This window comes from Chromatiales bacterium, from assembly GCA_020445605.1.
Lineage (GTDB): Bacteria > Pseudomonadota > Gammaproteobacteria > JAGRGH01 > JAGRGH01 > JAGRGH01.
Genome location: JAGRGH010000052.1, coordinates 1 through 51,133 on the forward strand (window position 1 = coordinate 1; position 51,133 = coordinate 51,133).

At 64.6% G+C, this 51,133-nt stretch carries 43 protein-coding genes and 4 tRNA genes; 17 read left to right on the forward strand and 30 right to left on the reverse strand.

The window, feature by feature from the left end:
* Positions 1-210 precede the first annotated feature (210 nt).
* Positions 211-1,647 (reverse strand): TIR domain-containing protein, encoded by a 1,437-nt coding sequence (locus KDG50_13050; protein ID MCB1866342.1) that lies wholly within the window; start codon positions 1,645-1,647, stop codon positions 211-213.
* Between the two features lie 466 nt (positions 1,648-2,113).
* On the opposite strand from KDG50_13050, the gene KDG50_13055 reads away from it, so the two are divergent.
* The gene (locus KDG50_13055; GenBank protein ID MCB1866343.1) at positions 2,114-3,589 is read left to right on the forward strand and encodes a DNA polymerase Y family protein; all 1,476 of its coding nucleotides are present in this window, start codon (positions 2,114-2,116) and stop codon (positions 3,587-3,589) included.
* A gap of 37 nt (positions 3,590-3,626) precedes the next feature.
* Here KDG50_13055 and KDG50_13060 read toward each other — a convergent pair whose 3' ends face one another.
* On the reverse strand, positions 3,627-4,397 hold the full coding sequence (locus tag KDG50_13060; GenBank protein MCB1866344.1) for a DUF4197 domain-containing protein: 771 nt from the start codon (positions 4,395-4,397) through the stop codon (positions 3,627-3,629).
* Between the two features lie 398 nt (positions 4,398-4,795).
* On the opposite strand from KDG50_13060, the gene KDG50_13065 reads away from it, so the two are divergent.
* Positions 4,796-6,325: a methyltransferase regulatory domain-containing protein gene (locus KDG50_13065; GenBank protein MCB1866345.1), complete on the forward strand. Its 1,530-nt coding sequence runs from the start codon at positions 4,796-4,798 to the stop codon at positions 6,323-6,325.
* Positions 6,326-6,507: 182 nt separating this feature from the next.
* Here the strand turns inward: KDG50_13065 and KDG50_13070 are convergent, their stop codons facing one another.
* The gene (locus tag KDG50_13070; protein MCB1866346.1) at positions 6,508-8,022 is read right to left on the reverse strand and encodes a GGDEF domain-containing protein; all 1,515 of its coding nucleotides are present in this window, start codon (positions 8,020-8,022) and stop codon (positions 6,508-6,510) included.
* A 384-nt stretch (positions 8,023-8,406) separates the two neighbouring features.
* Positions 8,407-10,545, reverse strand: coding sequence for a bifunctional 23S rRNA (guanine(2069)-N(7))-methyltransferase RlmK/23S rRNA (guanine(2445)-N(2))-methyltransferase RlmL (gene rlmKL, locus KDG50_13075; GenBank protein MCB1866347.1), 2,139 nt, complete (start codon positions 10,543-10,545; stop codon positions 8,407-8,409).
* Positions 10,546-10,648: 103 nt separating this feature from the next.
* On the opposite strand from rlmKL, the gene KDG50_13080 reads away from it, so the two are divergent.
* Positions 10,649-13,744 carry an error-prone DNA polymerase gene (locus tag KDG50_13080; protein ID MCB1866348.1) on the forward strand — a complete coding sequence of 1,032 codons (3,096 nt, stop codon included), beginning with the start codon at positions 10,649-10,651 and terminating at the stop codon, positions 13,742-13,744.
* Positions 13,745-13,805: 61 nt separating this feature from the next.
* On the opposite strand, the gene KDG50_13085 is transcribed toward KDG50_13080, so the two are convergent.
* Together KDG50_13085 and KDG50_13090 are read right to left on the reverse strand one after the other, a co-directional pair.
* Positions 13,806-14,462, reverse strand: coding sequence for a hypothetical protein (locus KDG50_13085; protein MCB1866349.1), 657 nt, complete (start codon positions 14,460-14,462; stop codon positions 13,806-13,808).
* Between the two features lie 322 nt (positions 14,463-14,784).
* The gene (locus KDG50_13090) at positions 14,785-15,141 is read right to left on the reverse strand and encodes a group II truncated hemoglobin (protein MCB1866350.1); all 357 of its coding nucleotides are present in this window, start codon (positions 15,139-15,141) and stop codon (positions 14,785-14,787) included.
* A 130-nt stretch (positions 15,142-15,271) separates the two neighbouring features.
* Here KDG50_13090 and KDG50_13095 point away from each other — a divergent pair, with 130 nt between their 5' ends.
* The 4 genes from KDG50_13095 to KDG50_13110 all read left to right on the forward strand — a co-directional run bounded on the left by KDG50_13095 (position 15,272) and on the right by KDG50_13110 (position 19,202).
* Positions 15,272-16,612 carry a phenylacetate--CoA ligase family protein gene (locus tag KDG50_13095; GenBank protein ID MCB1866351.1) on the forward strand — a complete coding sequence of 447 codons (1,341 nt, stop codon included), beginning with the start codon at positions 15,272-15,274 and terminating at the stop codon, positions 16,610-16,612.
* Between the two features lie 116 nt (positions 16,613-16,728).
* A complete protein-coding gene (locus KDG50_13100) occupies positions 16,729-17,259 on the forward strand; it encodes a hypothetical protein (protein MCB1866352.1) in 531 nt (176 codons plus the stop codon).
* A 135-nt stretch (positions 17,260-17,394) separates the two neighbouring features.
* Complete coding sequence (locus KDG50_13105; protein ID MCB1866353.1) at positions 17,395-17,964, forward strand: hypothetical protein; 570 nt, start codon at positions 17,395-17,397, stop codon at positions 17,962-17,964.
* Positions 17,965-17,978: 14 nt separating this feature from the next.
* A complete protein-coding gene (locus KDG50_13110; GenBank protein MCB1866354.1) occupies positions 17,979-19,202 on the forward strand; it encodes an alginate export family protein in 1,224 nt (407 codons plus the stop codon).
* Here KDG50_13110 and KDG50_13115 read toward each other — a convergent pair.
* From KDG50_13115 to KDG50_13210, 20 genes are all read right to left on the reverse strand, one after another.
* The gene (locus tag KDG50_13115; protein MCB1866355.1) at positions 19,192-19,623 is read right to left on the reverse strand and encodes a hypothetical protein; all 432 of its coding nucleotides are present in this window, start codon (positions 19,621-19,623) and stop codon (positions 19,192-19,194) included. The genes KDG50_13110 and KDG50_13115 overlap by 11 nt on opposite strands.
* Positions 19,602-21,077: a tripartite tricarboxylate transporter permease gene (locus KDG50_13120; protein ID MCB1866356.1), complete on the reverse strand. Its 1,476-nt coding sequence runs from the start codon at positions 21,075-21,077 to the stop codon at positions 19,602-19,604. The genes KDG50_13115 and KDG50_13120 overlap by 22 nt, the downstream gene beginning before the upstream one ends.
* A 7-nt stretch (positions 21,078-21,084) precedes the next feature.
* Complete coding sequence (locus KDG50_13125; protein ID MCB1866357.1) at positions 21,085-22,089, reverse strand: hypothetical protein; 1,005 nt, start codon at positions 22,087-22,089, stop codon at positions 21,085-21,087.
* The gene (locus KDG50_13130) at positions 22,089-23,000 is read right to left on the reverse strand and encodes a class I SAM-dependent methyltransferase (GenBank protein ID MCB1866358.1); all 912 of its coding nucleotides are present in this window, start codon (positions 22,998-23,000) and stop codon (positions 22,089-22,091) included. The genes KDG50_13125 and KDG50_13130 overlap by 1 nt, the downstream gene beginning before the upstream one ends.
* A complete protein-coding gene (gene mgtE, locus KDG50_13135) occupies positions 22,997-24,355 on the reverse strand; it encodes a magnesium transporter (protein ID MCB1866359.1) in 1,359 nt (452 codons plus the stop codon). Before mgtE ends, KDG50_13130 begins: the two co-directional genes overlap by 4 nt.
* 240 nt (positions 24,356-24,595) lie before the next feature.
* Positions 24,596-24,886 (reverse strand): HPr family phosphocarrier protein, encoded by a 291-nt coding sequence (locus tag KDG50_13140; protein ID MCB1866360.1) that lies wholly within the window; start codon positions 24,884-24,886, stop codon positions 24,596-24,598.
* Positions 24,876-25,265, reverse strand: a complete 390-nt coding sequence (locus KDG50_13145; protein ID MCB1866361.1) for a PTS fructose transporter subunit IIA — start codon at positions 25,263-25,265, stop codon at positions 24,876-24,878. The genes KDG50_13140 and KDG50_13145 overlap by 11 nt, the downstream gene beginning before the upstream one ends.
* Positions 25,262-26,116 carry an RNase adapter RapZ gene (gene rapZ, locus KDG50_13150; protein MCB1866362.1) on the reverse strand — a complete coding sequence of 285 codons (855 nt, stop codon included), beginning with the start codon at positions 26,114-26,116 and terminating at the stop codon, positions 25,262-25,264. The genes KDG50_13145 and rapZ overlap by 4 nt, the downstream gene beginning before the upstream one ends.
* A 14-nt stretch (positions 26,117-26,130) precedes the next feature.
* Complete coding sequence (gene hprK, locus KDG50_13155; protein MCB1866363.1) at positions 26,131-27,087, reverse strand: HPr(Ser) kinase/phosphatase; 957 nt, start codon at positions 27,085-27,087, stop codon at positions 26,131-26,133.
* Entirely contained in the window at positions 27,060-27,530 is a 471-nt protein-coding gene (locus KDG50_13160) for a PTS sugar transporter subunit IIA (protein ID MCB1866364.1), read from the reverse strand. The genes hprK and KDG50_13160 overlap by 28 nt, the downstream gene beginning before the upstream one ends.
* A gap of 33 nt (positions 27,531-27,563) precedes the next feature.
* Positions 27,564-27,890, reverse strand: a complete 327-nt coding sequence (gene raiA, locus KDG50_13165; GenBank protein MCB1866365.1) for a ribosome-associated translation inhibitor RaiA — start codon at positions 27,888-27,890, stop codon at positions 27,564-27,566.
* Positions 27,891-28,101: 211 nt separating this feature from the next.
* Positions 28,102-29,589, reverse strand: coding sequence for an RNA polymerase factor sigma-54 (locus tag KDG50_13170; GenBank protein MCB1866366.1), 1,488 nt, complete (start codon positions 29,587-29,589; stop codon positions 28,102-28,104).
* Positions 29,590-29,795: 206 nt separating this feature from the next.
* Positions 29,796-30,521, reverse strand: coding sequence for an LPS export ABC transporter ATP-binding protein (gene lptB, locus KDG50_13175; GenBank protein MCB1866367.1), 726 nt, complete (start codon positions 30,519-30,521; stop codon positions 29,796-29,798).
* 11 nt (positions 30,522-30,532) lie between these two features.
* A complete protein-coding gene (gene lptA / locus KDG50_13180) occupies positions 30,533-31,054 on the reverse strand; it encodes a lipopolysaccharide transport periplasmic protein LptA (GenBank protein ID MCB1866368.1) in 522 nt (173 codons plus the stop codon).
* Positions 31,041-31,598: an LPS export ABC transporter periplasmic protein LptC gene (gene lptC, locus KDG50_13185; protein ID MCB1866369.1), complete on the reverse strand. Its 558-nt coding sequence runs from the start codon at positions 31,596-31,598 to the stop codon at positions 31,041-31,043. The genes lptA and lptC overlap by 14 nt, the downstream gene beginning before the upstream one ends.
* A gap of 38 nt (positions 31,599-31,636) precedes the next feature.
* Positions 31,637-32,158 (reverse strand): 3-deoxy-manno-octulosonate-8-phosphatase KdsC, encoded by a 522-nt coding sequence (kdsC, locus tag KDG50_13190; GenBank protein MCB1866370.1) that lies wholly within the window; start codon positions 32,156-32,158, stop codon positions 31,637-31,639.
* Between the two features lie 5 nt (positions 32,159-32,163).
* Positions 32,164-33,165 (reverse strand): KpsF/GutQ family sugar-phosphate isomerase, encoded by a 1,002-nt coding sequence (locus KDG50_13195; GenBank protein MCB1866371.1) that lies wholly within the window; start codon positions 33,163-33,165, stop codon positions 32,164-32,166.
* The gene (locus KDG50_13200; protein ID MCB1866372.1) at positions 33,162-34,133 is read right to left on the reverse strand and encodes a calcium/sodium antiporter; all 972 of its coding nucleotides are present in this window, start codon (positions 34,131-34,133) and stop codon (positions 33,162-33,164) included. The genes KDG50_13195 and KDG50_13200 overlap by 4 nt, the downstream gene beginning before the upstream one ends.
* Before the next feature lie 172 nt (positions 34,134-34,305).
* The gene (prfA, locus tag KDG50_13205; GenBank protein MCB1866373.1) at positions 34,306-35,388 is read right to left on the reverse strand and encodes a peptide chain release factor 1; all 1,083 of its coding nucleotides are present in this window, start codon (positions 35,386-35,388) and stop codon (positions 34,306-34,308) included.
* A 3-nt stretch (positions 35,389-35,391) separates the two neighbouring features.
* Positions 35,392-36,654: a glutamyl-tRNA reductase gene (locus KDG50_13210; protein MCB1866374.1), complete on the reverse strand. Its 1,263-nt coding sequence runs from the start codon at positions 36,652-36,654 to the stop codon at positions 35,392-35,394.
* A 258-nt stretch (positions 36,655-36,912) separates the two neighbouring features.
* On the opposite strand from KDG50_13210, the gene KDG50_13215 reads away from it, so the two are divergent.
* The 6 genes from KDG50_13215 (at position 36,913) to pth (ending at position 42,265) form a co-directional block, all read left to right on the forward strand.
* Positions 36,913-38,643 carry a tetratricopeptide repeat protein gene (locus tag KDG50_13215; protein ID MCB1866375.1) on the forward strand — a complete coding sequence of 577 codons (1,731 nt, stop codon included), beginning with the start codon at positions 36,913-36,915 and terminating at the stop codon, positions 38,641-38,643.
* Positions 38,644-38,665: 22 nt separating this feature from the next.
* A complete protein-coding gene (ispE, locus tag KDG50_13220; protein MCB1866376.1) occupies positions 38,666-39,529 on the forward strand; it encodes a 4-(cytidine 5'-diphospho)-2-C-methyl-D-erythritol kinase in 864 nt (287 codons plus the stop codon).
* 25 nt (positions 39,530-39,554) lie between these two features.
* Positions 39,555-39,629, forward strand: a tRNA-Gln gene (locus KDG50_13225).
* A gap of 299 nt (positions 39,630-39,928) precedes the next feature.
* Complete coding sequence (locus KDG50_13230) at positions 39,929-40,867, forward strand: ribose-phosphate diphosphokinase (GenBank protein MCB1866377.1); 939 nt, start codon at positions 39,929-39,931, stop codon at positions 40,865-40,867.
* Between the two features lie 102 nt (positions 40,868-40,969).
* Positions 40,970-41,623: a 50S ribosomal protein L25/general stress protein Ctc gene (locus tag KDG50_13235; protein MCB1866378.1), complete on the forward strand. Its 654-nt coding sequence runs from the start codon at positions 40,970-40,972 to the stop codon at positions 41,621-41,623.
* Positions 41,624-41,686: 63 nt separating this feature from the next.
* Positions 41,687-42,265 (forward strand): aminoacyl-tRNA hydrolase, encoded by a 579-nt coding sequence (gene pth, locus KDG50_13240; protein ID MCB1866379.1) that lies wholly within the window; start codon positions 41,687-41,689, stop codon positions 42,263-42,265.
* Between the two features lie 76 nt (positions 42,266-42,341).
* On the opposite strand, the gene KDG50_13245 is transcribed toward pth, so the two are convergent.
* From KDG50_13245 to KDG50_13260, 4 genes are all read right to left on the reverse strand, one after another.
* On the reverse strand, positions 42,342-45,128 hold the full coding sequence (locus KDG50_13245; protein MCB1866380.1) for an MMPL family transporter: 2,787 nt from the start codon (positions 45,126-45,128) through the stop codon (positions 42,342-42,344).
* A 282-nt stretch (positions 45,129-45,410) separates the two neighbouring features.
* The gene (locus KDG50_13250; protein MCB1866381.1) at positions 45,411-47,579 is read right to left on the reverse strand and encodes an RNA polymerase-associated protein rapA; all 2,169 of its coding nucleotides are present in this window, start codon (positions 47,577-47,579) and stop codon (positions 45,411-45,413) included.
* A gap of 96 nt (positions 47,580-47,675) precedes the next feature.
* On the reverse strand, positions 47,676-48,635 hold the full coding sequence (locus tag KDG50_13255) for an outer membrane lipoprotein-sorting protein (GenBank protein ID MCB1866382.1): 960 nt from the start codon (positions 48,633-48,635) through the stop codon (positions 47,676-47,678).
* 207 nt (positions 48,636-48,842) lie between these two features.
* A complete protein-coding gene (locus tag KDG50_13260; GenBank protein MCB1866383.1) occupies positions 48,843-50,186 on the reverse strand; it encodes a UDP-glucose/GDP-mannose dehydrogenase family protein in 1,344 nt (447 codons plus the stop codon).
* A gap of 245 nt (positions 50,187-50,431) precedes the next feature.
* Here KDG50_13260 and KDG50_13265 point away from each other — a divergent pair.
* From KDG50_13265 to tuf, 4 genes are all read left to right on the forward strand, one after another.
* Positions 50,432-50,516, forward strand: a tRNA-Tyr gene (locus tag KDG50_13265).
* A 94-nt stretch (positions 50,517-50,610) separates the two neighbouring features.
* A tRNA-Gly gene (locus KDG50_13270) sits at positions 50,611-50,684 on the forward strand.
* 132 nt (positions 50,685-50,816) lie between these two features.
* Positions 50,817-50,892 (forward strand) — tRNA-Thr (locus KDG50_13275).
* A gap of 113 nt (positions 50,893-51,005) precedes the next feature.
* A partial coding sequence (gene tuf, locus KDG50_13280; protein ID MCB1866384.1) for an elongation factor Tu occupies positions 51,006-51,133 on the forward strand: 128 nt, incomplete at its 3' end.

A 51,133-nucleotide genomic window follows, 5' to 3' on the forward strand; every position in this document is an offset into this window, starting at 1 on the left:
ACACCGGGATCATCTTCATCTGCCCGTAGTCGTAATCCTTGTATCTGGCCATTCACCCGACCCTCGAATCGCTGATTTTTATGCCTTGATTTTACCAGTACGGGGGTTTTCCGACAGCCTCAACGCTTCACATCACCGGCAGCAAAAAGTGGTGTGGCTGTAGCGCAGCGAAAGCCGCGCCGCTTTTTGCTGTCCGAGTGCATGTGATTGTTATACCTTTTTTGCTAGCTGATCAAATCCAAGCAGGACACTTGGGCTGAAGGAATCAAACTGCCACCTCGGTAACTTTTGCCGATCCGCCTTATATGATTCAAGCAGTTCATTAAGATCCTCTGGTTTGTCAATCACTAATAGACATTTCACTTTGTCGAAATATCGTTTAGATATTGATCTAGCAAATATTTCAAATGCACTATGAAACCTACCAACGTAAAGGAGTGTTTCTGGCCACCATCGAGAATAGTAATCTTCGCTTTCAATCTCTGCCCTCATAAAGATCACAAAATCTGCTTGCATGAGATGTCTAAATTCAATGCCAGAGCTTTTTGATCGTTGCTCTAGCATATCTGCACGAACGGATAGGCGATTCAATTCTAATCGCTTATTACGGTGCTCTAGTGACTTCATGTACTCACGAAATACTATAAAGCTCACCATTACATTCTTTCCGTAATCAGAATTACCAGCCAAATAATACTGCTGGGTCAACAACACGTTTGCCTGATCAAAACACTCCGCTTTAAGCAGTATTGCAACCGTATATAGAAATAGCTCATGAATGATGAACTTAAAATTATCGAAATCCCACTCACTCCACTGCCTGACATTCTCAGGACGGTTCATGTACGGAATAAGTGATTCAAAAAAGCGATGTAATTTAAGGATGTTATCTTCAGATGGCGCGTAGTGACTTATGGCTATGAATAGCTGTATAGCTTCATTTCTGTAAGGAAGAAACTGCTCAACACTGTTTACCACTGCATCGTCAAATTCACCCTCAACTTCTTTTAATCTAAAACGCTCTAGATTTTCTGAAAACGCTGCAAAATATTCATCTAATGCACCAGATGCATAAGGTTTGTTTTCCCTAATTGCAGATATTGCACGCTTAAATGCAGAAGACGTACCTAATGAAATACCCTCTTTCTCGTCTAGGAAGGCAGGGCGTTTGCCAATATCTGGCTTAACATATAGAGGTTTATCAAATACCCACCGAAGAAGCTTTTCGTAGTTGTCGCCGTAGTTATCTGCCTCACTTAAATCAATGTAAATTCGGGACTTGTAGTATGTAGGTAAATACGGCTTTCCGTCCCCATCCTTTTGTGATACTACTGCAACAAATTTATCTTGCTCCTGATTGTCGTAAACTTCTTTAGATATTATTTGCGTCTCTGTTCCCACTCCTCCAGCCCTGCCGTCAGCTTTAGCGGCGTATGTTTCATCCGTAATAATTGCCACTTTTCTTATTTCAGGATCTGTGACCATTTTTTCCATAAAAGCCACTGCATCATGACCTTCTTTCAAATCCCATTTATCAAGTATGACATCTACACCTGATTCTCTTAGCTCTGTAGCAAGATCAACAACCCATTGCTCATGAGGAGCATTCGACCAACTGTACGAAATGAATAGCTTTGGTATGGACATTTGCTAAATGTTTCCTTGGGTATAACAGCAGATTATGCAGCTGGCACAATATCGGCAATATTGTGCCGGCACAATATTGGCAATATGCGGCCAAGTGCGCCATCGCCGTGCGTCGTTGATTGGGTGGTGGCTGTTTTGCAGTCCCGGTGAGTCGGACTGCGGGGGTCGCGGGGTCGCCTGAGTTGAATTGCGTGTTGCACGGTTCCTGTACCCCTTCCTGACTGAATCTCCCGATGCCTGCACCAGAAGCTAGCACGCGGCCAGCGGTGCGACAAGCAGAAGCGCCTGGTCTAGCTGCCCCGGATGGCACGACTGGCGGGCGAGGTCGGGGACGGGCCCGCGAGCGGTGCTGCGCGCAGTCGGATGCCGTGCTAGCCTGTACTGGAATAAAACACAGTATCCGACCATGCCCGCTTTTGATCGAGTTCGGCCGGCCGCCCGACCGGCGAACAACCCTGCACCCGTTGTGTCCACGCCGGCGCGGCCGGCGCGTGTGCCCGCGGACGGGCCGGCGCCGCTGTGGCTGGCTCTGGCGTTTCCGCATTTCGCGCTGGATGTGACGCTGCGCGGCGCGCCGTCGGGTGGCGAGGCGCTGCTCACGGAGGTCCGCGGCGGCATGCCTGTGGTGCATGACTGCACGGACGGGCCGGCCGCTCTCGGTGTGCATCCCGGCATGCGGCTGGCGGCGGCGCTGGCGCTGGTGGATTCGGCGCAGGTGTTCGCGCGCGATCCGCTGCGCGAGGCCCGCGCATTGCAGGCGCTGGCGGTCTGGGCGCTGGCGTTTTCCCCGCAGCTCAGTACGGACGGCGACGCGGCGCTGGTGATCGAGATCGGCCGCAGCCTGCGTCTGTTCGGCGGGCTCGAGGCGGTTCGCACGCGGGTCGCGGCGGGGCTGGGTGAACTGGGGTTCCGCGCAAGGCTCGGCATCGCGCCCACGCCCATTGCGGCGCGCTGGCTCGCACGGGCCGGGCGGGCAACGCCCTGTACGGAGCCGGCCGAACTCAGCGACGTACTTGCGGGGCTGCCGGTACAGGCCGCGGATTTCAGCGCGCGTGAACGCGAACTGCTCCAGGGGCTGGGCATCCGCTCGATCGGCGAGGTGTTGCGCCTGCCGCGCGATGGTCTTGCCCGGCGGCTCGGGCCGGCGTGGGTCCGGCGGCTGGATCAGGCGCTCGGGCGTCAGCCCGATCCGCGCCGCGCGATCACGCCGCCGAAGCGCTTCCAAAGCCGGCTGGAACTGCCGTTCGAGATCACCGCCGCGCCGATGCTGCTGCACGCCGGCCGGCGCCTGCTCGCGGAACTCGAGGGCTTTCTGCGCGGCTGCGCGCGAGTCGCACAACGGCTGGACTGGCGCATCCATCATCGTGAGGGGCCGGCCTCGCGTCTGCGCGTCGGCCTGCGCGAGCCGACCCGCGACAGTGCCCGCATGGCGACCCTGCTGGAGGCGCATCTGCACGGGCTGAGCCTGCCGGCACCGGTCGTGGCCCTGACGCTGGAGGTGAGCCAGACCCGCACGGCCGGGGAGGATCCGACGGACCTGTTCGGCACCGCTGCGCTGGAACCGCAGGCGCTGGTCGAGCGGCTGCGCGCGCGGCTGGGTCATGACGCGGTCATCGGGCTGGCACTCGACGACGATCATCGTCCCGAGCGTGCCTGGCGATGTGTCGAGCCGGAACTGAACCGCGTCGATGCCGCGACGGACACCCCGCGCCCGCTGTGGCTCGTCGATCCGCCTGAACCTCTGCGTGCGCGCGACGACCGGCCGCACGCGCAGGGCGGGGCGTTACGCCTGCTCAGCGGCCCGGAACGGATCGAGACCGGCTGGTGGGAGGCGGCAGCCGTGCGGCGCGATTACTACATTGCCGCCGATCGCGCCGGCCACCGGCTGTGGGTCTATCGCACGCCGAGCGGCGAGTGGTGGCTGCACGGGCGGTTTGACTGAGGCCCGGACAGCCCGACCGGAAAGATGCGCTTGTCTGTCAACGCGTTGCGCCGAAGACGGTCTTGAGCAGATCGCTGGTGCGCGCGACGGGGTTCTCGCGGATGCGTTTTTCTTCGCCCGCGATCATCGTGAACAGGCCGTTCACGGCCTCGTTGGTGACATAGCCGTCCACGTCCGTTGCATCGCCCTTGCCGAGCATGCTGAGCACCGGCGCGGCCTGGCCGACGAGATCCTTGTACGCGGAGGTCACGCCGGTCGCGGCGGTTGCCGATTCCACGATCGGCCGGAAGCGTTCGACCAGCGCCGGGCCGGCCTTGTCGCGGAAGAAGTTCGTGGCCGCATCCTCGGGGCCGGTCAGGATCGCCTTGGCGTCCTCGATGGACATCGCGCGGATCGCATCCGCGAAGATGCCGGCGGCCTCCGGCACGGCCTGTTCGGCGGCGCGGTTCATCGTCGTTTCAAAGGCATCGACATACGAGCCGCCGCCGATCTTGCGTGCGGTCTTGGCGATCTTGGTCATGCTCTCGGGCAGCGCGATGCGCACGAGTTCGTTGCCCAGGAAGCCGTCGGTCTTGCCCAGCGTGGCGATCGCGGTCTCGATGCCGTTGGCGAGTGCTTCCTTCAGGCCGTCGGCGACCTGGCCCTGGCTGAGGTCGGCGAGGCTGGTCGCGCCGGCCGAACCGCCACCGCCCAGCAGGTCACCCAGCCCCTTGCTCAGGCCGCCCCAGTCCAGGGCGAGCGTGGTTGACGACATGCCAGCGGAGCCGATCAGCAAGCCCAGTGCGGCCACGAGCGAACGACGATTCATTGCGGATACTCCTGTGCGGGATGCGGGCAGTCTAACGGTCCAGCCCACTGCATGCGCGCCAGAACGCCATCCGTAACGATTGTTTTATCGCGAACCGGGTGGCCGTTCCTAGCAGGCTGTTGAAAAAGGCCCATCCATGGCCTTTTCAACGTCGCAACCGAAAAGCGTGGTTTTCGGTTGCTCACGAAAATCAAACACTTGCATGTTCGATTTTCGGGCGAGACATCCCTGTCTCGCGTGATCAGGCTGTTGAAATGAGAATTTCAACAGCTGCTAGGCGTGCTATTCAGTCTTGCGGATCGGAGTTAGACTGCCGCCGCCGATCGCCGCGGGGCGACCGGCGCGGTCGAGTGCAATGCGCGGTGCGTTCCGCCCCGCCTCTTCACGAGGACTTTGAGGTGGGCGATACCTACGACGCAATCCCCTACGATTCCCAGCCGTTTTCGGACGCGCGCCCGGCCAGCCTTGCCGCGCTGGCGGCGTTGCACGGCCTCGAGCCTGCGGACCCGGCGCGCGCGCACGTGCTTGACCTCGGCTGCGCGAGCGGCGGACACATCATCCCGCTGGCGTTTTTCCATCCCGAGGCACGGTTCACCGGCATCGATCTGTCGGCCGAACAGATTCGTCAGGGCCGCGAGCTTGTCACGGCACTGAAGCTCGGCAACTGCGACTTGCGCCAGGGCGATGTCTGCGCGCTGGACCTGCCCGACGCGAGCGTCGATTACGTCGTCGCGCATGGCCTGTATTCCTGGGTGCCGGATGCCGTGCGCGGTGCGCTGCTCGAGCAGATTCGCCGCGTGCTCGCGCCCGGTGGCATCGCGTATATCAGCTACAACGCGTTTCCGGGCTGGCGGCGGCGTGGCGCCCTGCGCGATCTGCTGCTCTGGCATGTGCGCGATCACGACACGCCTGAGGCACGCGGCGCAGCGGTCGCCGCGCTGATCGGCGAGCTTGCCCCGGCGCTCGATGATCACCACCCGCTGGCCACGGAGCTTGCGCGCGTTTCGCGCATGCCCGTGTCCTATCTCGTGCATGAATATCTGGAGACGAACAACCAGCCGTTCCATCTGCACGAGTTCGCCGCGCGTACGGCATCTGCCGGCCTGCGTTATGTCTGTGACGTTGCACTGAACTGTGATCTGCCCGGTTTTTACGGCGAATCCGTCGAGGCCCTGCTGGCCGGCGTGAACGATCCCGTCGAGCAGGCCCAGTATCTCGATTTCTTTACCGACCGCGGCTTCCGGCAAAGCCTGCTGTGCCGGGACGATGCGCCGCACAGCGAACTGAACCTCGACCGGTTCCGCGGGCTGTGGCTGCTGTCCGATCTGCAACCGCGGCATAAATGCGATCTGCGCCGTGCAAAGGCGCAGGCGTTCATGGACCCGAACGGGCAGACGACCGAGGTCGTGCATCCGCTGGCCAAGTCCGTGCTGAGCCAGCTGGCCGACGCGTTTCCGCGTGCGGTCTCAATCGATGCCGCGCTGGAAACCGCCGCGGCCGAAGTGCGCCGCGCCGGCAATGCAGCGCTCGCACAACAGGCCGACGAGGCCCTGTCGGAACTGTTCACGCTGGTCGCGTATCAGGTCATCGATCTCGTGACCGATCCGGGCGCGGATCATCCGGCGCGAGACGGCGCGCTGCGCGCGAACGACCTGGCGCGTCATCAGGCGCGGCTCGGCTGGTCACATACCGCGACCCTGCATCATCGCGTGTACGGCTTCGATCCGTTCATTCGCGAGCTGCTTGGGCTGCTGGATGGAACGCTCGACCGCGAAGGGCTGATCGCCGCGCTTGTGCCGCGTTTTGCGCCGGGCCAGGCGCTTGCCGAACTCGCGCCACCGGGCAATGCGGACAATCTGCGCCGGCAGATCGCGGCGAATCTGGATCGTGTGCTGGGCTCGTTCGGGCGAAACGGATTGCTGCGTTAGGCAAACTCTGAACCATTCAGAGTTTCCCGCCGCACAGGGATGTGCCGCCATAGTCGACGTCTGCAAGCCGTCGACAATGAAAGAAAACGAAAAACCACGGTTTTTCGTGCTCAAAGCTCCGGCAATCCGGGACGGATTGATCTGAGCTTGCAGGTTTCGTGGCCCGGGGTTGATGTCGCCGGTCAGGCCGCGCCTGCGTCGATTGTGGAGAAGTCCACGATGCGGTTGCGTCCCTGACGTTTCGCGGCGAACAGTGCCTTGTCGGCATTGCCGATCGCGGTCTCCGGTGTCACGCGCGTGCCCGGGCTCATGTGGAAGCTGCCCATGCTGAGGGTCGTGATCGGTTCGCCCGGCTGCTCTTCACGCTGCTTCTGCGCGAAGCGGTCCATGAGCCGTTCGAGCATCGCCGTGGAGTGCTCGGGCGGACTCGCCTCGTAGAGCAGCAGCACGAATTCGTCGCCCGCGTAGCGCGCGGCAAAGTCGCCGGTGCGCAGGTTTCTGCGCAGGCAGCCGGCGAAATGAATCAGCATCTGGTCGCCGCCCTGGTGACCGCGGCGATCGTTGACCTTTCTGAAGTGATCGAGATCGAGAATCACCAGATGAAAACCGGCGCCGCGTTCGACCATGCCACAGATGTGGATGAGCATCTCTTCCAGATAACGCCGGTTCGGCAGCCGGGTCAGCGGGTCGTGCTGCGCCTCGTAGCTCAGGCGTGCCTGCAATTGGGAAAGCTGCGCCGCGAGATGTTCGATGTCGGACATTGCGGCGCGCGTCTCCAGCAGATGCGAGGGCGCATCCGAGGATTGGTGGCGGCCTTCGCGGACGTCGAGCAGGGTGGTGCGGATGCGTTCCAGGTCCGCGCGCATGAGTTTCCAGATGCGCGCGGAGATCGCCAGCGGAACGATGACGATCAGAACGAAGAACGCGGTCTTGAACAGGGTCAGCTGACGCGCCAGTGAGTCGGCGTCGGCCACCACCTTGTGGATGCGAAGCGCGAACTGCGAGTCGCCCAGCGGCGCGGTGAACGCCGTGGCGCCGGTGCGAATCGATCCACTGGCCGCGACGGTTCGCCCGCTGTGTTCGATGATCTCCACGCGTTCGCCGTCCTGGGTGAACGGTTTGATCCAGCGCTCGACCAGACTCAGGCGAAAGCTCATGAACAGAAAGCCTTCGTTGGGATGGCTGGCGTCCGGGATCGGCGCGATCATGTCGAAGTGTTCCAGACCGGGTAGATCGCGGTGCACGATTGGCCATGGCAAGACCTTGCCCGCGACCAGCCGCCCGACGTCCGCCTCGCAACTGGGACCGACCCGCAGGTCGTTGGCCTGTCCGACCAGGGTGCCGTCCACGTCGAAAAGTGCAACGCCGAGGCTGCCGGGCACGAAGCGGCGCACGCCGATGGCCCAGTCCTGCATGTCCATGGTGTATCCGAACGCCACCAGTTCGCGCACGGACTGTTCGGCGGCGAGTGTCTGCACGCTGGTGTGAAGCTGATCCAGCAGGTCGGTCAGTGCGTTTGCGCGCAGGGTGACGTCGCGGCGGGCGCTGGGCTCGGATTGCGGATGACTGGGGTCGTAGTAGCGCTCGACGATGCGGTAGACCACATAGATCGCGAGCAGATAGGCGGCCAGAATCCCGACCACCATCAGGATGCGCAGGCCGCGGATGGAATGCCAGAGTGCTCGAAGGATCTGCATACCTGTAGACGGTGCAAGCCCAGGGAAACGGACGCCGAACCACATCGGTCGTCCATGGCGCGCAGATCGTTCGGCCTTCTTGAGCTTAGATCATCGGCGGCGTAACACAATGAAAAATAATGGCCTGAGTCCCCTCGTGCCGTTCAGGCCCGATAGGAGAACTCGCAGTTTAAAGGGTTATCAGGCTGTTGAAATTCTCATTTCAACAGCCCGATCACGCGAGACAGGGACGTCTCGCCCAAAATCGAACACGCAAGTGCCTGATTTTTGTGAGCAACCGAAAACCACTCTTTTCGGTTGCGACGTTGAAAAGGCCATGGATGGGCCTTTTTCAACAACCCGTTATTGGCGGTCGGCTCGGTGGGCAGATTCCGTGCCGTTTGCTCAACGGCGGTTCGCGGCGGTGATGCGCCAGCACTGGTGAACCTTCGGCTGGCGTTTGAAGTCCTCGGGCGTGGTGCGCGCCGTCCAGTCCTCGATCGCAAACGCCGCGAGTGCAGCGGTATCGAGCGTGAAGCGGCGGAAATTCGTCGAGAAGATCAGTTCACCGTCCGCTGTCAGCAGACGGGCGGCGTCGGTGATCAGCCGCACGTGATCGCGCTGGATGTCCAGTACATCTTCCATGCGCTTGGAGTTCGAGAACGTCGGCGGATCAAGAAAGATCAAATCGAAGCGCGCGGGCCTTTCCGCGGCCTGTTCCAGCCATGTCTGGGCGTCCGCGCGCACGAGGCGATGGCGCTTTTCGTCCAGCCTGTTCAGGCGGAAGTTGCGCTCGGCCCAGTCGAGATAGGTGTTCGACAGATCGACCGAAACGCTCTCCGTCGCGCCGCCCAGCGCCGCGTGCACGCTCGCCGTGGCGGTGTAGCAGTAGAGATTCAAAAAACGTTTTCCGCCTGCGCGTTCGGCGATCAGCAGTCGTACCGGGCGGTGATCCAGAAACAGACCGGTGTCGAGGTAGTCGGTCAGATTCACCAGCAATCTGGCGGCACCTTCGTGCACGGGATGGAATCCCGACTGTGCGTCGAGCTTTTGATACTGGGCGCGTCCACGCTGGCGCGCGCGATGTTTCATGATCGCGTGTTCGCGTGGAATCTCCAGCGCCTCGGCAACCGCGCCGACGGCCATCACGCGCCGACGTTCCGCGCGCTCGGCATCCACGCTCTTGGGTGGATCGTATTCCTGAATGTGCGCCCAGCGCTGGGAGCCATTGGCGGTTTCCAGATCGTAGCAATCGACCGCGAATGCGAACTCCGGCAGATCGCGGTCGTAGACACGAAACGCCGCGATGCCTTCGCGCCTCGCCCAGCGGCCGAGATGCTTGAGGTTCTTGCGCAGGCGGTTGACGAACATCGTCGCCGCGTCGTCGTGCGCGGATTCGGTCTGCGTGAAATGCAGCAGGCGACACTCGATCGGGCCGTTGTAGAGCGTGTCGATGCGCTGCGGCGCGAGGCCGATGTAGCCGGCCAGCGTGGCGTCGGCCGTGAATACCGCCGCGCGCCAGCCCGGGTGTTTCGCGATGGCATCACCGAGCGCGGCGTACAGCGCGGGCAGACCGCTGTCGGCGCCGATGCGCTCGCCATACGGCGGATTCGTGATCAGGAGTCCGCCGGCGGCTTCCGGCAGTTCGAGGCCCTGGCGCAGATCGCGACGGTTCAGTGTCACGTGGTTCGCGAATCCCGCGCGGGCGAGGTTCTCCCGCGCGCGGACCAGTGCCATCGAGTCGGAATCCGCACCGCTGATCAACGGCATGCGGGCGCGGCCGGCGGCCTCGCGCGCATCGGCCTCGGCCAGCAGTGCCTGCCATGCGCCGGCGTCGTGACCGCGCCAGCCGAGGAAGCCGTAGTAGTCGCGGTGTCGGCCCGGGGCCGCATCGGCGGCGATCATTGCAGCCTCGATCAGCAGGGTGCCGGCGCCGCACAGCGGGTCGGCCAGTGCGAAACCTCCGGCCGCCAGCGCCGGCCAGTCCGCCGCCAGCAGCAGCGCGGCGGCGAGGTTCTCCTTCAGCGGCGCTGCGCCGGCCTCGGTGCGGTAGCCGCGCCGGTGCAGGCTGGCGCCGGACAGATCCAGCGACAGTCGCGCCTTCTCGCTGCGCACATGCAGATTGATGCGAATGGTCGGCCGTTCGAGATCGACCGACGGCCGCGCGCCGCCGTGTTCGCGGAACTGGTCGACGATCGCGTCCTTGACCTTCAGCGCCGCGTACTGGCTGTGCGGCAGCACCGAGCCCGCCGCGGTGCAGTCGACGGCGAGCGTGTCGGCCGGGCCCAGGTGCGCGCTCCAGTCGATCGTGCGCACGAAGTCGTACAGTGCGTCCGGCCCGTTCACGCGTGTCTCGGCCAGCGGCATCAGCACGCGACTGGCCACGCGCGACCACAGGCACACGCGATAGGCCGCGGCGAGCCCCCCCTCGAACAGCAGGGCCGCCGGGCCCTGCGCGCCGGCGTCGATGCCCATGGCGCGCAGTTCGGCGCGCAGCAGGCCGATGACGCCCTTCGGGGCGGTGACGACGAAGTTCTGGTTCAAGCGGGCGGTCTGGCGGGATGGGGCGCGCAGTTTAGCGCGAGACCGGGATGACCCGCCCCCGGCGCCCTTTCGGAAAAGGTCGAAAACTGTTTTTATATACAGTATGTCGACGCCGGCCTATGCGGAACTGCACTGTCTGTCGAATTTCAGCTTTCTGCGCGGGGCCTCGCACGCGCAGGAATTGGTCGCGCGCGCCGCCGAACTCGGCTATGCGGCGCTGGCGCTGACCGACGAGTGCTCGTTCGCCGGCAGCGTGCGCGCGCATCTGGCGGCGCGGGACTGTGGCCTCCCGCTGATCCATGGCACGGAACTGCGGCTTGCCGACGACGGCATCCGCCTGGTGTTGCTGGCGACGGACCGCGCGAGCTACGGCCGGCTCGCGGCCCTGGTCACCGCCGGGCGGCGCGCGGCCGAAAAGGGCGGCTATCGCCTGACCCGTGCCGATCTCGATGCCGCCGATCTCGCCGGCTGTCTCGCGCTGTATGCGCCGATTGATCCATTCAGTCCGGCCGCGGCGGACGACGCGCGCTGGGTCGCCGGGCGCTTTGGTGCGAGTGCCTGGCTGGCCGTGGAACTGCATCGCGAGGCCCGCGATGCCGAGCGCCTGACGCGGCTGCTCGATCTGGCCCGGCAAACCGGTCTGCGGCCCGTGGCGGCGGGCGACGTGCACATGCACCGGCGTGCACGTCGTGCGTTGCAGGACGTACTCACGGCACTGCGACTGCACACCACGGTGCAGCAGGCCGGTCGCGCGCTGTTCGCGAACGCCGAGCGCAGGCTGCGCACGCGCGGGGAACTCGCGGCCATCTATCCGCCGGAACTGCTCGCCGAGACGCTCGCGATTGCCGAACGCTGCGCATTCTCGTTCGACGAACTGCGCTACGAGTATCCGCGCGAACTCGTGCCGGCCGGCAGCACGCCGAGCCGGCACCTGCGTGAACTGAGTCTTGCGGGTGCGGCACGGCGCTGGCCCGGCGGGGTGTTACCGCAAGTCCGCGCGCAGATCGAACGCGAACTCGTGCTGATCGCCGAGCTGCGTTACGAGCCGTTTTTTCTCACAGTGCATGACATTGTTCACTACGCGCGCGGGCGCGGCATTCTGTGCCAGGGCCGTGGCTCGGCCGCGAACTCGGCGGTGTGTTTCTGTCTGGGCATCACCGAGGTTGATCCCGCGCGCGGTCATCTGCTGTTCGAGCGGTTCATTTCCAAAGAGCGCAACGAGCCGCCGGACATCGACGTGGACTTCGAGCACGAACGGCGCGAGGAGGTCATCCAGTACATCTACGGCAAATACGGCCGTGCGCGTGCGGCGCTTGCCGCGACCGTGATCAGCTATCGCGCGCGCAGCGCGATCCGTGACGTGGCGCGTGCGCTGGGTTTCGGCCCGGACCAGATCGTGCAGCTCGGCGCGAACCGTGCGTGGTGGGATCGCGAGGCGCTCGCCGCCGACCGCCTGCGCGAGCAGGGCTTTGATCCGGACAATCCGCTGATCGCGCGGCTGCGCTGGCTGGTCGACGAGCTGATCGGCTTTCCGCGCCATCTCTCGCAGCATGTCGGCGGTTTCGTCATCAGCGAGGGGCCGCTGTGCGAACTCGTGCCGATCGAGAACGCCGCGATGCCCGGGCGCACGGTGATCCAGTGGGACAAGGACGATCTCGACGCGCTCGGTCTGCTGAAGGTCGATTGTCTGGGTCTGGGCATGCTGTCGGTCATCCGCCGTGCATTCGATTTAATCCAACAACATCGTGGCCGTGCACTGACCCTCGCCAGCGTGCCGCCGGAAGACCCTGCGGTCTACGCGATGCTGCAACAGGCCGACAGCATCGGCGTGTTCCAGGTCGAGTCGCGCGCGCAGATGACCATGCTGCCGCGACTGAAACCCGAATGTTTCTACGATTTGGTCATCGAGGTCGCGATTCTGCGCCCGGGGCCGATTCAGGGCGAGATGGTGCATCCGTATCTGCGCCGTCGGCGCGGTGAGGAACCGGTCGATTATCCGAACGCCGCGGTGCGTGCCGTGCTCGAACGCACGCTGGGCGTGCCGATCTTTCAGGAACAGGTCATCGAACTGGCGCAGGTCGCGGCCGGCTTCACGGCCGGCGAGGCCGATCAGTTGCGGCGTTCCATGGCGGCATGGAAGCGCAACGGCGGGCTGGAACATTTCCGTCAGCGCCTGCTCGACGGCATGCATGCACGCGGCTTTTCCGACGAATACGCCGAACGCATCTACCGGCAACTGCTGGGCTTTGGTGCGTATGGGTTTCCTGAATCGCACGCGGCGAGCTTTGCGCTGCTCGTGTATGTCTCGGCCTGGCTCAAGTGCCATGAGCCCGCGGCGTTTGCTGCGGCACTCATCAACAGCCAGCCGATGGGGTTCTATGCGCCGGCGCAGCTCATCATCGATGCGCGTCGACATGGCGTCGAAGTGCGGCCGATCGATGTCACGCGCTCGGAATACGACTGCACGCTGGAACCGTGCAAGGGACCGGGCGGGCTTGCGTTACGGCTGGGCCTCAGGCTCGTGCTCGGGCTTGCCGAAGCCGCCGCCGAACGCATCGTGACCGCACGAATCAGGAAGCCGTTTGCATCCGTCACGGAGCTTGCACGACGGGCCGGGCTGGATCGCGGTGCGCTGGAACGCCTTGCCGCCGCCGATGCCCTGCACGCGCTGGCCGGCAACCGTCATCAGGCGCGCTGGCAGACCCGTGGCGTGGAGCCCGCCCGCGCAATGTTTGAAAACGCCGAACCGCCCGAGGGCGTGCCCATGCTGCGCACGCCGCGTGAAGGTGAATCCATTCTTGCCGATTACCGGCATACGCATCTGAGCCTGCGCCGGCATCCGCTTGCATTGCTGCGCAAACGGCTCGCGGCGAAGGGCCTGCGCACGGCCGCCGAGGTCGGCGCGTTCGAACATGGTGAATGGGCTTCGGCGGCGGGCATCGTGACCTGTCGCCAGCGCCCGGGCACGGCGACCGGCGTGGTGTTCCTGACGCTCGAGGACGAGACCGGCTATACGAATGTCGTCGTCTGGAGCCGGGTGGTCGAACAGCATCGCGCCGTGGTGCTCGGCGCGCGTCTGGTGGGGGTGGCGGGGCAGGTGCAGCGTGATGGTGAGGTCGTGCATCTCATCGCGCGCCGGCTCGAGGACCTCAGCGCGCTGATCGGCACCCTGCCGTCCGTTTCACGGGATTTTCATTGAGCGAATTTACCTGCCGGAACCAAAAAACCCCGAATCAATTACGTGGCTGGTTGGATGCTTCCTAAAGCAGCAGCGCTCCCTTTTCAAAAAAATCCGTGCAGAACTCTTCCGCCTTGAAAAGCTCCGACTTCAAGCCTGCCGCGCCGGTGCTTACCAGCGCATCATAGGTCGGCGCGGAGTCGGTGTTCGAGTATTCAGGTTTGAATTGGCACGTATCTTCAGCAACTATTTCTTTAGACTGCGTGTCAATCAGGCGCATTCTCGCCGCATAGTGAACGTGATAGTTATTCCAGTCAGAACTGAAATAAACAAAGCTCCAGTTCAGTGTCTTGATGTCAATTATGAATCTCGCGTGCTGGTAGAGATCGGACAGCGAGTCCAGCGAATCGCTGTTTGCCACTGTTGCATTGGGCAGTATCGTTACGCCTCGCCTTAGAGAAATGTACTCTGCAATCGAATTTCCGATCCTGACGGCCGGATCAGGAACATTGTTTTCTTCGATAATCTTGTTTCCTTCTGATACTGCCACTAATACCCCGAGCACACCAAAGTATGCCTTGCCGGCAGTGAAGGCCATAAAATCCGGTTTATCGTAAGCGCTCGTGGTTGTCGATGCCGACCCGAGTGCGCCAATTGCGTCACTGGAAATAGGTTGGTGTCTGACAGACGCGCATCCTGTTAACAGAATCAGGCCGACCATGGCTGGCGCGTATTTCATCAGGCTACCTCCAAAAATTACGAAAAAACACAGAATGGCGGCGTACGCCAGGAAGCGGCGGTGGCAGAGGAACGGCAAGCCCCTCTGGGTGGGGCTATGCGCTGGCGATCCATTGCTGAATGCCAGAACGAAAGAGGTTGCGAGAGGGGGATGCCTTGCCAGAACCCAGCCCGGTTTCATCGATATCCCGAGTCATTCCCCTGACACCCTGTTCGATCATGCGCTCGGCGCTCGCGGATGAAATTAGCCCTTGAGCAAGACTTCGTCAAGACGAATCAATCGAGCGAAACTGCGGTGAGGTGCCGCGTCGGTGCCGACCGGGTCACTGGTCGTTGCGCATATGCTCGGCGGTGTTGCGGAAGTACTGGTCGAGCTGCTGGCGCAGCATGCCGTCGAAGCTGAGGTCGTCCATGGCGCGGGACATGCACAGCAGCCACTGATCGCGTTCGCGCGGGCCGATGGAAACGACCAGGTGCCGGCGGCGCAGCATCGGGTGGCCGCGGCGTTCCACATACAGCGGCGGGCCGCCGAACAGGCCCGACAGGAACCAGTAGAGCTTGTCGCGCGAGCCCGTGAGATCGGGCGGGTGCAGCGCGAGGATGTCGCGCGCCTCGGGCAGGCTCGCCATGTGGTCGTAGAAGCGGTCGACGAGTTCGCGCAGGCGCCCGGCACCGCCGATGCGTTCGTACAGGGTTTCGGCTGGCACGGGGTTGATCCAGGCCGGCGCGGCTCGCGCCAGCCGTGCAGGTTTGGTCTGCGGCTACGTGATGTCAAGCCATGATCCGGGCCAGTCGGTATGCTTGGCGGCTGTGAGTGGTCCCAACATCAGTATCGAAGCGGTTCTGGAGATGCAGAACCAGCTTGCTGACAGTCAGTGGCTGGAGGCCGCGGAGCTGCGCGCGCAGCAGTTCGAAAAGGCCACCGCACTCGTCGAACATGCCTGGCGCACGGTGCCGTGGTATCGCGAGCGGCTGGCGATCGCCGGCATTCGCCCGGGCGTGCCCCTGACGGAGGCCGACTGGCTGCGCATCCCGATCCTCTCGCGACGCGAGGTGCAGGCGCTTGGCTTCTCGCTGAAAAGCGATGATGTGCCGCCCTCGCACGGCGAGGTGGTCGAGAACCGTTCCTCGGGTTCCACGGGCACGCCGGTGCGCGCGCTGGGCACGGTCTACGACGCACTGTGGTTCAAGGCCATCGAACTGCGCTTTCACCTCTGGCACGACCGCGACTTTGAAAAACCGCTTACGACCATTCGCAAGCGGCGCTGGCATACCGCGGCCTGGCCGGAAGGCGAGACGTACGAACGCTGGGGCGACATGGCGACGTTCCCGTTTCCGACCGGCCCGCGTTACGCGCTGAACACCTCGGCGAGCACGGCCGAGCAGCTGGACTGGCTCCAGCGTCGGCCGCATCACTACCTGATGAGCTATCCGTCAAACGTGCGCGCGCTCGCCCTGCATTGCCGGGAGACCGGCGCGGCACTGGCGGGGATGGCCCAGATCATCACGGTCGGCGAGGTGGTCCCCAACGAGCTTCGCGAGCTGTGTCGTGAAGTGTTCGGCGCCGTGATCACGGATGGCTACAGCGCCATGGAAGTCGGCCAGCTCGCGCTGCAATGCCCGGAGCACGAGCACTATCACGTGCAGTCCGAGCGGCTGCTGGTCGAGGTCGTGGACGACGACGGCCAGCCCTGCGGCCCGGGGCAGATCGGCCGGGTGCTGGTCACGCCGCTTTTGAACTACGCCATGCCGCTGCTGCGCTATGCCCTCGGCGACTATGCCGAGGTGGGGGCGCTGTGCGAGTGCGGACGCGGGCTGCCCGTGCTGACGCGCATCCTCGGCCGGCAGCGCAACACGCTGATCACACCGGACGGTGGGCGCTACTGGCCATCGTTCGGCACCACGACGTTTCTGAAGGTCGCGCCGATCGTGCAGCATCAGTTCGTGCAGCACAGCGTGGAACGGCTCGAAGGGCGGTTTGTGGTGAAGCGACCCCTGACGGAGCCCGAACTCGTGGAACTGCGCGAATTGATCCTGTCCGCCGTGCCATACCCGTTCGAGATCGAGCTGAGTTTCCACGATTCCCTGGAGCGCAGCGCCAGCGGCAAGTGGGAGGATTTCATCTCGCATGTCGATGCCGGGCCGCGTTAGCCGGTGGTAGAATCCTGCGTAATCAGAACTTTATTCAGGCGCGGCCGGACGCGGCGGCGCGGATACACGGGGGCTTCCAAATGAACGCAATCCACCCAAAACGACTGGCCTTTCCGATGGCGCTGGCGCTCGGCGTTACGCCGGCGTTCGCCGCGCCGACGCTCGATACCGACCCGACCAATGACGATTTCACGGGCGCGGATGTCGTCACGATCCCGTCGTTTGAGGGCGAAGTATCCTGGCCCAGCGACAACTACGATTTCTTCAAATTCAACCTGCCGCCCGGCACCCGGTTCACCCTGCTGGTGGAGAGCCTCGGTCCGCAGTCCGGCGCGTACTACTATGTTTTCGACCCCGCTCATCTTTTGGGCAACAACGTAGATTTCTCGTCGTCGATCGACGACCTTAACAACCTGTATGGAAACGGATACCTCACCGGTGCCGTACCGGACAGCGGCATGCTCGGTCTGCGTGTGGAAGGCGGCCGGATCGACGACAACCAAGAGGGCTACCGGATCACCCTCGTCGAAGCGCAGCATGTCCCGGTGGCACCCGCGATCATTCCGCTGACCGGCATTGGACTTGCGGCGCTCGCGGGTCTGCGTCTGCGCCAGCGTCGTCGCAAGGCGAAGAAAACCGCCGGCTGATTGCTCCTGCCGGCGGGTGGCTTCAGGCACGGGCACGGGCGCGGGCGCTGTTCGCCGCCGATGCTAGAATCCGCCGGAATTGATCTAATTAACAGGCGCGGCCGGACGCGGCGGCGCAACCAGGGGGCTAACTCAATGAACGCGTTCCAGCCGAAACCACTGGCCTTTTCGATTGCACTGGCCCTGGGCGCCGCGCCGGCGTTCGCCGCGCCGACGCTCGATACCGACCCGACCAATGACGATTTCACGGGCGCGGATGTCGTCACGATCCCGTCGTTCGAGGGCGAGGTGTCGTGGCCCAGCGACGACTTCGATTTCTTCAAATTCAACCTGCCGCCCGGCACCCCGTTCACGCTGCGGGTGGAGGCGATCGGCCCGGATTACGACGCGGACTACGTCGTGTTCGACCCTGCGAGCCAGCTCCTCGGTAACAACGTAAGCCTTTCGGGGAACATCGACTTCGTCGATGATCTGGACGGAGTTGCGTATCTCACCGGTAACGTGCCCGGTGGCGGCATGCTTGGCCTGCGTGTGGAAGGCGGCAATGCAACTAACAGTCAGGAGGGCTACCGGATCACCCTGCTTGCAGCTCAGCATGTCCCGGTGGCGCCCGCGATCATTCCGATGACCGGCATTGGCCTTGCCGCACTCGCCGGCCTGCGCCTGCGTCAGCGCCGTCGCAAACCGGCCAAGTCGGCAAGCTAGATTTTCTCCAGTCCGTGATCGGCCGGGCGCCCTGGGCGCTGCTGCTTGTGCTTGCCTGTGCGCCGGCGCTTGCGGGCAGTTCGATCGGCGGGCATTTCGAACTCGATCTCGAATCCGAGCGCAATTTCGACCTCGATCGCTCGCGCGCGGATACGCGCACCCTGATCGCGCCGGAGTTCCAGCTCGAGTGGACCTGGAACCTGCCGGCCAACGGCCTGCATGGCTATGTGCAGGCCGAACTCAAGCGCAAGTTCGAACTGGAAGAGCAGGGCCGCGACCGCGACTACGAGTGGAGCCTCGACCTCGAGGAGGCCTGGGTCGAAATCCCCTTCGGCGATTCCGGCTGGTCCCTGCGCCTAGGCCGGCAGGACTTCGAGGACGAACGTGAGTGGCTTTACGACGACAGCCTGGACGGCGCGCGGCTGTTCTACCGCGGTGACACCCTCCAGGCCGAGTTTGCCGCCGTGCGCCAGACCGGCTTCCGCCGCGAGTTCCTCGATGAACACGAGGACGGCGAGTTCGATTTCTGGCAGGCCATGGCCTCGTACCTCCCGCGCAAGGAATGGACGGTCACGGCCTACGCCATGGGGCAGCAGGGCCGCAACGGTTCCGAGGCCGACCCCTGGTGGCTGGGCCTGCGCTCGCGCGGTCGCCTGAACGAGCATGTTCAGCACTGGCTGGAACTTGCGCTGATGCGCGGGGATGACGCCAGCACCTCGCTCGATGCCCATGCGTTGGACCTCGGAGTCACCTGGCTCATCGGCGGGCGCTGGAATCCGTCGTTGACCGTTGGCTTTGCGCTGGGCAGTGGTGACGGCGATCCGAACGACGGTACGGATCACGCTTTCCGCCAGATCGGCATCCAAGACAACGACGATCGCCTCAATGGCGTGACACCGTTCCTGTATTACGGCGAGGCGCTGGACCCGGAACTCAGCAATCTGCGGATTTTCACGCTCGGGGCCGGGTTCAGGCCGACGAAGAAATCCAGCGTCGATCTGGTCTGGCACGACTATCGCCAGGCGCGCCGGTCGGATGCGATGCGCGACATTGCGTTCGATGATCCGAACGGCGTTGATCGCGATCTGGGCTACGAGTTCGACCTGATCCTCGGCTACCGCGAGATCAAAAACCTGAAACTCGAACTGATGTTGGGCTATTTCGTGCCCGGCGATGCCTTCGGACCGGATGCCGACCCGGCGCTGTTTGTCGGTTCCGAGGCGCGCTTCAAGTTCTGAGCAGGCCCGCAAACAGCACGGCCCCCGGCACGATGCGCGTGACCGACCACAGCAGCAGCGCGGTGCCCGCCGCGAACGCGATGCTCAGGCCCCAGCCCTCGCGGCGCGCGATCCACAGGTAGGCGAGCATCCACAACGGCGCGCCCGGCAGGAACCCGATCAGCAGCACCGTGACAAACAGGAGCCCGAACCAGCCCAGCTGACGCCACTCGGCGGCGAGCAGCGGCGGGGTGTCCGCGTCGGGTTCACTACGCAGGTCCGCGACGGTCTGGGCGATGGCCAGCAGCATGCCGGCCACGCCGATCAGCAGCGGCAGTGCGCTGCCCGATTGCGCGAGCGTCCAGCCGGTCCAGGCGATCGCGCCGAACAGGATCGTCAGGAACGGCCCGCGCAGGCCCTTCATGCCCGTCGCCTGCGCCATGCGTAGGCCAGCAGGCTCGCTATGGTCAGCAGCATCAGCACGATCACGATCGGCCGCGCGAACATCCCCGGGCCCCAGATGATCCACGCCCGGTGCAGTGAGATCTCCGCGACCGGCCCGAGCACCAGCCCGATGACGAACGGCGCGCGCGGCCAGCCCCAGCGTTTGCACAGCCAGCCGAACACGCCGAGTGCCGCCATGACCAGCATCTGCTGCCAGTGTGCGCTGGCGAGTTCGCTGCCGAGCAGCGCGAGCACCAGGACCACCGGCACGAGCAGGGCCGCGCGCACCTGCACCACGCGTCCGAGCGCCGGCGCGACGGCGACGAACATCGCGACCGCCACCAGATTCGCGATCACCAGTGTCCACACCAGCGTCCACAGCAGGTCCTGGTTGCCGAGCATCAGGTCCGGTCCCGGCGCAAACCCGAGCATCACCAGCGCGCCGAGCAGCAGCACCATGCCGGAACTGCCTGGTACGCCGAAGAACAGGGTCGGCACGAGTGCGCCGCCTTCCTTGGAGTTGTTCGCGGTCTCCGGGCCGATCACGCCCTCGATCGCGCCATGGCCGAAACGCTCCGGCGTTTTCGACGACTGCACGGCATGGCCGTAGCACAGCCACGCGGCGACATCACCGCCCAGCCCCGGGATGAGGCCGATGACCGCGCCGATGACCGAGGTGCGCAGGGCCAGCCAGCGGTGCGTGATGAGCGCGCGCATGCCGCTCAGCAGCTCGCGCAGGCGGTAACGCGCGGGCGGCTCGGCGCCCCCGCGCCGGTCGGCCAGCGCGAGGTCGATCATCTCCGGCACCGCAAACATCGCCAGCACGGCGGTCACGATATTCACGCCGTCCCACAGGCCGAGCTGCCCGGCGGTGAAACGCGGCACGCCGGAGATCGGGTCCATGCCGACACTTGCACAGGCGAGGCCCGCGAGCCCGACCATGAGCCCCGCGCGCAGCCGTCGACCGCTGAGCGAAGCGACGAAGGTGATGCCGAACACCGCGAGCATGAAGATTTCCGCCGAACCGAAGGCCAGCACGACCGGTTCGAAGATCGGCACCAGCAGTGCCAGCGTGAACGCGCCGATCACACCGCCGAGCGCCGAGGCGGCGAGGCTCGCGCCCAGTGCCTGGCCGGCCTGGCCCTTGCGTGCCATGGGGAAGCCGTCGACGACGGTCGCGGCGTCCGGACCGGTGCCCGGGATGCCGAGCAGGATGCTGGGCAGCGATCCGCCGGTGTGCACCACCGCATGCAGGGCCACCAGAAACACCGCGCCGGCGGTGAGTTCCATGCCGAACACGAACGGGATGGCCATCGCGATGGCGAGCTTGCCGCCCAGTCCGGGCACGGCGCCGAAGAACATGCCGATCGGCACGGCGAGCGCGATCAGACCCAGCAAATGGCCTGATCCGAGCAGGCCGGTCAGGGTCGCCAGCGCACCTGCATCGGCCATTGGAAGGTCAGTCGTTGCCGCCGGCGGCCAGCTCGCGAATCCGGGCCAGTGCGCGTGGTGATGGCGAGAGCGCCGAGCGCACCATCCCGGCGACGGATTCACCGTCGAGCGGCGCCAGCGGCAGACGCAGCTGCGCAGCCTGGGCGTGCAGTTCCGGGTCGGCCAGTGCCCGTGCATACGCGTCGCGCAAGGTCGCCAGCCGGTCGGCCGGCACGTCCGGCGGCACCGCGGTCAGGCGGCCGAGTTCGGACTGGGCGCGAATGAAGGCGACCACGGAGCGCGCGTCAGCGTCCGTGACCAGATCGCCAACCTCGGGAATGTCCTGAAAGTCCACGGCATCGCCGCCAATGCGCAGCAGCGGCCGTCCCTGCTTGCGTTCGACGAACGGTCGCAACGAACTCCACGAGCCGAGCATGCCTTCGACTTCGCCACGCAGAATGGCCATCTCGGCCTCGTTTCCGGCATAGCCCGGGACGAGCGTCACCGGAAAACCGAGCACCTCGGCGAGGATGCGCATCTCGTTGTGTGCGGCGGTGCCCGCCCCGGAACTCGCCAGCACGATCGGCCGCGCGGAACGGCGCAGGTCGGCGACGGTATGAAACGGCGCTGCCGTCGATACCAGCAGTACGCGCGGGTCGGCCGCGGCCTTGCCGATCCAGCCCATGCGCGCGAGATCGAAGCGCACGCCCTCGCGTTCCAGCAGTTGCGCGTAGATCAGGCCGGTGTTGAAGGTGACCAGCGTGAGCCCGTCGGGTTTTGCGGCATAGACCTGGTTCGCGCCGATGATGTGGCCCGCGCCGGGCACGTTGCGCACGACGACGCGCGAGCCGGGGAGATGTTTTTCCAGGAACGGTGCGATCAGGCGGGCATAGGCGTCATAACCGCCGCCGGGTTTGGTGGCCACCACATAGGTGATGAGCTGGTCCCGGTAGAACGGTTCGTCGGCGTTCGCGGTCGCGGACAGGATCATGCAGAGCGCGATCAGGCCGCGCCGGAACAGAAGTTTGAACACTAAATGCGCCTCGCCAGCAGGCGCACGCGGTAACTGCCGCTGGAAGCCTGCACGGGTGGATGATCGCCGGTCATCGAATTCGACACGAGTTCATCGCGCGCAACGATCTCGAAGCCGTTGTGTGTGAAGTGTGCCGCGACTTCGTCGCCGGACCGGAGGTTGAAGTTCGACTTCGCCTGCGCATACTTTCGCGCCTCACGCAGCAGGTCTTCGCGGGACACCCCGAGCGGGGCGGCAAAGTTGTCCGCGGCCGTGCGCACCGATGCCACGAACCGCTCGATGGTGGCGTCGTCGTAGCGGACCCGTTCGGCGTCCAGGCCGGGGCGTGCACGGTGACTGGTGAGCACCCAGCCGCCGGGGCGCAGCAGATCGCGCCAGTGACACAACAGCCGGTTGCGCACTTCGGGTTCAAATCGTGCGATGAACGAGTGCGTGCAGATGAGATCGAACGGCGCCGCGCCGCGATACTCGAGGATGTCGCTTTGCACCGTTTCGAAGTCCGCGGATACCTGTCGTGCGTACCAGTCACTGATCGCGAGTGGTGTCGCGCAGCGATCGACCACGGTAATGCTGGGCGACTGGTTTTCCAGCCGCGCCGCTGCCAGCACGCAGGCCGGCATTGCGTAGTCCGCCGTACCCGAGACCAGGACGCGCTCGATGCGTTCGCTGCGCAACCGTTCGCGCAGGGTCTGAATCAGAAACGCGCGATCGCTGCGCAGGCCACGGATGACATCGAGCAGCAGCAGGTATTGCCAGACGCCGTGGTAGGCACGGCAGTGGTCGCTGCACAGATGCTGCGCCTCGCGCCACATGACGGGTGCAGATTCGGCGAGCGGTTCAAAGACTTCGAACTGCGTTGGCTCTGGGCTGGCGGCCACTGGTGGTGTGCGCTCGGGCGTGCGGATGCTCACAACAGAAACACTGTCGCCAGGCCGAGGAACGCGAAGAATCCGACGACATCGGTGATCGTCGTCAAAACGACATTGCCGGCGAGCGCGGGATCGATGCCAATGCGTTGCAGCACCAGCGGCACGACGGCACCGGAAAACGCCGCCGCGATCAGGTTGATGATCATCGCTGCGGTGATCACATAGCCGATCGACGCATTGCCGAACCACAGCCCTGCGATCAGTCCGACGACCGCCGACCACAGCAGTCCGTTCAGAAGACCGATCGCCGTTTCCCGCACCACCAGCGCGCGCGCGTTGCGCGCCGAGATGTGCCCGAGCGCGAGGCCGCGGATGACCACCGCGACGGTCTGTCCCCCGGCGATGCCGCCCATGCTTGCGACGATGGGCATCAGCACGGCGAGGGCCACGACCTCGGCGATCGTTGCCTCGAACAGCCCGATGACCCAGGCCGCGAGCAGCGCGGTCAGCAGGTTGATGCCGAGCCACAGCGCGCGCCGCAGGCTGCTGGCGAGGATCGGCGCGAACAGGTCTTCCTCTTCGCTCAGGCCCGCGCGCGCCAGCAGGCTGCGGTCGGCCTCGTCGCGGATCTCGTCGACGACGTCGTCGACCGTGATGCGTCCGAGCAGGCGCTGGTCGGCGCCGATGACCGGGGCCGAGACATAGTCTTTGCGTTCGAACGTGGAGACGACCTCGCGCGCGGTCTGGTCGACCGGAATGGCGTCGACGTCCAGCGACATGATCTCCGCAACGGTCTGGTCGGCCGGGGAGGTCAGCAGCACGGTCAGCGGCAGCAGCCCCAGATAGCGGCCGTCGCGGTTGACGACATACAGGGCGTCGGTATGTGGCGGCAGATCGCCGCGCACGCGCAGATACCGCAGCACGACCTGGATGGTGAGTTCCGGGCGCACGGTGACCACGTTCGGGTCCATGAGCCCGCCGGCGGTGTCCTCGGCGAACGACAGCACGGACTCGATGCGCTGGCGGTCCTGCAGGTCCATGGACGCGAGGACGCGGTCGGTGAGCGCGCCGGGCAGGTCCTGGAGCAGGTCGACGAGGTCGTCGGTGTCGAGGCCGGCGGTCGCCGAAACGAGTTCGGCGGTGTCCATCTTTTCGATGAGGCCGTAGCGGACCTCTTCGTTAAGATTGACGAGGACTTCACCGTCCAGCGACGGGTCGACGAGATCCCAGACGACTTCACGCTGCGCGGGCGGCAGCGACTCGAGCAGGTGCGCGATCTCGCCCGGATGCAGCGAATTGACCAGCCGCGGCACGTTCTGCAGCGACTGCTCGTCGAGCGCCCGCAACAGCGATTGCAGGCGTGAAATGCGCAGTGGCTTGTCGTCGGAGTCGGACATACGCGCTGGAACCTGACCAGAATTTGCGCGCGGCCGCGACCGTGGCGAGGGAGGTTGGCGGGGTAGCGCGACGTGGCGCGCAGTGTAGCAAGATCGCCCTGGCCCCGATGGGCGATTTGCGGCCGGTTGGTAGCGGCCCGGAGGATTGTTATCAGCAGGTCTTCAGAGCGCTACGCGCGTGGAAACCGCTTTGGCGATGCCTGAATCGTGGGCTTTATGCCCTCGCCATGCGCGGACCGATCAGGCGGCTTCGCCGAAGCGTTCGTCGATCAGAAGGCCGATGGCGTCCAGGGCCGAGTCGGCATCGTGGCCGTCGGCGGATACCTCCACGGTGCCGCCGCAGCTGGCCGCCAGCATCATCACACCCATGATGCTCTTGGCGTTCACGCGCCGGCCGTTGCGGGTGATCTCGATCGTGGCTTCGAACTTCATGGCCAGGCGCACCAGCTTCGCGGCGGCGCGCGCATGCAGGCCCAGCCGGTTGATGATCTCGAATTCGGCGGCGACCGGCGCCGCGCCTTCAGCAGCCATGGCCCGCGATGGGCGCCACCGCGCTGTCGCTGCAGCGTGCGGCGAGGGTCTCCAGTGGCGCGGAAGGGTAGTTGTACGCGCGCAGCAGCATCGGCAGGTTCAGGCCGGCGATCACGCGGGCATGGCGCCCGGTCACGGCATGGCAGGCGGCGTTGCAGGGGGTCGCGCCGATCAGGTCGCACAGGACCAGCGTGCCGGCGTCGGATTCGAGGCGCTCGATCTCGGCGCGGATCGAGTCGGTCGCGTCGTTCAGGGTCGAGTCCTGGCCGACGCCGATCATCGCGGTCGGCAGCGGCAGGTCGCCCATGATGACACGCGCAGCCTCGACCAGCTCACGGCCAATGCCGCCGTGGGTGACGACGATCAGAGCAACGCTCATAGGAGTTCGCGGTGACGAACCAGGACCGGTACCGAGTGATCGCGGAAGTATGCGGCAAGGCGCTCGATCATGTACACCGAGCGATGCTGACCGCCGGTGCAGCCGAGCGAAATCGTCAGGTAGCTGCGGGCGTCGGAGCGCATGCACGGCAGCCAGCGATCCAGAAAACCGCTGATGTCGCCGAACATGCGTTCGACCTCGGGGTCGGCCTCCAGAAACGCGCCGACGGCGGCATCGCGGCCGGTCAGCGCGCGCAGTTCGGGGTGCCAGTGCGGATTCGGCAGGCAGCGCACGTCGAACACGAAGTCCGAGTCCTGCGGGCAGCCGTGCTTGAAGCCGAACGACTGCAACAGCAGCGACAGGCCCGAGTCGTGCTCGACGAGCCGTGACTGGATCAGCTCACGCAGCGCGTGCACATGCATGCGGGTGGTGTCGATGCGCAGGTCCGCGTTCGTCGAGAACGGCTCCAGCAGCAGGGCCTCGCGACGGATCGCCTCGGCCAGCGACATCTCGCTGCGCGAGAGCGGGTGGCGGCGGCGCGTCTCGGAAAACCTTGTGAGCAGGGTCGAAGTCTCGGCCTGCAGGAACACGATGCGCGTGTCCACGCCGGCCTCGCGCAGGTGGCGGATTGCATCGGGCACCTGCGCCAGGCTCTGGTGCGGATTGCGGGCGTCGATGGCGATCGCGGCCCGGCGTTCGGTCAGTCCGTCGGACTCGCTCAGGTGTCGCGCCGTGGTCTCGAGCAGCGCGACCGGCAGGTTGTCGATGCAGTAATAGCCGCCGTCCTCGAGCGCCGCGAGGGCGACACTCTTGCCGGCGCCGGACTGGCCACTGACGATGACGAGCCGCATGGCGGGAAACGGCTCTAGGTGTTCTCTATGGCCGCGGACTGGCGGGCGATGAAGTCGCCGGCCGCGTCGTAACCGCTGCGTTCCAGCAGATGATTGCGCACGGCCGCCTCCACCAGCACGGCCAGGTTGCGTCCCGGTGCGACGGGCAGGGTGATCTGCGGCAGGTCCACGCCGAGGATGGTACGCGCCGTGCGTGCGCCGCGCAGCCGGTCACCGTCGTCGGCGATGTATTCGGCGAGCGGGCGCAGGTCCAGCACCAGACGCAGGTTCTTGCTGGGCTTCAGGGCCGTGTCCCCGAACATCGCGCGAACGTTCAGTAGCCCGAGTCCACGCACCTCGAGGAAATCGCGCAGCAGCGGCGGGCAGAACCCGCGTACGACCTGGTCGTCCTCGAGTTCGAACTCGGGCGCGTCGTCGGCAATCAGGCGATGACCGCGGTTGAGCAGTTCGAGTGCGAGTTCGCTCTTGCCGATGGCGGGCGGCCCGGTCAGCAGTACGCCCGTGCCCGTGACCTCCATGAACACACCGTGCACGGTGACGCGGCCATGCAGCGCGCGAAGCAGCACGGTTTGCAGGCGACGCACCAGGGCGACCGCGGGCAGCGGGGAGCGCAACAGTGCGATCCTGCGCGCCGCGACGGCCTTGCGCAGTGCGGGCTGTGGTTCGAGGTGATCGCCCAGCACCAGCGCGCGGGTGCCGGTCGGCAGCCATGCCTCGTCGTTCCGGGAAAGCGACTCACCCACCCGGCGCAATTCCTCGCGACCCAGCACCGCCACGCGATAGCCATGCACCCCGTCGTAGAGGCCGCTGAGCAATACGCCATCGGTCACATCCTGACGCGCCGCAAACAGCGGCACGGCGGCCTGTGAGGCGTTACCGGTCAGCGCCAGTGGCGCGTCGATGGTGGCCGCCTCGACGAGGTCGGCCACCCGGTATTCGCCGCTCAGGCCGACTGTCGGTACGGTGACCATTCCATGAACAGTCGCTCGGCGGCGGTGGCGTCCGGTGCCTCGCGCAGGGCCTTGGTGAAACGGTCGTCGGAGAACATCTGCGCGAGCGTGGCCAGGGTCTCCAGATGTGCCTCGGCGGCGTCGGCGGGCACCAGCAGTGCGTAGAACACATCGACGGGCTGGCCGTCGATCGCGTCGTAGTCGACGCCCTCGCTGAGTGTGAGCAGTGCGGCGCGCGCCTCGGTCAGACTGGTCGAGCGCCCGTGCGGAATCGCCACGCCGTGTCCGATGCCGGTGCTGCCGAGCCGTTCACGGCTCAGCAGGCACTCGTAGGCACTGGCGGCGGCCTCGTCGGCTTCGACATCCAGCAGTTCGCCGAGTCGTTCGAGTACGCGTTTGCGACTCGATTGCGCCGCTCCACATTCGATGCGCGAAGGCGCGAGCAGTTGTGCAGGATCTGCCATGTTCTGGTCTCTGGAGCGGCTCCCGGGTTGGCGTCAGACCTGGGGTTCCGCGCGGCGGATCGAATGCTCGTTGTGATGCGCCGAGCGTTTTTCCTTGAGTTTCTTGATCTGCCGGTCGAGCTTGTCCACGAGTCCGTCGATGGCGGCGTACATGTCGGTGTGCACCGCGTCGGCAAACACGTTCGCGCCCTGCACATGCACAGTGGCTTCGGCCTTCTGATCGAGCTTTTCGACGGACAGGATGACATGAGTGTCCGTCGTGCGATCGAAGTGACGCTCGATGCGTTCAAACTTGCTCAGCACATAGCTGCGCAGCGCATCGGTGACGTCGACATGATGGCCGGAGACTGAAATCTGCATGGATGTACTCCTGGATAACGTCAGCATGGATGCTGACAGGGATTGGACTCGATCGAAACAGCCGTGCCCGGGCCATCGTTCGGTCCGGGGCGGACGATGCGACGGCTCGCGCGATGCAAAGCCGGGGGCAACTCTGGGCGAGTCAGGGTTGCCCGCAGCACAGGGAAGTGTTGCCGCCCTGGCAATCCGCGACGGATCGATCAGGGCTTCCTCAGGCAAGTCGCTTGCGTTCATTCGACGGTGGTATGGCCATGGCCTCGCGATACTTGGCAACGGTGCGACGCGCGACCTCAACGCCACGGTTGGACAACAAGACGGCGATGCGATTGTCGCTCAACGGTTTGGCCGGCGGCTCTTCCGACACGAGTTGACGAATCAGCGCGCGCACGGCGGTGGCCGAATGGGTCTCGCCGTTTTCCGAGGTGACGTGACTCGAAAAGAAATACTTGAGCTCATAGACGCCGCGCGGCGTATGCATGTACTTGCGCATCGTCACGCGCGAAACGGTGGATTCGTGCAGGCTCAGCGAGTCGGCAATCTCGCGCAGCACCAGCGGTCGCATGGCCTCGTCGCCGCGTTCGAGGAACTCGCGCTGGTGCTCGACGATGGCCGAGGCCACGCGCAGCAGTGTCTCGTTGCGACTGGCAAGGCTTTTCAGAAACCAGCGTGCCTCCTGCAGGCGGTCGCGCAGGTAGGAGGCGTCGTCGGCGTTGCCGTTGCGGCGCACCAGACCCTGGTAGAAGCGGTTGATGCGAAGCTTCGGCATCGTCTCGTTGTTGAGCTCGACGCGCCAGCCGTGTTCGGAGCGACGCACGATGACGTCCGGCACGATGTACTCGATGGATGCAGCGGCAAACGTGCTGCCGGGGCGCGGGTTCTGTGCACGAATCAGTGCAATGGCACGGTCGAATTCCTCGTCGCTCGCGCCGAGTCGCTGGGCGATGGTCTGCGCACGCTGGCGCGGCAGTTCGTCGAGATGATCTTCGACCAGCGTCAGCGCCAGTGCGAGACTGTGGGTCTCTGGTGACAGCTGGCGAAGCTGCAGCAGCAGGCACTCGCGCAGATCGCGTGCACCGACACCCGCCGGGTCGAATGCCTGCACGCGCTTGAGCACGGCCGCGACTTCATCGGGTTCGATCGGGTCGTCCGCGCTGACATCCACGGACAGCGCGATGTCGTCGAGCGGGGACTCGAGGTAGCCATCGTCATTGATGCCATCGATCAGCGCTTGGGCGATGGCCCGGTCGCGGGCACTGAACGGTGCCAGGTTGAGCTGCCAGTACAGGTAGTCGTGCAGCGTCTGGGTCGCCGCCGAACGCGCCAGATAATCCTCGGGGACGGCACGTTCCGATTCGCCGCCCTGACCGCCGAGCGATGCCTCGTAGACATCGTCCCAGACGCTGTCGACGGGCAGCTCGTCCGGGATGTCCTCGCGCATCTCCTCACGCGCGTCCGTGGGGGCGTCGTCGGGGGCGGAGAACTCGACCTCGTCCGGGCCGTCCCGGCCGTCCGGCTCATCGTGCGCGGGCTCGTCGCCGGACTCGAATTCGTCGAGTTCCAGCATCGGGTTGGTTTCGAGTACCTGCTGGATTTCGGTCGACAGTTCAAGCGTCGACAGCTGCAACATGCGGATGGCCTGTTGCAGCTGCGGGGTGATCGTCAGCTGCTGGCCGATGCGAAGTTGTAGCGACTGTTTCATGCAGGGCCAGATGGACTCGTACGGCGCTCGAAATGGCCAGCGCGGGATCGCGAAGGGTGCTTGTAATACTAGCGCAACCTGCCCGGTTTGCGATTGTTTCCGCGCCGGGCCGGGCGCTGGCGCGGGACCGCGCTTGCCCCGGTTTTCAAATTAAAACCATATATAAATCAGCAAGTTGTACCGAATTTCCCGGGTGGCTGTGCAGATTACATCCGGAACGCCTCGCCGAGGTAGACCTTGCGTACGGTCGGGTCCGCGAGGATCGCCTGGGGTTCGCCGTTGGCGATCACGCTGCCGCCCGAGATGATGTAGGCCCGCTCGCAGATGCCCAGCGTCTCGCGCACGTTGTGATCGGTGATCAGCACGCCGATGCCGCGATCGGTCAGGTGCCGGACCAGATCGCGGATGTCGCCGACGGCGATCGGGTCGATGCCGGCAAACGGCTCGTCGAGCAGCATGACCCGCGGCTCGCTGGCCAGGGCACGGGCGATCTCCAGCCGGCGGCGCTCGCCACCGGACAGGCTCGTCGCGCGCTGCTCGGCCAGATGCGCGATGTTGAACTGCTCGAGCAGCGAGAGGGTGCGCCGCTCGACCATCGCGCGGGTCTGGCGCGGGCGCGTCTGCACGATGGCGCGCACGTTGTCGGCGACGCTCAGCCCGCGAAACACCGAGGCCTCCTGCGGCAGGTAGCCAAGGCCCAGTTGCGCGCGGGCGTGCATCGGCAGATCGGTGATGTCGACCCCGTCGAGGCGCACGCTGCCGGCGTCGGCGCCGATCAGTCCGACGATGATGTAGAAGCAGGTGGTCTTGCCGGCGCCGTTCGGGCCGAGCAGGCCGACGACCTCGCCGGCACCGACCTCGAGCGCGACATCGTCGACGATGACACGGCCGCCATAGCGTTTCGCGAGGCCGGCGGCCTCGAGCATGGGCATCGCGCGGTCGCTTAGGGCTTGGTGGCGTCTGCCGCGGTGCGCGCCGGCAGCGTGATCTGCACGCGGTTTTTGCCTTCCGCGCTTGCGCCGGCCTTCAGCGTGGCCTTGCCGCGGTCATAGGCAATGCGGTCGCTCGCCATGCGCGTGTCGCCCTGCGTGATCACGGCCTGGTCGATCAGCGTCAGAATATCGCTGTTGCGATCGAACTCGGCGCGCTGCGCACGTCCGCGGTATGGCACGCCCTTGTCGGGCTCCTGGTAGAAGGTCACGGGGTTGCCGGTCGCGATGATGCGGTCGGTCTCGCCGCGCGCACCGTGCACCTCCAGCCGATCGGCCTCGATGCGGATGGAACCCTGTTTGAGCACGACATTGCCGCGGTAGACGCTGACTTTCGTCTTGTCGTCGATCTCGGCGCTGTCGGCGGCGAGTTCGATCGGCTGTTTCGTGTCGTCGGCGCGGGCCTGTGCCTGCGGTGTGACGAGGCTCGCGGCAAGAAGCAGCAGCACGGCTGGAATCGAATTACTGGATGACATGTTTTCCCTTGACCTCGGCTTGCAGTTGCAGTCGCACACCGTCCTCGCCGAACCAGCTTTTCATGCCCATGCCCTCGAGCGTGGACGAGCCGCTGGCCAGCGTGACATGGCGATCGGTTTCGGCGTAGTGGTTGCGTGGTTGCACACGCAGTTGACTGGTGTCTACGCGCATCGGTTCGCTGCCCGTGGCGCCGGGCCTGCGCAGGCGCACGTTTTCGTCGAGCAGCACCTCGTTGCCGTCGGCCGACACCCATGCGCGTTCTGCGTGCAGGTCCCAGGCCGGGCGCGGCTCGTCGTGGATGCGCAGTCGTGGCCGGAACAGCCGGGTGCTGTTGTCGCTGGGGTAGTGCGCAAGCGTGCTGGCTTGCAGGCGGTATTTGGGCCGGCCCTGGGGATCCATGGTGATCGCGTCGAGCGACGTGGCGATGTAGTCGGGGCGATTGGAGTCGCTTGTGGCGCGCCGGTCGTCATCACGCAGGGTGCCGGCGAGCCACGCGCTCACCGCGACGGCCAGTACCAGAAGAATCAGCGGCAGGCCGGGCACTCGAAGGCGGGGCGGTTGAAGGCGCATCCGCGGCCACGTCAAAGGTAATGCGCCAGCGCCGCATCGAGCGTGCCCTGGGCTTCCATGATAAGTTCGCACACGTCGCGTGCCGCACCGCGTCCGCCGGGCGACGGCGCCAGCCAGTGCGCGTGCGTGCGCACGAGCGGGTGCGCGTCGCCGACCGCGATCGCGAGCCCGACGACGCGCATCACGGGCAGGTCCATGACGTCGTCGCCGACATAGGCGACCTCGTGGTCGGCAAACCCCGTGCGTTCGCGTAGCTCGTTGTAGGCCGGCAGTTTGTCCAGGCGTCCCTGATAGACGTGTTCGACACCCAGGCTCTGCATGCGGATGCGCACGACTTCGGAGCTGCGGCCGGTGATCACGCCGATGCTGACGCCGGAGGCTTGCAGCATCTTCATGCCGTGTCCGTCGCGTGAATAGAACGCCTTGTATTCCTGGCCGTCGTCGCCGAGGAACAGACTGCCGTCGGTCAGCACGCCGTCGACATCGAAGATCACCATGCGGATCGCGCGTGCGCGTTCGATGATATCGCGCATGATGATCAGACCACGCCCGCGCGCAGCAGGTCGTGCATGTTCAGGGCGCCGATCAGCTGTTCGTTGTCATCGAGTACGAGCAGGCCGTTGATCTTGTGCTCTTCCATGATCTTCAGCGCCTCGGCCGCGAGCGTGCCGGGGTGGATCGACTTCGCGCCATGCGTCATGACCGCGCCGATGGTCGTCGCGTGGATGTCGATCGCGCGATCCAGCACGCGGCGCAGGTCGCCGTCGGTAAACACGCCGACGACATGGCCCGCGTCGTCCACGACGGCGGTCATGCCGAGGCCCTTCTTCGTCATTTCCATCAGCGCGGCCGGCAGCGGCGCGTCCTTCATGACGCGCGGCACCCGCTCGCCGGTGTGCATGAGGTCGTCGATCATCAGCAGCAGGCGCCGGCCCAGTGCGCCGCCCGGATGCGAGCGCGCGAAGTCCTCGGCGGTGAAGCCGCGCGCCTCGAGCAGCGAGATGGCAAGCGCATCGCCCATCGCAAGCGCGGCGGTCGTAGACGAGGTCGGCGCGAGATTCAGCGGGCAGGCCTCGGTCTCCACCGAGACATCGATATGCACGTCGGCCATGCGCGCGAGCGTGGACTGGCGGTTGCCGGTCAGTGCGATCAGCGGCACCCCGAGGCGCCGGATCAGCGGCAGGATCGTGACCAGCTCGGAGGTTTCGCCGGAGTTCGACAGCGCCAGGACTGCATCGTGGGCCGTGATCATGCCGAGGTCGCCATGACTGGCCTCGCCCGGATGCACGAAGAACGCCGGACTGCCGGTGGACGCGAGCGTCGCTGCGATCTTGCCGCCGATGTGGCCGGACTTGCCCATGCCCGTCACGACGATACGGCCCGTGCAGTCCAGCAGGATGCGACAGGCCTGCGCGAAGTCCGCGTCGATGCGCGCTTCCAGGGCGCGGATGGCCCCGGCTTCCGTGCGGATCACGGCGAGCCCGAGTTCGATCAGGCGCGCGGTATCGTCGGGCTGGCTGGCGCGTTTGGGTACATTCATGCCGGCACCTGCCAGAACAAGAACCCCTGATAGGCGATGACAGACAAGAGCAAGACGACCCCTTCGATCCGGTTGATGCCGCCCGGTCGCGCGCCCCAGGCGCGGGCGACCAGCCACAGCACGACGGTGAACGCGAGCATGACGGGATAGTCCCGCCACACCACGTCTGCGCTGACGGCGCCCGGCGCCAGAACGGCGGGCACGGCCAGCACGGCCAGCAGATTGTAGATATTGGACCCGATGACGTTGCCGATCGCAATGTCATGTTCGCCGCGCAGGGCGCTGACGACCGAGGCCGCGAGTTCCGGCAGGCTGGTGCCGACGGCGACGATGGTCAAACCGATGACCAGATCGGAGACCCCGAGCGACTGCGCGATCCCGACCGCCGCCCAGACCATCGCGCGCGCACCGCCCAGCAGCAGGGCGAGGCCGATTGCGAGATGCACCAGTGCTGGTCCCAGTGCGATCGGTTCGCCCAGTTCGGCACTGAACTCCGCCTCGAGTGCGTCGCCGCCGCCGTCGAGCCGCGCCAGCCGGATCAGCCATAGCGTTGCGAGGACCAGGCCGGTGATGAGGACCGCGCCGTCGAACCGGTCGAGGCTGCCGTCGAACAGGAGCCAGCCGGTCAGCACCGTGGTGATCAGCAAAACGGGGTACTCCCGCATGAGGATCGTCGAGCGCACGCCCAGCGGCCGGATCAGCGCGGTCGCGCCGAGGATCAGCCCGATGTTCGCGATGTTCGAGCCGACGGCATTGCCGATGGCGAGGCCCGCCTTGCCGTCGATCGCGGCGAGCGTGGAAACCAGCAGCTCGGGCGCAGAGGTGCCGATCCCGACCACCGTCATGCCGATCAGCAGTGGCGTGACACCCATGTGCCGGGCCAGGTTGGAGGCGCCCGCTATGAAGCGATCCGCTCCGAACACCAGCGCGGCGAGTCCCGCGAGGAATACCAGTACATTGACCAGCATGGCGGCCTAAAAGAAGATTGAAAAAGACCCATCCGGGGCCTTTTCAATGTCGCGACCGAAAGGTGCGGTTTTCGGTTGCTTACGAAATTCGGGCACGCGCGTGCTTGAATCTTGGGCGAGACCTTCCTGTCTCGCGCAAGCAGGCGGTTGCGGGAAAAAATTCAACAGCCGGCTACCCGCGCAGCTCGGCGAGGCGTTCGGCGTGGTCGTGCCGCGCCAGTGGATCGAGCACCGGATCCAGATCGCCTTCGAGAATCTCTTCGAGCCGGTACAGCGTCAGATTGATGCGGTGGTCGGTGAGCCTGCCCTGCGGAAAGTTGTAGGTGCGGATGCGCTCGGAGCGGTCGCCGGAGCCGACCAGCGTGCGGCGCGTGGCGTCGCGCTCGTCGCGCTGGGCGCTGCGCGCGGAGTCGAGCAGGCGCGCCTTCAGCAGGGACATCGCCCGCGAGCGGTTCTTGTGCTGCGAGCGCTCGTCCTGACACTCCACGACGATGCCGCTCGGCAGGTGCGTGATGCGCACGGCCGAGTCGGTCTTGTTCACGTGCTGCCCGCCGGCGCCGGATGCACGGTAGGTGTCGATGCGCAGATCGCGGGCGTCCAGATCGATCGCCTCGATCTCGTCGATCTCGGGCAGTACGGCGACCGTGCAGGCCGAGGTATGAATGCGGCCCTGCGATTCCGTCTCGGGCACGCGCTGGACGCGATGCGCGCCCGATTCGAACTTCAGTCGGCCGTAGACGCCGTCGCCCTCGATGCGCGCGATGACTTCCTTGTAACCGCCGAGTTCGCCGGGGCTGCCGGAGGTGATCTCGGCCTGCCAGCCGCGGCGCTCGGCATAGCGCAGATACATGCGCAGCAGGTCGGCGGCGAACAGTCCGGCCTCGGCGCCGCCGGTGCCGGCGCGGATTTCGAGCCAGGCGGGCTGGGCGTCTTCCGGGTCTTCGGGTACGAGCAGGGCCTCGAGCTGTTCTTCGAGCGATGCGCGGGCCTCGGTCTCGCGCTCGACCTCGTCGCGGGCCAGCGCGCGCAGCTCGGGGTCGCTGTCGTCGACCATCTCGCGGGCAGCGCGCAGGCGTCTGTCGTTTGCGGCGAATTCCTGCCAGGTGCGCGCGAGCGGGTCGAGTCTGGCGTATTCGCGGCTCAGGTCGCGCAGGCGATCGGGCGCGGCGGCGGTGTCCGGCTCGGCGAGCAGGGCCGACAGTTCCTCGTGCCGCTCGAGCAGTTGCTCGAGCCGCCGTTCGATGGCGGGGTCCACGGGTTAGTTTTCTTTGCTGTCGAGTCCCAGGACCCGACGTGCGGCGCGCAGTGCCTCGACATCACCGTCGGCGGCAGCGCGTCGCAGTGCCACGGTCGGCTGGTGCAGCAGCCGGTTGGAAAGCCGGTGCGCAAGCCGGCGCACGACCTTGGCCGGATCGCCGCCGGCCGCAAGCTGGCGCAGGGCCTGTTCAGTCAATTCGGCGCCGACCTCGGCCGCGCGATCGCGCAGCTCCGTGATCGGACTGACTGCTTCCAGCGAACGCTGCCATTCGGTGAACGCCTCGACGTGCCCGATGATGACGGCGTCGGCCTGGCGTGCCGCGTCCTGGCGCGACTGCAGGTTGTCGGCAACGACGGCCTGCAGGTCATCGACGCTGTAGAGGTATACGTCGTCGAGGTTCGCGACCTCGGGTTCGACGTCGCGCGGCACGGCGAGGTCGACGATGAACATGGGCCGGTGCTTGCGCGCGGTCAGCGCGCGTTCGATCGCACCCTTGCCAAGGATCGGCAGCGGGCTGGCGGTCGACGAAATGATGATGTCCGCGCCGGCGAGATGCGCGGGGATGTCGGTCAGTGAAATGGGTTTGCCGCGGAAGCGTGTCGCCAGCGATTCCGCGCGCGCGACGGTGCGGTTCGCGACGGTGAGCTTGCGTGCGCCGCAGTCATACAGGTGACGCGCCGCGGTTTCGATGGTGTCACCAGCGCCGATCAACAGCACCGAATGGTCGGCGAGGTCGGCGAAGATGCGCTTGGCCAGCTGTACGGCGGCCGCCGCGACCGACAGTGAGTTCACGCCGATACCGGTGTCGGTACGGACCTGCTTGGCGACCGCGAAGGTGTGCTGGAACAGGCGTTCGAGCAGTCGGCCCACGTTGCCGGATTCGCGCGCGTTCTGATAGGCGAGCTTGATCTGGCCGAGGATCTGCGGCTCGCCGAGCACCATGGAATCCAGGCCGCTGGCGACCCGCAGCAGATGCTGCACGGCATCGCGATCCCACAATTCGTAGAGCGACGGCTGCAGACGATCGCGCGGAATCGCCGAGATCTCGCTCCAGCGCGTGACCACGCGGGCCGCGTCGAGGCCGTCGCCGGCGCAGTACAGCTCGGTCCGGTTGCAGGTCGACAGCACGGCCGATTCGTGTACACCGCCGACGGCGCGCAGTTCGCTGAGCACGACCGGGATGCGCTCGTTCGGAATGCTGACCTGCTCGCGCAGCTGCACCGGCGCGGTCGCATGGTTCAGGCCGACGGTCAGAATCGACATCCGGTACTGCTCGGTGAAAGACAACTGGTATGGGCCGGCGCCACCGGCGCTGGTGCAATTCGGTCGACCCGAAATTATAGCGCCGTGCGGACTCGCGTCGGTTTTCCTTGGGCGGGTGCGACCGGTCTCAGTGCGCGAGTCACGGGGGCGGGCCGGGAACCGTCCGTTCGCCACGCGGTCGACGCAGACGTGCGGGCCTGCCGCCGGCCACGTGTCGGCCGGCACGGCAGGGTCGAATTTCGGGGTATATTTGCGGACATGAGTCAATCGATGCAGTCGTCGCGCTGGTTCGCGGTTCCCGCGCTGATCGCCGTCCTGTTCGCTGGCGGGTGCGCAACTCAGGGAGCCGGTCCGCAGGGCGAATCGCAGGACGCGGGCACCGCGACGGCGCCCGAACCCACGGGGCTTACGCCGGACATCGTCGAAGCCGTGCTGATCGCCGAGCTCTCGGCGCAGCGTGGCGATCTCGCCCAGGCGGGCGAGCATTACCTGTACGCCGCGCGTATCGCGCGCTCCGCGGAACTGGCCCGGCACGCCGCGCGCGTCGCACTGTTTCGCGACGATTCCGAAGCAGCGCTGGAGGCGACGCGGCTGTGGGTGACGCTGGCGCCGGCTGACGGCGAGGCGCAGTCACTGGCGGGCCTGCTGTCGTTGCGCGCGGGGTTGCCTGAACAGGCACGTGAGCATTTCCTGCGGTTCTTGGAGCAGGGCGATGCCGCCAAGCGCGAGGAGCGTTTGTTGCAGATCGCCGCGTTGCTGGCGAAGGAATCAGCCTCGCCCCAGGCCGTGGCGCTCATGCGCGAAATCGCCGGTTCGGGCCCGGACAGCGCAAACGCCCATCAGGCGGTGGCGGTCGTCGCGCTGGCGGCGCGCGAGCATGCCGATGCGATTGCCGAGGCCGAGCGCGCGCTGACGCTGGACCCGACGATGACGCGCGCCGCGGTCGTGCTCGGCAGCGCGCTGCTGGCGGCAGAGCGCACCGATGACGCCGTGGCTGCCTTCGCCCGCGCGGCGGCCAGTGCACCGGAGGATCGGGTCGTTCTCGTCAGCTATGCGCAGGCACTGGTCAAGGCCGGACGTCTGCCCGAGGCCTTCGATCAGTTCCAGAATCTCAACCGGCTGCAGCCCGGTCAGCCGGATCTCGTCTACGGGCTTGCGGTGATTGGCTATCAGCTGCGCCGGTATGAGGACGCCGAACCGCTGTTTGAGTCGCTGCGCAACAATCGGACCCGTGGCGAGGATGCCGACTACTACCTGGGTCGCATCGCGGAATCACGCCAGCAGTGGGAGAAGGCGCTGGCGCTCTACAACAACGTGCAGAGCGGTGAGCTTGGCTTCGAGGCGCGGCTGTTGTCCGCCGGCATCGAGGCGCGTCTCGGCAGGCTCGATGCCGCACGTTCGATCTTCGGGATACTGCGCGAAACGCGCGCTGCGGAAATCGCCCGCATTGCCGTCGCGGAGAGCGACGCCCACTTCAGTGCGGGCGCGAAGCTCGAAGGCTATGCGGTGCTGGACCGGGCGGTCGAGGCGAAGCCCGACAGCAACGACCTGCTGTATGCGCGTGCGCTGTACGCGGTCAGAATCGACCGCGTGGACCTGCTCGAACGTGATCTGCGCACCCTGCTTGCGCGCGAGCCGACGCACGTCGATGCGCTCAACGCCCTGGGCTACACGCTGGCGGATCGGACCGACCGGCTCGGCGAGGCCGAGGGTTACATCCGCAAGGCGCTCGAACTCGAACCGAACAATGCGGCGATCCTCGACTCCATGGGCTGGGTGCAGTATCGCCTCGGACGACTGGATGTCGCGCTCGAATACATCTCGCGCGCGCACGCGTTGTTGCAGGACAGCGAGATTGCGGCACACCTGGGTGAGGTGCTGTGGGCGACCGGCGCACGTGATCGGGCGCGCACTGTCTGGAACGAGGCCCTGTCGGTCGAGCCCGACAGCGAGATCCTGCTGCGCGTGATCGATCGTCACGCGCGCTGATCCGCGCCGTATCGACCCGCCGATGCGCCCGTCGGACTGGGACGACCCGTCGGTCTGGCCCGCACCCGCGAAACTCAATCTCGGGCTGCGCGTCGTCGGCCGCCGGTCCGATGGCTACCACCTTCTCCAGACCGTCTTTCAGCTGCTCGATTTCGGTGACAGCCTGCGGTTTTGGCCTGCCGAGTCCGGGGCGATCAGCGTTGAACCGACCCTGGCCGGCGTCTCTGCGATCGATGACCTCTGCGTTCGTGCCGCGCGCCGGCTTGCCAGTCACGCGGGCGTGGCGACCGGCGTGCGCATCGGGCGGGTCAAGCGCATCCCGCTTGGCGGCGGCCTCGGTGGCGGGAGCTCGAACGCCGCGACGGTTCTGCTTGCGCTGAACCGGCTCTGGAACCTCGGGCTCGAAATTGACGAACTCGCGCAGATCGGACTCGGACTCGGCGCCGATGTGCCGGTGTTCGTGCGCGGGTGCAGCGCGTTTGCCGAGGGGGTCGGCGAACAGCTCCGGCCGGTCCGCCTTGCGGCGCGCTGGTTCGCCGTATTTACCCCGGCCGTTGCGGTGTCGACCGGCGCGGTGTTCGCCGATCCGCAATTGACACGTGACGCCAAACCACTGAAAATGCGCGACTTTCTTCGCGCTGGTCCAGAGAACGGTCTGGAGTCCGTCGTGCGCCGGATGGCCCCCGAGGTTTCCGTGCTGCTGGACTGGCTGGCGACGGAAACGGCCGACGGTGGGCTTACGGGCTCGGGATCGAGCGTTTACGCACCCTGTCCGTCGTATGCGGCGGGCACCGCGCTGCTGGCCCGGTGCCCGCTACCGGTTTCGGCTTTCGTTGCGCGGGGCGCCGATCGCTCGGCGACCCTGTCGAGGCTGGATCAGGCATAAGTCGCGCCAGAGCGCACCAGACGTTTGGGGCGTCGCCAAGTGGTAAGGCAACGGGTTTTGATCCCGTCATTCCCAGGTTCGAATCCTGGCGCCCCAGCCATTTATGGCGCCAGGATGAGAACCTGGCAGGTTCGACAAAATCGCCGGGAGCGATTTTGAACGCGCGCAGCGCGGCCCGCAGGGCGCAGGGCAGGGACAGCCCGGAGTAATCCTGGCGCCCCAGCCATTTATGGCGCCAGATTGACGGCGCGAGGATGAGAACCTGGCAGGTTCGACAAAATCGCCGGGAGCGATTTTGAACGCGCGCAGCGCGGCCCGCAGGGCGCAGGGCAGGGGCGTGGTTGGGGAACCCAGCGTCGCGAGTGGTGCTGATTTGTTCGTACTGGATCGAGACCGAGCATGATCGTATTCGCGGGAAATTCAAACCGACCACTCGCCGAGGCCGTGACTGCGTATCTAAACCTGTCGCTTGGTCGCGCGTATGTCGGGCGCTTCAGCGACGGTGAGATCCAGGTCGAGATCGAGGAAAACGTCCGCGGCCGCGACGTGTTCGTCGTGCAGTCGACCTGTGCCCCGACCAACGAGCACCTGATGGAGATGCTCGTGATGGTCGATGCGCTGGTGCGCTCGTCGGCGGGTCGCGTGACAGCGGTGATTCCGTATCTCGGCTATGCGCGCCAGGACCGTCGTCCGCGTTCGGCCCGGGTGCCGATCACGGCGAAGCTGGTCGCGAAGATGATCGGAGTGGCTGGCGTGGACCGGGTGCTGACCGTGGATCTGCACGCCGACCAGATTCAGGGCTTTTTCGACGTGCCGGTCGACAACGTTTATGCCTCGCCGATATTGCTTGGTGATGTATATCGGCAGAAATACCCTGATCTGATGGTCGTATCGCCGGACGTCGGCGGCGTGGTGCGCGCGCGGGCGCTGGCCAAACGGCTCGATGGCGCGGATCTGGCGATCATCGACAAGCGACGGCCGCGCCCGAACGAGGCGAAGGTCATGAACATCATCGGCGATGTCGAGGGCCGCAGCTGCGTGCTGGTCGATGACCTCGTGGATACGGCCGGCACCCTGTGCCAGGCCGCTGCCGCGCTCAAGGAGCATGGCGCAACGCGGGTTGCGGCGTACTGCACGCACCCGGTGCTGTCCGGCCCGGCGCTGGCCAACATACGCGCATCTGCGCTCGATGAACTCGTGGTCACCGACACGATTCCGTTGAGCGATGCGGCGCGTGAAATTGATCGGATTCGTCAGCTGTCGATTGCCGAGCTGCTCGGCGAGACGATGCGACGGGTGTATGACAACGAGTCGGTCAGTTCACTGTTCGTGGACTGATCGGACTGCGTGGTCACAGCGGGCTGCGAGCCCGAAGGGTGCATCGCCCTGGTCGCGGGGTGATGTGGTTGTAACGCTCAAGACACCTTTGAAGGTGAGGTTATGAAAGAGACATTCGAAGTTGAAGTTGAACTGCGCAAAGACGTGGGGAAGGGTGCGAGCCGCCGCCTGCGTAGCGCGGGTATGGTTCCGGTCATCCTATATGGCGGTGACGAAGCACCGCTGAACCTGATGACCGAGCACAATACGTTCGCACATCATCTGGAAAACGAGGCCTTCTATTCGCACATTCTGTCGCTGAAGCTCGACGGCAAGGTGCACAAGGCCGTGCTGAAGGATCTGCAGCGCCATCCCTCCAAGCCGTTCCTGATGCACGCCGACTTTCAGCGTGCCAGTGGCTCGCAGGTGCTGCGCATGCATGTTCCGTTGCACTTCCTTGGCGAGGATGTGGCGCCGGGCGTCAAGGCGGGCGGGCAGATCTCGCACAACATGATCGATGTCGAGGTCTCCTGCATGGCGAAGGATCTGCCCGAGTACATCGAGGTGGACCTCTCGCAGGCGAACCTTGGCGATGTCGTGCATCTGTCTGACCTGAAGATTCCGGCAGGCGTGGAGATTCTCGCGATGGCCCATGGCGAGGACGCCGATTTGGTGGTCGCGAGCGTGCACGCGACACATCTGACCGACCTTGGTGATGACGAGGCTCCGGCCGAGGGCGCCGAGGGTGCGGCCGAACCCGCCAAGGGTGAGGACTGATCCGCAGACGCGACCGCGCGGCAGAAAAGCCGCGCGGTCTTTTTTTCACCTTGAGTAACCGGGATGCCGATCAGCCTCATCGTTGGCTTGGGCAATCCGGGCAATCGCTACACGGAAACCCGGCATAACGCCGGGTTTTGGCTGGCAGATCAGATCGCGCGCCGCTACGGCGCCGTGCTTCGCGCGGATGCCCGCTTCCATGGTCTGATTGCCGAGGCCGTCATTGGCGGCCGACGGCTGCGCATTCTCGAACCACAGACCTACGTCAATCAAAGTGGCCGCAGCGTGGCGGCGACTGCCCGGTTCTACAAAATCCCCGCGGACGAAATCATCGTCGCGCATGACGATCTCGACCTGCCCGCAGGCACGGTGCGTGTGAAACGTGGCGGCGGGCATGGCGGGCACAACGGTCTGCGCGACATCATCCCGGCGCTCGGAAGTGCCGAATTTGTGCGCGTTCGGCTCGGCATTGGCCATCCAGGTCACCGGGATGCCGTCGTTGATCACGTGCTGAAGCCGGCCTCACGTGAAGATCGTGCGGCGATTGATCAGGCGATCGACGCTGTGCTCGACGAAGTAGAGACGCTGGTTCACGGGGAGATTGATGCCGTGATGAACCGGCTGCACCGTCGGTCGGAATGACCGGGCGGGGCCCGCACATCCCTGTGCCGGGCCGGAAGTCGGGGGCTCCGATGGATCGCCGGAGCCCGGGATTTTCCTAGGTCGCCTTGAACACGTAGGCCGGTTTGATCCAGCGAACGAGCAACGGCAGGATCGCGAGCGCCGTTACCACGTCAATGATCAGGGCTTCACCGATAAATACGCCAAGTCCCCAAGTGTTGGCGAGGCTTGTTGACACTAGCGGTATGAAGCTGCCGAGCAGCACGACGACCGAAACGAGCACGGCTGAACCGGTTGTATTGAGCGTGTTCTGTAACGATTTGTCCCAGTCGTTGCCGGTGGCGATCATCTCTTCGCGTAGCCGCGACACCATGTAGATGCTGTAGTCGACGCCCAGCCCCATTGAGATGCTGAGCGTTACCAGCAGGTGAAACGCCAAGTTGCCGGACCAGTTCTCAACGGACGTAAAGTACCCTCCCAACCCATATTGCGCGAACAGGGTGACGAACAGCAGGCTGATGAGGATGATGGCGACCGAGAACGAACGGAACATCAGGGCCGAGATGATGAACACAGCAAGCGCTGTTTGCAGCGGACTGCGCAGCCATTCCTGTTCCGCAACCTCTCGCGTTGCCTCGGTGGCGCCGAGGAATCCGCCCACGGCGGGTCGGACATAGTTCGGACCGTCGACGGACAGTTCGTTCGTGTCGCCGGACAGGTCGTCGGCGGGTCCGGAGCGCAGACCGAAGTGCACCTTCGAAAAGCCAGGGTCGTTCTTGTGGTCTTCGATGTACTGCTGGATGTCCATCGTGACCTGGTGGGTTTGCACCGGGTCCATCGTGTTGATGAAACCCATCACCGCGCCTTCGTTCCAGTTCTTGGCGACAAAGGAATCCATGTCGCCGGGGCTGGTCATCGCCTCGAGCAGGCCGTTGTAAAGCTCGGTGATGCCATCCGGGCTGCGGTCGTCGTCCGGATTGAGCTTTCTCAGGTGTTCCAGCGTCGGGATTGCAAGATCCCTGAGCTGCGGCTTTTCGCCAGGTTCGGCGGCAAGCAGCATGTTGACGAGCCGGATGTACTGGGCATACGAGCCGGTGAACCCGATGTACGGGTGAGCCCGCATCCAATTCTCGAGTTTTTCAACGTCACCGAGTACGTCAGCATCGTTGAAAACGCCCTGTGCGCCGCATGGATCCGGATCCCAGCACTGGAGTTCGGCCTTGTACTTTTCGCACTGCGCCAGACGTTCAGCCCGGTTCTCGATGTCATAGAGGGATTCGGGGAAGGGCTGGTCGGAACAGATATCAAACGTCTTCTCGCGACCGCGAATCGGAATCGACACCGAGATGACGCCCGGCATGATCCGGTTCAGCTGAAGCAGATCCTGAATCGTCTCGGAGGACTCCTTGAACGCCGCGCGGGCGTAGTTGATGCCGCGTTCGACTCCGGGCATCAGATTGTCCGAAGTAGCCTGATAGATCTTCGTGTAGTAGACCGAAAGCCCAATCACAACCGCCACGAATGCGAGCGGCAGGATCTTTCCCGGACCGGTGGTCAGTTTCGCCAGGAATCCACCGACCGCCTGTTCCCAACCGTGCGAGGTGCTGAGTTCGCGCTTTTTGAACGGGAAGGTCATCAGCAACAGCGGGATCAGGGTGGTTGTCGTGATCAGCAGGGTCGCCATGCCGAACATGCCGAAATACGCATAGTCCTTGTAGAACGAGATGTCGACAAGGGCCAGCGTCGCGAATCCGGCCATGTCGGTTACGATCGACAGGGTTGCAGGCACGATGGTCTGGCTGACGGCGGTCTCGGCCATATCAGCACATTCGCAATCCGGATTCTTGTCCATCTCGACGAATGCACGACGGGTGATCTGCACCGAGTGGCCGATGCCGATCGCGAGCAGAAGCATAGGCGTCAGTACCATCATGGTGGTCAGCTTGAACTGGGTGAAGCCCATCAGGCCCAGTGTCATCGTGATCGTTGCACCCACGCCAAGCAGCGGGAAAATCGCCGCTTTCAGGTTGCGGAACTCGAACCACAGCACCGCGATGACAATGCCCACCGAAATCGCGAACAACCACCACTTGTTTACGAGATCACGCAGCATCCAGGCGAGGAAGTACGGTTCGCCAGCCACCCGAACTTCCACGCGCGGGTCTTTGGCGTACTCCTGCGCGAGGGCGTGGACTTCGTCCACCCACGGTAGATAAATCTGCTTGACGTCATCGGTGTAATCAGCGATGACGTACGCGGCCTTGGCCGTACAATTCGGATCGTTGTCCGAGGTGTCGAAGTTGTCGTATTCCAGGAACTGACAACGGGTGCCGTCCGGGCGCATGTACGACACCAGCATCGGTGCCATGACGGGGTTTGATTCGATTCCCTCGCGCAGAAACGCCAACTGCTCGGCGGCCTTTTCGGGGTTTTCGGTGTCGATGCCCGCCGTGGGGATCAGTCGTTTGAACACGAGCCCGTTTTCATCGGCGCTCATGTACTTGATTTTCTGCGCGGCGATGTCGATGAAATTTTCGGGCCGCGACGTCGGCAGTGCCTCAAGTTTGCGGTGCAAGTCTTGGAGCATGTTGATCAGCCATGGCTGATAGATGTCTCCGTCCTTGACCCGCAGCGCAAACACCATGAGATTGCCCATGCCGTAGTTATGCTCGGCATAGAGGTTTGTTGCCACATACCGATTAGTCGGCGGAAGCAGGGTGTCCGGGTCGTTGCGTATATCCAGCTTCGGCACTTGTGTGGCCGCGGCAAGCGTGACCAGTACCACGAGCAGGATGATGAGCTTGCGAAAGCGGATGGCCCAGCGGGCATAACGGACCGGCAGACTCGCCGGAGCGGCGGCGCCGCTGGCGGAAGATTCACTCATGGCACACTCCAGGGCAAACGCTTGGGCTTATTGTTGTGGGAAAGCTCTGTCTACATCAGAGCTTTCCGCGGGGCGGCATGGCGCCTCGTTCGTCAATGGCCAGGGCCATCGGTTCTCAGCAAAAACGAAAGATCCGAATCTTTCGTTTTGGCTGCTCTGCTGGTCCACGATGGACTGCTCAGAGCTATTTTCAGACCAATTCCTCAGCAGCCGTAGCGGCTGAGAGGGTGGAGAGCGCCGCATCCGCGTGAACACCACGCGGATGCGGCAACGGACATGAAGCTAGTCGAGCAGGACCTTCACGCCCGCCTGCACGTTCGAGCTGTTGTGGAACTGGCCGAACAGCGAATTGCTTTCGCCCCAGTAATGGTTCCACTCGCCGGTGAGAATGATGTTGTCGGTCAGGCCCCACTCGACGTCCAGCCGGTTCCAGCGACCGCCAATATCCTCAAGAATCAGGATGTTGTTGACGCGGCCCTGCTGTTCGCCGCCGATCGGCTTCGAAAGGAACAGCGAGAAGAAGTTCTTGAACTCCTGGCCCTTCGCGAGGCCGTTCTCGAGATGCAGGAACGCCGGGTCGGCGGTGTAGCGACCGCAGTTCACCGGGTTCGGCGTGGTCGAGCAGTCGGCGCCCGTGATGCTGTCTTTGTCCGAATCCTCGAAGTCCAGGTTGATGAACTGGATGAATTGTGTGCTGACCAGGAGGTTGGTCAGAACCGTGATGTCCACACCGAGCACGTATTTGAAGAAGTCCGCCTTCTCCGGTTTGAGACCCTCGGTGATGTTGCCGATGCCAAGTTGGCTGCGGTCGACCACGGGTACGCGCACGTCCTTGTCGTAGAGGACCTCGCCGCGGACGACGACCGGAATCGTTCCGGCATCAAACGCAAAGTCGAACGACCCGCCGAGGCTATGTACGCGGTGCACGGTTTCCTCGAACACGAGCTTCGCCGGGGCATCCGGCATCACGCCCGGGATGAAGCCCGTTGCGGCGCTGGAGTTGTATACCTCGGGGTTGCCGATCGGATCGGGGTTGGCCTCGCAGCCCGTGGTGTCGCCGTTCTTGCACAGGCGCACCGTGGTGACGGTCTCGCCGGTCGGGGCCGGCACCGGGCCGAACATCGGGTGCATGATGATGTTGCTGAAGTCAAATCCGGGTGCCTGGGTCAGGAACGGCGTGAGTTCCTGACCGGTGACAGGGTCTTCCCAGTGGATGCCCACCGACGGGTTGTGGTCGTAGTGGTAGAAGTAATTGACCGAGAAGTTCAGACCGCTGTCGGTCGACTGACGCCAGCGAAAACCGACATCCGGGTTTTCGTGCGTCGGGTAGTTGCGACGATACTCACTGGTGGCGCCGTTGAAGGTGTCAAAGGTCGTGAACGAGGCCTGCGACATGTACTCGAACGGGTTGTTCGGATCCCACGCGTCATAGACATCCGTCACCAGATTCGTTACGCCGTTGTTGCCGCCCAGCGGCACGAAAAACGGCATCATCGGATCCGGCGAGATGTTCAGCGTGGCTTCCGTCTGCGCGATCGCATTGAGCATGGTCGGGCAGCTGGTGCCGAGGCCCGGGAGCCCTGGCACACCACCTACGCAGAACGGAGTCTGACCGTCGATGAAGTTCTGCACCGTGAAGTTGCTGCCGCTGACACCTTCCAGATTCGGCGTGGAACCGAAGAACGGGTTCATCGGATCCGGGTTGAAGGTGAAGCCGGCAGCGAACAGATTGAACGCCTGAGCAGTCGCGCCGAGTCTGGGCACGATGTTCAGGAAGCCATTGACCGAGCCGGTGATGGAATCCACGCCCTTGAACAGGAACGGATGGCCGGGGTCGCCGGAGCTGTTCAGGCCCGGGATCAGGTTTTCCTGGCGGCGTGAGGCGATGAACTCGATGTTGCCGGGCCCGATGTTGGATTCCGCGGCGATCATGGCGGTCGGGATGCGCGAGTCCTCGAACGCGTTCTGCACGAATTCGCGATAATCCGTGCCGTTGACGATGTCGAGCAGCTTGATGCCGTCGGCGGTGCCCCAGACGCGTTGTGCAAGCCCGGCGCGGACATACCAGTTCGCGATGTTGATATCCGCGTAGAGTTCGCGTATCCAGTCCTGCTGCGAGTGCACCTCGTGGCCTTTCCACTTGTTGTTGACGCCCTCGGAATCATAGATGGCGTTGATCTCGCCGTGCCAGGTGGCGTTCTCGCCGAGTGCGCCGTTCAGGAACAGCTTGAGCGAGTTCTCGAACTTGCCGAAATGGCTGTGGTGCGAGTCGTCGTCGCCGTAGAAGCGCGCCTCGCCGTTGAACTGGCCATCGCGCGTGAACACGGCGGTTTCGTTTTTCAACACGCCGCTGATTTCGATTCCGCCGACGTCGGGGATGTCGAATGCAGAGGCCTGGGACACGGCCAGCGCGGATGCGATTGCCCCGGCGATCAGGCTGAATTTATTCATTTCAATTGCTCCCCAGCAGTGGAGTTGGGCATTGGTTTCATTGATCGTTGTTCGGATGTGGGCGCAGCCACTCGTGTGCTGCACCCGACCTCAGCGTTACTTCTTGATTCGACGCAGCGTGGATTCCGTCCAGAGGTCTGCTTCCAGACTGGCGTCGTTCGTGCGTACGACACTCTTCGGGATGACGGCCCAGGTCTCGTGCCCGGTGTCTTCATTGCGGCCGTACCAGTAGGCCCAGGTGTTGGCGCGCGGATCGGACATGTTCAGGCTACGCCAGTCGCGATCAATGGTTTTGATCTTCTTGTCGCCCTTGAAATATTCGGTTCGGTAGTCCGAAAAACTCTTGGTGTCGATGTAGCCGATGCGGCAGTCGTACCACCAGCTTTCGAACTTGGTGCAGCTCTTGAGCTTGTAGACCTGCTTGCCTTTCGCCTCGCAGGAGCCGCTGGTCGGGACGTCCTTGGTGTACTTGTTGCGGTCGCCCTCTGCGATCTGCATGAAACCGAGGCAGTCGTTGAAGGTCTCGGTGCCGAGAAGCGTGTGATTCTCGTGACGCGGCTTGCGCAGGGTCACGTCGCCGAACGTGAAATCCGTGCCGCCCCAGGCGTCGTCGTGGGCCGGCTGGCCAAAGCGGCGAATCTTGCGCAGGGCCGGCAGCCAGATCATGTAGGACTGCGACTTTTCGTCGTCGACATAGTCCTCGATCAGCATGCCCGTGCCCCGCAACTTGCCGGAGCGGAAGATCGCCAGATCCTTCGCGCGGGTGGTGCCGTCGGAGTAGTCGTTATTGAGAAAACGTTCGACGGTCAGCGTCAGCGGGGTCTCGCCCTTGTCGCCGGTCAGGATGACGGTAATGTCGTCGTCGACCTTTTGTATGGAGTAGTTCTTCAGGGCGTAGAAATGGTTGACGAAGTAGACCTGGTTGGCGATTTCGTCGGCGCTGGGGGTGCCGCTCGGGTACGGCAGGTCCGGCGTGACGGCCGCCGATACGAGCAGCGGAAAACCGAAAACGGCGCTTGCAACGATCGAGCGGCGCAGGGCGGGCGCTTTGGACATGGGCTTTGTCTCCTCCAGCTTCTTGATATGGGGGCCAGGTGGGCAACCGTGCACGACAGTGGGCCTTTTATAGGCCTTCTTCGGCAATCTCATAAAAGCTAACGCACACTATTAATAATGTCAATTTCTGGAGCCCACGCAAGGCTCGGTCACCTTGGCGCCCGACGTTGCACCTGCAACGCTGCCGTAAAAACACGGTGAGCGCGTTCAGCCTCGTGATGCCGGTGCGCGCCCGATGCTGTGGTAGTCAAATCCGGCGGCGGCGACCTCGGCCGGTTCGTAGAGATTGCGGCCGTCGAAGATCACGCGCCCGCGCATGCTGCGTGCGAGCAGGTCAAAGTCGAGCGAGCGGAACTCGGTCCATTCCGTCGCGATGGCCAGCGCGTCCGCGTCGCGGACGGCGTCCAGAGCGCTGGCGGCGAACTCGATCCGGTCCTGATCGCGCAATTGCAGCCTTGCGTTATCGGCCGCGACCGGGTCGTAGGCCCGCACCGTGGCGCCGGCTTCGAGCAGGGATTCGAGCAAAACCAGCGCCGGTGCTTCGCGGAGATCGTCGGTGTTGGGCTTGAACGCCAGCCCCCAAAGCGCGATGGTGCGCCGCGAAAGATCGCCATCGAAATACCCCAGAATGCGCTCGCCAAGCAGCTGTTTCTGCTGGTTGTTGACGGTCTCGACGGCATCGAGCAGAGCGGCTTCGATGCCGGCCTCGGCTGCGGTCCGGCGCAGTGCGCGCACGTCCTTGGGAAAACACGAGCCGCCGTAGCCGATCCCGGGATAGATGAAGTGGTAGCCGATTCGCGGATCGGCCCCGATCCCGCGACGCACGGCCTCGATGTCGGCGCCAAGCCGCTCGGCGATCCCGGCCATCTCGTTCATGAAGCTGATCTTGGTGGCGAGCATCGCGTTGGCAGCGTACTTGGTGAGCTCGGCCGAGCGCCGCTGCATGATGATCAGCCGGTCGTGATTGCGGTTGAACGGCGCGTACAGGCTGCGCATCCCGGTCGCGGCGCGTTCGTCGTCGGTGCCCACGATGATGCGGTCCGGGCGCATGAAATCCTCGACGGCCGCGCCTTCCTTGAGGAACTCGGGATTGGAAACGACCGCCGGCGTGGACTTGAGTCCGCGCGCGGCGAGCTGATCAGCGAGTACGGCCTCCACGCGGTCGCAGGTCCCGACCGGGACGGTGGACTTGACCACGACTGTCGGCGAGGCCCCGGCTGGCAGGCGCGAGCCGATTTCCCGCGCAACGGCCAGCACGTGGCGCAGATCCGCCGAACCGTCCTCGTCGGGCGGCGTGCCGACCGCAATCATCTGAACCTGGCCGTGTTCGACGGCCAGCTGCGGATCCAGCGTGAATCGGAGCCGACCGGCGCGCTGGGCGTCGTGCACGATTTCGTCCAGGCCCGGCTCGTGGATCGGAATTTCTCCGCGGTTCAGCGCGTCGATGCGCTCGGGGTTCACATCCATGCACAGAACCTGGTTGCCGACCCGGGCCAGACAGGCCCCGGTGACGAGGCCCACGTAGCCGACCCCGAATACGCTGATCTTCATGGCTGATCGCTGTTGCGAAGCGGCGCGCGGCCGCGGTGAATGCGGCGGGCCGCACCGTGGCGCGGCCCGAGGTAGCGCGCGATTCTAGCAGCCCAGGATGCTGTTCTGATGACCCCGTCGGCCGCCGATGGGCTGGCTCCGGACGGGGTCCGTCGGACATTCTGCTGATTCGCGATCCGCGCTGGATCGCGGTATTCGATATTGACACTCCGCGCAAACTTTCGGAGAATGACCGGCTATTTTTCGGAGGGGTTCCCGAGCGGTCAAAGGGGGCAGACTGTAAATCTGCTGGCTCCGCCTTCGGAGGTTCGAATCCTCCCCCCTCCACCAAAGTCCAGGGTGATTCGGTCCAGGACACGGGCGGTCTGGCATGGCCTGCGGAGCGATGAGCCCCGCGCCGGCTGGAGACCCGGCCGGGAACGATGCGGGCGTAGTTCAATGGTAGAACCTCAGCCTTCCAAGCTGATGGTGTGGGTTCGATTCCCATCGCCCGCTCCATTTCACGTGAGGTGGTGGTTCTGGACCGGCGCCTGCCCGCCCGGACGCGGGGCTGGAACTGGTGACTGGCTGGGCGACAGAGCCGGGGCGAAACCCCGAGGAGCGCAGGGTACCTGCAACATTATGATTTAGGCCCATATAGCTCAGTCGGTAGAGCACTTCCTTGGTAAGGAAGAGGTCACCGGTTCAAATCCGGTTATGGGCTCCAGATCGTGGCCCGGGCGCTGATCGGCGCCAGGCCGGAACAGTCAGCCTTCCAAGCTGAGAAAGCAAGAGCAAGCAAAACCTGAATTTCATCAGACAAGAGACGGAATCAAGACGATGTCCAAGGCGAAGTTCGAGCGCACGAAGCCGCATGTGAATGTCGGGACGATTGGTCACGTGGACCATGGCAAGACGACGTTGACCGCGGCGATCACCACGCACCAGTCGAAGAAGTTTGGTGGTGA

Coding starts and splice junctions, on each gene's coding strand:
- hprK (MCB1866363.1), bottom strand. CDS start 27,087: ATGGTCACCGTACCGACAGTCGGCCTGAGCGGCGAATACCGGGTGGCC.
- KDG50_13160 (MCB1866364.1), bottom strand. CDS start 27,530: ATGGCAGATCCTGCACAACTGCTCGCGCCTTCGCGCATCGAATGTGGA.
- rapZ (MCB1866362.1), bottom strand. CDS start 26,116: ATGCGGCTCGTCATCGTCAGTGGCCAGTCCGGCGCCGGCAAGAGTGTC.
- KDG50_13115 (MCB1866355.1), bottom strand. CDS start 19,623: ATGGCGCAGGCGACGGGCATGAAGGGCCTGCGCGGGCCGTTCCTGACG.
- raiA (MCB1866365.1), bottom strand. CDS start 27,890: ATGCAGATTTCAGTCTCCGGCCATCATGTCGACGTCACCGATGCGCTG.
- KDG50_13120 (MCB1866356.1), bottom strand. CDS start 21,077: ATGGCCGATGCAGGTGCGCTGGCGACCCTGACCGGCCTGCTCGGATCA.
- KDG50_13195 (MCB1866371.1), bottom strand. CDS start 33,165: ATGAATGTACCCAAACGCGCCAGCCAGCCCGACGATACCGCGCGCCTG.
- KDG50_13250 (MCB1866381.1), bottom strand. CDS start 47,579: ATGAATAAATTCAGCCTGATCGCCGGGGCAATCGCATCCGCGCTGGCC.
- KDG50_13260 (MCB1866383.1), bottom strand. CDS start 50,186: ATGAAGATCAGCGTATTCGGGGTCGGCTACGTGGGCCTCGTCACCGGG.
- KDG50_13210 (MCB1866374.1), bottom strand. CDS start 36,654: ATGTCGATTCTGACCGTCGGCCTGAACCATGCGACCGCGCCGGTGCAG.
- lptB (MCB1866367.1), bottom strand. CDS start 30,521: ATGCCCATGCTCGAGGCCGCCGGCCTCGCGAAACGCTATGGCGGCCGT.
- KDG50_13145 (MCB1866361.1), bottom strand. CDS start 25,265: ATGAGCGTTGCTCTGATCGTCGTCACCCACGGCGGCATTGGCCGTGAG.
- ispE (MCB1866376.1), top strand. CDS start 38,666: ATGCGCCCGTCGGACTGGGACGACCCGTCGGTCTGGCCCGCACCCGCG.
- KDG50_13100 (MCB1866352.1), top strand. CDS start 16,729: ATGGCGCTGGCGCTCGGCGTTACGCCGGCGTTCGCCGCGCCGACGCTC.
- lptA (MCB1866368.1), bottom strand. CDS start 31,054: ATGTCATCCAGTAATTCGATTCCAGCCGTGCTGCTGCTTCTTGCCGCG.
- KDG50_13140 (MCB1866360.1), bottom strand. CDS start 24,886: ATGGCTGCTGAAGGCGCGGCGCCGGTCGCCGCCGAATTCGAGATCATC.
- KDG50_13080 (MCB1866348.1), top strand. CDS start 10,649: ATGTCGACGCCGGCCTATGCGGAACTGCACTGTCTGTCGAATTTCAGC.
- kdsC (MCB1866370.1), bottom strand. CDS start 32,158: ATGCGCGATATCATCGAACGCGCACGCGCGATCCGCATGGTGATCTTC.
- KDG50_13255 (MCB1866382.1), bottom strand. CDS start 48,635: ATGTCCAAAGCGCCCGCCCTGCGCCGCTCGATCGTTGCAAGCGCCGTT.
- KDG50_13235 (MCB1866378.1), top strand. CDS start 40,970: ATGAAAGAGACATTCGAAGTTGAAGTTGAACTGCGCAAAGACGTGGGG.
- KDG50_13070 (MCB1866346.1), bottom strand. CDS start 8,022: ATGCAGATCCTTCGAGCACTCTGGCATTCCATCCGCGGCCTGCGCATC.
- KDG50_13085 (MCB1866349.1), bottom strand. CDS start 14,462: ATGAAATACGCGCCAGCCATGGTCGGCCTGATTCTGTTAACAGGATGC.
- KDG50_13060 (MCB1866344.1), bottom strand. CDS start 4,397: ATGAATCGTCGTTCGCTCGTGGCCGCACTGGGCTTGCTGATCGGCTCC.
- KDG50_13170 (MCB1866366.1), bottom strand. CDS start 29,589: ATGAAACAGTCGCTACAACTTCGCATCGGCCAGCAGCTGACGATCACC.
- KDG50_13105 (MCB1866353.1), top strand. CDS start 17,395: ATGAACGCGTTCCAGCCGAAACCACTGGCCTTTTCGATTGCACTGGCC.
- KDG50_13050 (MCB1866342.1), bottom strand. CDS start 1,647: ATGTCCATACCAAAGCTATTCATTTCGTACAGTTGGTCGAATGCTCCT.
- KDG50_13200 (MCB1866372.1), bottom strand. CDS start 34,133: ATGCTGGTCAATGTACTGGTATTCCTCGCGGGACTCGCCGCGCTGGTG.
- KDG50_13245 (MCB1866380.1), bottom strand. CDS start 45,128: ATGAGTGAATCTTCCGCCAGCGGCGCCGCCGCTCCGGCGAGTCTGCCG.
- pth (MCB1866379.1), top strand. CDS start 41,687: ATGCCGATCAGCCTCATCGTTGGCTTGGGCAATCCGGGCAATCGCTAC.
- KDG50_13230 (MCB1866377.1), top strand. CDS start 39,929: ATGATCGTATTCGCGGGAAATTCAAACCGACCACTCGCCGAGGCCGTG.
- mgtE (MCB1866359.1), bottom strand. CDS start 24,355: ATGTCCGACTCCGACGACAAGCCACTGCGCATTTCACGCCTGCAATCG.
- KDG50_13215 (MCB1866375.1), top strand. CDS start 36,913: ATGAGTCAATCGATGCAGTCGTCGCGCTGGTTCGCGGTTCCCGCGCTG.